This window comes from Collinsella sp. CM84Y_54, assembly GCF_036317945.1.
Classification (GTDB): domain Bacteria; phylum Actinomycetota; class Coriobacteriia; order Coriobacteriales; family Coriobacteriaceae; genus Collinsella.
The window spans coordinates 230,686-288,356 of sequence record NZ_JAWQCX010000003.1 but is presented as its reverse complement, the minus strand read 5'-3'; the positions used below and the strand labels follow the sequence as shown (position 1 = coordinate 288,356).

The 57,671-nt window shown below is 57.6% G+C and carries 52 protein-coding genes (2 of these 52 only partly in view); 33 read left to right on the top strand and 19 right to left on the bottom strand.

Annotation, left to right across the window (positions count from 1 at the left end; translation table 11 throughout):
• From V2391_RS06435 to V2391_RS06420, 4 genes are all read right to left on the bottom strand, one after another.
• On the bottom strand, nt 1-2,498 hold the 5' portion of the coding sequence (locus tag V2391_RS06435) for an ABC transporter ATP-binding protein/permease (protein WP_329738659.1). Its footprint begins 757 nt before the window's first position; 2,498 of the gene's 3,255 nt are visible here — the first part of the coding sequence; its start codon is at nt 2,496-2,498; its stop codon lies off the left edge, out of view.
• A gap of 254 nt (nt 2,499-2,752) precedes the next feature.
• Complete coding sequence (locus V2391_RS06430) at nt 2,753-3,724, bottom strand: TlpA family protein disulfide reductase (protein ID WP_329738658.1); 972 nt, start codon at nt 3,722-3,724, stop codon at nt 2,753-2,755.
• A gap of 29 nt (nt 3,725-3,753) precedes the next feature.
• The gene (locus V2391_RS06425) at nt 3,754-4,656 is read right to left on the bottom strand and encodes a 4Fe-4S binding protein (protein ID WP_329738657.1); all 903 of its coding nucleotides are present in this window, start codon (nt 4,654-4,656) and stop codon (nt 3,754-3,756) included.
• Nucleotides 4,649-4,720: a CD1871A family CXXC motif-containing protein gene (locus V2391_RS06420; protein ID WP_254179316.1), complete on the bottom strand. Its 72-nt coding sequence runs from the start codon at nt 4,718-4,720 to the stop codon at nt 4,649-4,651. The genes V2391_RS06425 and V2391_RS06420 overlap by 8 nt, the downstream gene beginning before the upstream one ends.
• Before the next feature lie 147 nt (nt 4,721-4,867).
• Between V2391_RS06420 and V2391_RS06415 the strand changes: the two genes are divergently transcribed.
• The 4 genes from V2391_RS06415 to V2391_RS06400 all read left to right on the top strand — a co-directional run bounded on the left by V2391_RS06415 (nt 4,868) and on the right by V2391_RS06400 (nt 12,324).
• Nucleotides 4,868-5,560, top strand: a complete 693-nt coding sequence (locus V2391_RS06415; protein ID WP_442878000.1) for a response regulator transcription factor — start codon at nt 4,868-4,870, stop codon at nt 5,558-5,560.
• Nucleotides 5,557-6,708, top strand: coding sequence for a HAMP domain-containing sensor histidine kinase (locus V2391_RS06410; RefSeq protein WP_329738655.1), 1,152 nt, complete (start codon nt 5,557-5,559; stop codon nt 6,706-6,708). Before V2391_RS06415 ends, V2391_RS06410 begins: the two co-directional genes overlap by 4 nt.
• 68 nt (nt 6,709-6,776) lie before the next feature.
• A complete protein-coding gene (locus V2391_RS06405; protein WP_329738654.1) occupies nt 6,777-7,781 on the top strand; it encodes a helix-turn-helix domain-containing protein in 1,005 nt (334 codons plus the stop codon).
• 157 nt (nt 7,782-7,938) lie between these two features.
• Entirely contained in the window at nt 7,939-12,324 is a 4,386-nt protein-coding gene (locus V2391_RS06400) for a hypothetical protein (RefSeq protein ID WP_329738653.1), read from the top strand.
• Nucleotides 12,325-12,434: 110 nt separating this feature from the next.
• On the opposite strand, the gene V2391_RS06395 is transcribed toward V2391_RS06400, so the two are convergent.
• Nucleotides 12,435-13,448: a hypothetical protein gene (locus V2391_RS06395; protein WP_329738652.1), complete on the bottom strand. Its 1,014-nt coding sequence runs from the start codon at nt 13,446-13,448 to the stop codon at nt 12,435-12,437.
• A gap of 468 nt (nt 13,449-13,916) precedes the next feature.
• Here V2391_RS06395 and V2391_RS06390 point away from each other — a divergent pair, with 468 nt between their 5' ends.
• The 3 genes from V2391_RS06390 to V2391_RS06380 all read left to right on the top strand — a co-directional run bounded on the left by V2391_RS06390 (nt 13,917) and on the right by V2391_RS06380 (nt 19,309).
• Nucleotides 13,917-15,914: a DNA gyrase/topoisomerase IV subunit B gene (locus V2391_RS06390; RefSeq protein WP_329738651.1), complete on the top strand. Its 1,998-nt coding sequence runs from the start codon at nt 13,917-13,919 to the stop codon at nt 15,912-15,914.
• Nucleotides 15,915-15,959: 45 nt separating this feature from the next.
• Nucleotides 15,960-18,200 (top strand): DNA gyrase subunit A, encoded by a 2,241-nt coding sequence (locus tag V2391_RS06385; protein WP_329738650.1) that lies wholly within the window; start codon nt 15,960-15,962, stop codon nt 18,198-18,200.
• A gap of 245 nt (nt 18,201-18,445) precedes the next feature.
• Nucleotides 18,446-19,309, top strand: a complete 864-nt coding sequence (locus tag V2391_RS06380; protein WP_329738649.1) for an ATP-binding protein — start codon at nt 18,446-18,448, stop codon at nt 19,307-19,309.
• 109 nt (nt 19,310-19,418) lie between these two features.
• Here V2391_RS06380 and V2391_RS06375 read toward each other — a convergent pair whose 3' ends face one another.
• The 3 genes from V2391_RS06375 to V2391_RS06365 form a co-directional block, all read right to left on the bottom strand.
• Nucleotides 19,419-19,949 carry a flavodoxin family protein gene (locus V2391_RS06375; protein WP_329738648.1) on the bottom strand — a complete coding sequence of 177 codons (531 nt, stop codon included), beginning with the start codon at nt 19,947-19,949 and terminating at the stop codon, nt 19,419-19,421.
• Between the two features lie 145 nt (nt 19,950-20,094).
• Nucleotides 20,095-21,066 (bottom strand): alpha/beta hydrolase, encoded by a 972-nt coding sequence (locus V2391_RS06370; RefSeq protein ID WP_329738647.1) that lies wholly within the window; start codon nt 21,064-21,066, stop codon nt 20,095-20,097.
• Nucleotides 21,067-21,068: 2 nt separating this feature from the next.
• Nucleotides 21,069-21,833, bottom strand: a complete 765-nt coding sequence (locus tag V2391_RS06365) for a carboxymuconolactone decarboxylase family protein (protein ID WP_329738646.1) — start codon at nt 21,831-21,833, stop codon at nt 21,069-21,071.
• Between the two features lie 268 nt (nt 21,834-22,101).
• Between V2391_RS06365 and V2391_RS06360 the strand changes: the two genes are divergently transcribed.
• Nucleotides 22,102-22,542: a MerR family transcriptional regulator gene (locus V2391_RS06360; RefSeq protein ID WP_329738645.1), complete on the top strand. Its 441-nt coding sequence runs from the start codon at nt 22,102-22,104 to the stop codon at nt 22,540-22,542.
• A 276-nt stretch (nt 22,543-22,818) separates the two neighbouring features.
• Here V2391_RS06360 and V2391_RS06355 read toward each other — a convergent pair whose 3' ends face one another.
• Nucleotides 22,819-23,277, bottom strand: coding sequence for a VOC family protein (locus tag V2391_RS06355; protein WP_329738644.1), 459 nt, complete (start codon nt 23,275-23,277; stop codon nt 22,819-22,821).
• A gap of 721 nt (nt 23,278-23,998) precedes the next feature.
• On the opposite strand from V2391_RS06355, the gene V2391_RS06350 reads away from it, so the two are divergent.
• Nucleotides 23,999-24,259, top strand: a complete 261-nt coding sequence (locus V2391_RS06350) for a YjdF family protein (protein WP_329738643.1) — start codon at nt 23,999-24,001, stop codon at nt 24,257-24,259.
• A gap of 280 nt (nt 24,260-24,539) precedes the next feature.
• Here the strand turns inward: V2391_RS06350 and V2391_RS06345 are convergent, their stop codons facing one another.
• The gene (locus tag V2391_RS06345; RefSeq protein ID WP_329738642.1) at nt 24,540-25,439 is read right to left on the bottom strand and encodes a LysR family transcriptional regulator; all 900 of its coding nucleotides are present in this window, start codon (nt 25,437-25,439) and stop codon (nt 24,540-24,542) included.
• Between the two features lie 129 nt (nt 25,440-25,568).
• Here V2391_RS06345 and V2391_RS06340 point away from each other — a divergent pair, with 129 nt between their 5' ends.
• The 7 genes from V2391_RS06340 (at nt 25,569) to V2391_RS06310 (ending at nt 31,472) form a co-directional block, all read left to right on the top strand.
• A complete protein-coding gene (locus V2391_RS06340; RefSeq protein ID WP_329738641.1) occupies nt 25,569-26,417 on the top strand; it encodes an aldo/keto reductase in 849 nt (282 codons plus the stop codon).
• Between the two features lie 71 nt (nt 26,418-26,488).
• Entirely contained in the window at nt 26,489-26,623 is a 135-nt protein-coding gene (locus tag V2391_RS06335) for a flavodoxin (protein WP_329738640.1), read from the top strand.
• A 105-nt stretch (nt 26,624-26,728) separates the two neighbouring features.
• Nucleotides 26,729-27,580 carry an aldo/keto reductase gene (locus V2391_RS06330; protein ID WP_329738639.1) on the top strand — a complete coding sequence of 284 codons (852 nt, stop codon included), beginning with the start codon at nt 26,729-26,731 and terminating at the stop codon, nt 27,578-27,580.
• Nucleotides 27,581-27,624: 44 nt separating this feature from the next.
• Entirely contained in the window at nt 27,625-28,788 is a 1,164-nt protein-coding gene (locus tag V2391_RS06325; protein ID WP_329738638.1) for an iron-containing alcohol dehydrogenase, read from the top strand.
• A gap of 516 nt (nt 28,789-29,304) precedes the next feature.
• Nucleotides 29,305-29,934, top strand: coding sequence for a class I SAM-dependent methyltransferase (locus V2391_RS06320; RefSeq protein ID WP_329738637.1), 630 nt, complete (start codon nt 29,305-29,307; stop codon nt 29,932-29,934).
• On the top strand, nt 29,921-30,526 hold the full coding sequence (locus tag V2391_RS06315; protein ID WP_329738636.1) for a class I SAM-dependent methyltransferase: 606 nt from the start codon (nt 29,921-29,923) through the stop codon (nt 30,524-30,526). Before V2391_RS06320 ends, V2391_RS06315 begins: the two co-directional genes overlap by 14 nt.
• 115 nt (nt 30,527-30,641) lie before the next feature.
• Complete coding sequence (locus V2391_RS06310) at nt 30,642-31,472, top strand: class I SAM-dependent methyltransferase (RefSeq protein WP_329738635.1); 831 nt, start codon at nt 30,642-30,644, stop codon at nt 31,470-31,472.
• 300 nt (nt 31,473-31,772) lie between these two features.
• On the opposite strand, the gene V2391_RS06305 is transcribed toward V2391_RS06310, so the two are convergent.
• Both V2391_RS06305 and V2391_RS06300 read right to left on the bottom strand, forming a co-directional pair.
• The gene (locus tag V2391_RS06305) at nt 31,773-32,444 is read right to left on the bottom strand and encodes a DUF3800 domain-containing protein (protein ID WP_329738634.1); all 672 of its coding nucleotides are present in this window, start codon (nt 32,442-32,444) and stop codon (nt 31,773-31,775) included.
• Between the two features lie 134 nt (nt 32,445-32,578).
• Entirely contained in the window at nt 32,579-33,721 is a 1,143-nt protein-coding gene (locus tag V2391_RS06300) for a helix-turn-helix domain-containing protein (RefSeq protein WP_329738633.1), read from the bottom strand.
• Nucleotides 33,722-33,943: 222 nt separating this feature from the next.
• On the opposite strand from V2391_RS06300, the gene V2391_RS06295 reads away from it, so the two are divergent.
• The 15 genes from V2391_RS06295 to V2391_RS06225 all read left to right on the top strand — a co-directional run bounded on the left by V2391_RS06295 (nt 33,944) and on the right by V2391_RS06225 (nt 48,800).
• Nucleotides 33,944-34,168: a hypothetical protein gene (locus tag V2391_RS06295; protein WP_329738632.1), complete on the top strand. Its 225-nt coding sequence runs from the start codon at nt 33,944-33,946 to the stop codon at nt 34,166-34,168.
• Nucleotides 34,146-35,216 (top strand): site-specific integrase, encoded by a 1,071-nt coding sequence (locus tag V2391_RS06290; protein WP_329738631.1) that lies wholly within the window; start codon nt 34,146-34,148, stop codon nt 35,214-35,216. The genes V2391_RS06295 and V2391_RS06290 overlap by 23 nt, the downstream gene beginning before the upstream one ends.
• 5 nt (nt 35,217-35,221) lie before the next feature.
• A complete protein-coding gene (locus tag V2391_RS06285; RefSeq protein WP_329738630.1) occupies nt 35,222-35,599 on the top strand; it encodes a plasmid mobilization protein in 378 nt (125 codons plus the stop codon).
• Between the two features lie 134 nt (nt 35,600-35,733).
• Nucleotides 35,734-35,967, top strand: a complete 234-nt coding sequence (locus tag V2391_RS06280) for a hypothetical protein (RefSeq protein ID WP_329738629.1) — start codon at nt 35,734-35,736, stop codon at nt 35,965-35,967.
• Nucleotides 35,968-35,995: 28 nt separating this feature from the next.
• On the top strand, nt 35,996-36,934 hold the full coding sequence (locus V2391_RS06275; protein ID WP_329738628.1) for an AAA family ATPase: 939 nt from the start codon (nt 35,996-35,998) through the stop codon (nt 36,932-36,934).
• Between the two features lie 168 nt (nt 36,935-37,102).
• The gene (locus tag V2391_RS06270) at nt 37,103-37,510 is read left to right on the top strand and encodes a hypothetical protein (RefSeq protein ID WP_329738627.1); all 408 of its coding nucleotides are present in this window, start codon (nt 37,103-37,105) and stop codon (nt 37,508-37,510) included.
• Nucleotides 37,511-37,565: 55 nt separating this feature from the next.
• Nucleotides 37,566-38,006: a hypothetical protein gene (locus V2391_RS06265; protein ID WP_329738626.1), complete on the top strand. Its 441-nt coding sequence runs from the start codon at nt 37,566-37,568 to the stop codon at nt 38,004-38,006.
• 2 nt (nt 38,007-38,008) lie between these two features.
• Entirely contained in the window at nt 38,009-39,439 is a 1,431-nt protein-coding gene (gene mobL / locus V2391_RS06260; protein WP_329738625.1) for a relaxase MobL, read from the top strand.
• Nucleotides 39,440-39,451: 12 nt separating this feature from the next.
• Nucleotides 39,452-41,323 (top strand): type IV secretory system conjugative DNA transfer family protein, encoded by a 1,872-nt coding sequence (locus V2391_RS06255; RefSeq protein ID WP_329738624.1) that lies wholly within the window; start codon nt 39,452-39,454, stop codon nt 41,321-41,323.
• Between the two features lie 247 nt (nt 41,324-41,570).
• The gene (locus V2391_RS06250; RefSeq protein ID WP_329738623.1) at nt 41,571-41,924 is read left to right on the top strand and encodes a hypothetical protein; all 354 of its coding nucleotides are present in this window, start codon (nt 41,571-41,573) and stop codon (nt 41,922-41,924) included.
• A gap of 457 nt (nt 41,925-42,381) precedes the next feature.
• Nucleotides 42,382-42,564: a hypothetical protein gene (locus V2391_RS06245; protein ID WP_298628315.1), complete on the top strand. Its 183-nt coding sequence runs from the start codon at nt 42,382-42,384 to the stop codon at nt 42,562-42,564.
• Complete coding sequence (hsdR, locus tag V2391_RS06240; RefSeq protein ID WP_329738622.1) at nt 42,561-44,894, top strand: EcoAI/FtnUII family type I restriction enzme subunit R; 2,334 nt, start codon at nt 42,561-42,563, stop codon at nt 44,892-44,894. Before V2391_RS06245 ends, hsdR begins: the two co-directional genes overlap by 4 nt.
• A 15-nt stretch (nt 44,895-44,909) precedes the next feature.
• Nucleotides 44,910-46,388, top strand: coding sequence for a class I SAM-dependent DNA methyltransferase (locus V2391_RS06235; RefSeq protein ID WP_329738621.1), 1,479 nt, complete (start codon nt 44,910-44,912; stop codon nt 46,386-46,388).
• On the top strand, nt 46,389-47,969 hold the full coding sequence (locus V2391_RS06230) for a restriction endonuclease subunit S (RefSeq protein ID WP_329738620.1): 1,581 nt from the start codon (nt 46,389-46,391) through the stop codon (nt 47,967-47,969).
• A 33-nt stretch (nt 47,970-48,002) separates the two neighbouring features.
• Nucleotides 48,003-48,800: a tyrosine-type recombinase/integrase gene (locus V2391_RS06225; RefSeq protein ID WP_329738619.1), complete on the top strand. Its 798-nt coding sequence runs from the start codon at nt 48,003-48,005 to the stop codon at nt 48,798-48,800.
• On the opposite strand, the gene V2391_RS06220 is transcribed toward V2391_RS06225, so the two are convergent.
• Together V2391_RS06220 and guaA are read right to left on the bottom strand one after the other, a co-directional pair.
• Nucleotides 48,787-50,214: a restriction endonuclease subunit S gene (locus tag V2391_RS06220; RefSeq protein WP_329738618.1), complete on the bottom strand. Its 1,428-nt coding sequence runs from the start codon at nt 50,212-50,214 to the stop codon at nt 48,787-48,789. The two genes, V2391_RS06225 and V2391_RS06220, sit on opposite strands and share 14 nt — an antisense overlap.
• A 364-nt stretch (nt 50,215-50,578) precedes the next feature.
• On the bottom strand, nt 50,579-52,177 hold the full coding sequence (guaA, locus tag V2391_RS06215) for a glutamine-hydrolyzing GMP synthase (protein WP_329738617.1): 1,599 nt from the start codon (nt 52,175-52,177) through the stop codon (nt 50,579-50,581).
• Nucleotides 52,178-52,445: 268 nt separating this feature from the next.
• Between guaA and V2391_RS06210 the strand changes: the two genes are divergently transcribed.
• Complete coding sequence (locus V2391_RS06210) at nt 52,446-53,459, top strand: asparaginase (protein WP_329738616.1); 1,014 nt, start codon at nt 52,446-52,448, stop codon at nt 53,457-53,459.
• A gap of 22 nt (nt 53,460-53,481) precedes the next feature.
• On the opposite strand, the gene V2391_RS06205 is transcribed toward V2391_RS06210, so the two are convergent.
• A complete protein-coding gene (locus tag V2391_RS06205; protein WP_329738615.1) occupies nt 53,482-53,700 on the bottom strand; it encodes a helix-turn-helix domain-containing protein in 219 nt (72 codons plus the stop codon).
• A gap of 76 nt (nt 53,701-53,776) precedes the next feature.
• Between V2391_RS06205 and V2391_RS06200 the strand changes: the two genes are divergently transcribed.
• The gene (locus tag V2391_RS06200; protein WP_329738614.1) at nt 53,777-54,166 is read left to right on the top strand and encodes a hypothetical protein; all 390 of its coding nucleotides are present in this window, start codon (nt 53,777-53,779) and stop codon (nt 54,164-54,166) included.
• Between the two features lie 9 nt (nt 54,167-54,175).
• Here the strand turns inward: V2391_RS06200 and V2391_RS06195 are convergent, their stop codons facing one another.
• The 4 genes from V2391_RS06195 to V2391_RS06180 all read right to left on the bottom strand — a co-directional run.
• Entirely contained in the window at nt 54,176-54,559 is a 384-nt protein-coding gene (locus V2391_RS06195) for a DUF1648 domain-containing protein (protein ID WP_329738613.1), read from the bottom strand.
• An 11-nt stretch (nt 54,560-54,570) separates the two neighbouring features.
• On the bottom strand, nt 54,571-55,647 hold the full coding sequence (ychF, locus tag V2391_RS06190; RefSeq protein ID WP_040358752.1) for a redox-regulated ATPase YchF: 1,077 nt from the start codon (nt 55,645-55,647) through the stop codon (nt 54,571-54,573).
• A 127-nt stretch (nt 55,648-55,774) separates the two neighbouring features.
• Nucleotides 55,775-57,118 (bottom strand): 6-phospho-alpha-glucosidase, encoded by a 1,344-nt coding sequence (locus tag V2391_RS06185; protein ID WP_117798057.1) that lies wholly within the window; start codon nt 57,116-57,118, stop codon nt 55,775-55,777.
• Nucleotides 57,119-57,273: 155 nt separating this feature from the next.
• Nucleotides 57,274-57,671, bottom strand: partial view of an alpha-glucoside-specific PTS transporter subunit IIBC gene (locus V2391_RS06180; protein WP_329738612.1) — the 3' portion only. It continues 1,195 nt past the right edge of the window; the window shows 398 of its 1,593 coding nt (coding positions 1,196-1,593); the start codon falls outside the window, past its right edge; the stop codon is at nt 57,274-57,276.

Sequence of the window (57,671 nt, the reverse complement as noted above, 5' to 3'; positions counted from 1 at the left end):
TGCGTCGCCATCTGGCCCATGAGCCCTTCCGCGCCCGCCTTGAGCTGAGCTGACACCGTCGCCGCAATCTGATCGCTGATCGACTTCATCACCTGATCCATAGCCTGCTGCAGATACGGAGCCAGCTGCTTTTGCACATAGTCGGTCATCGCCTGCTGCAAGCGCTCGGCCAGGGCATCGCCGCCGAGCGCTTTGAGCTGGGCCAGGATTTGCTGGGCTGCCGTATCACTCTCAAGATACGCCGAGAATGCGGCAGCAAGCTTTGACGCGTCCTTAAGATCATCGGGTGACAGCGCCCTAAACTGATCAGACTGCAAAAAGCCCTCAAACAGTTGGTTGGCAAGCGTTCCCACCTGCTGCATTTGCTCGGGCGTGAGCTCCAGACCGTCAAAGATGCCCGAGAAATCTGGGGCCGGCGCTTTGGCCATGATGTCGCTGAAGTCGATGTCCTTGCCAACGTTCGAAAGGTCAATGTCCAGCCCGGACAAGTCGATACCAGAAAGGTCCATACCGCCGGCCGCACCCGAGAGTGCAGACGCATCAAACGAGAACGCGCTCTTAAGCGCCGCCTCGTCCACACTGAACATGCTGCCCAGATCCACGCCTTGCTTGGCCTCGCCTTGCAGTTCGTCGAAGGTTTTGCCCGTAAAGACATCCGTCTCGGGGTGGGCGAGTTGCTCCTGCACAATCTGCGAATCGGCGGCGCGCTCCATAAGCTGGCGAGTCAGTGTATGCGTATAGGCAATGCCCGGAGACAACGCACTCGCATTGGCCGTCTCGTTTGGTCGCACCACGCCCACAATGTGCACGTCGATACCGTCGGCAACCTTGGCGGCCATAAAGTCGGCGTCGCCAGACATGTCAGTCCACATGCCGGTCTCTTCGTTTTTGCGATAGGCATCGGCCGGCGACAGCACCTTAAACGTCGTGGACAGCGCATCGTCGTAGGTGAAGTCGGTGCCGGTCTCGGGCGTCTCGATCTTACCGTCAGCCGTCATGGCGCTGTTAACCAGATCGTTGAGCTCGTTGATATCCAGCGCGCCGATGCTGTAGAGCGTGTAATCGCCCACCGTTCCACGGCTCGAAAGCACCATTACGGCTTCATCAGCAGACGTGGGCCAATGACCGGCGACAACATCGTACTGGCTGTCGAGCAGGCTCTGGTCGTCGATCATCTCGTTAAAGACCGAGGTTCCCATGGATTCCATGCTCACCGTCGCCGCCGAGCTCGCACCTCCGCTCATGGCCTCGGTCATGGCGTTGGGCACCAGCCGGACGGGCTTCTCGTCGCCCTTACCCGCACGATAGACAACCGGCGTCACGCCATAGCCGTACTGGATGGCGTTGACTTCTTTATCGATGCCGTCGCCACCGGCATCGAGCCATGCCTTAAAGCTCGTCATGTCGTTGGACTTAACGCTCGCAAACATATCCTTTACGGCCGTGACCACAGGGATCTTATCGGTTCCCTGAGCCTTGCCGTCGGTGCCGTCGTCGGACGAGCCCTCGTTCTTGGACGTATCATCATCCGTGGCCCCCTGTCCACCCATCATGGACGACAGGTCGTAATCCTGCTTGGAAATGGTGAGCGGGTAGCTCGAGAGCGTATCCTCCTCGACCTTTTTGATGTAGCCGTTTACGCCGTTGGACAGCGCCAGAATCGCCGCGATACCGATAATGCCAATCGAGCCCGCAAAGGCCGTCATGGCCGTGCGGCCCTTTTTGGTCATGAGGTTTCGGGCAGAAAGCCCCAGCGCCGTCACAAAGCTCATCGAGGTTTTGCGCGTAGGCTTGGCCTCGCGACGCGCGGCCTTTGCTACATCAAAGGGGTCGGAATCGTCGGTGATCTTGCCGTCCGCCAGGTTGACGATGCGCGTGGCGTACTGGTACGCCAACTCAGGATTATGCGTGACCATAATAACCAGACGGTCGCGCGCCACGTCCTTGAGCAGGTCCATGACCTGTACGGATGTCGTTGAATCCAAAGCGCCGGTCGGCTCGTCTGCCAGCACAATCTCGGGGTCGTTGATCAGGGCGCGGGCGATGGCCACGCGCTGCATCTGCCCGCCCGAAAGTTGGCTCGGGCGCTTGTTAACGTGCTCGCCCAAGCCGACTTTCTCCAACGCCTCGCGCGCACGCTGGCGGCGCTCGGCATGCCCCACGCCCGTGAGCGTGAGTGCCAGCTCCACGTTTTCCAAAATGGTCTGATGCGGAATGAGGTTATAGCTTTGGAACACAAAGCCGATGCGGTTGTTGCGGTAGGCATCCCAATCGCGATCGTGAAAGTCCTTGGTCGAAATGCCGTCGATCAGCAGGTCGCCAGAATCGAAATGATCGAGCCCGCCGATAACGTTGAGCATCGTGGTTTTACCTGAGCCTGAGGGACCCAGAATGGCCACGAACTCGTTATCGCGAAAAGACAGGCTTACGTTGTCGAGCGCCACCTGCGTAAACGACTGGGTAACGTACCTTTTGCAAATACCTTTGAGCTCCAGCATGGACGGCAACCTCTCCCGCGCGGGCACGTTCACCCGCTCTCCTCCGCCGTTCGTATTCGACGCGTTTGTCCTACTCTATCCCCATTTTTTGCCGGTGCCAGTGAGGAATGTAACGAACCGCGCCAAAAAACGAACGGGACGGTGCCTAAAAGAAGAGGTCCCGAGCGGGACCTCTTTATGGTGGAGTTTATCTTGAAAGGTAGCGGACTACTTCGCACAGCGACACACGATCCTCGCTACGCCTTACGCGTTTTTTACTGCCCGCTATTCGCAATCGCCTGGTCGATAAGCTTGTCGAGCGCTGCGCGCTGCTCGGCGGAGCTGATGGCTCCCACGATTGGATCCCCTACGATGTTGCCATTCTGATCGATGACATACGTTGTCGGGAACGAGAACAAATTTGACGTAAACTTACCGGCCTCGCTATCCGACTTGAACCAGATGTTCTTATATGTCACGCCCTTCTTGCTCAGCACGTCCTTGGCATCTGCAATCTCGCCCTTGTTGCCATCGAGCGTAAAGGAATTGACGCCCACGACCTGGCCGCCCTTCTCGGCAAGCTCCTGATTCAGTTTCTCAAGATCGCCCAGCTCGCCCACGCACGGCTTGCACGTGGTGAACCAGAAGTTCATGACGGTGACCTTGTTCTTAGAGAACAGCTCGTCGCTGCTCACGTCGTTGCCATCCAGGTCCTTGCCCGTAAAGCTGGGGAACTTCGTCGTCTCGCTCGAAGCATTGGCACCAGCCGTCATGCCAGCGGCCGAAGCGTCGACGCTCTCGCCTGCGCTCGGCGTGCTTCCACAGCCGGGGAACTCCTTCTCCAGGCTCTCGAGCTTGTCCTCGATCTCCTTGATCTGCTGTGCACCGGCCTTGAGCGTCTTAAGCTCATCCGCCGTGAACTCATCCTTGGCGCCGTCGATGGTCTTGAGCAGGAAATCGCCGTAATTGCTGCCGTCCTCAATCATTGCCGAGTCTTTATTTGCCGCATTGAATACCTTTTCCCACAGCGCGTTATCACTCGAAAAGATCTCGTTCTCCTTCTGCATGAGCTTCGCATACAGCTCGGCGGCCTCGTCGGCATTGGCCGGCTTCTGCGCAGTGAGTTCTGCGATCTTAGGATCGGAGCTCGCAGATTCGCTCGCATTGCCACCGGGCGCCGAACATGCCACAAGGCACAAGGCCAATACCGGCACCATAAACAGGGCCGCAATCTTAGAAAGCTTCATGGTCATTCCTCCGTTTTGTCGAAGCTTGTTTACTTTTTATCGGCGGTCAAGGGGAGCTTTTCCGCCGACACATCCAGGCCATAGCGATAGCTGATGGCATCGACGGGACAGGCCCCGATGCACTTTCCGCACCGGATGCATTCGGCATGATTGGGCGCGCGGACCACATCAACGTCCATCTGACAAACCTTTGAACACTTGCCGCACGAGACGCATTTGCATGCATCGACCCGGATCCCCAGTAGGGATACCTTATTCATGAGCGCATAGAATGCGCCGAGTGGACAAATCCATTTGCAGAAGGGGCGGTAGAACAAAACGCTCAGCACTACCACGGCAATGAGAACGGCAAGTTTCCAAGTAAAGAGCTGTCCCAACGCAGATCGAATGCCGGCATTGGCAGCCGCCAGCGGAATGGCGCCCTCGAGCACACCCTGTGGACAGATGTACTTGCAAAAGAACGGGTCTCCCATCCCCACGTCGTTAACCACCAAGACGGGCAGCAGCACCACGGCAAACAGCAGCACGGCGTACTTGATATACGTGAGCGGCTTGAGCTTTTTTGTCGACAGCTTTTTGCCGGGAATCTTGTGCAGGAGCTCCTGCAGCCATCCAAACGGGCACAAAAAGCCGCACACAAAACGCCCCAACAGCACGCCAATCAGAATGAGCGTTCCGGTCACGTAATACGAGAAGCTAAATTTTGACGAGCCCACCACCGACTGAAACGATCCGATGGGGCACGCGCCCGAAGCCGCTGGACACGAGTAGCAGTTGAGTCCAGGTACGCAGACTGTTTTTCCCGCGCCCTGATAGATGCTTCCTTTGGCAAAGTTTGGCAGGTGAATATTGGTGACCAGCGTCGCCGCCGCCTGAATGAATCCGCGAAATCGGGCCAAAACATGCGACGCAGTGTTTTCTCTTTTATCCAATTCCGATACACTCCAAGCACAGCCTAATCGCTTTGGCCAGCACGGCATCCGCCTCGCCACGCATAACACCAAAGCACACCATGGTGATTCCGACGATCAACAAAGCGACCTGTACCACGGGTTTTACCGCTTTGAACAACTCGACCACTCCTTTCGTTACGCGACCATTGGACCATATCGACTATAAAATCCGTGTTAAGCGCGATTTGGAATGTGCAGGGAGACTGTTATGCGTATTTTGATCGTCGAAGACGAGCGAGCACTGTGCGATGCAATCGCGCGCAGCTTGCGAAACTTGGCGTACAGCGTCGACTGCTGTCACGACGGACAGGAGGCGCTCGACCTACTGGACGTTGAGGCCTTCGACCTCGTGGTGCTCGACCTCAACCTTCCCCGTATCGACGGCATGACCGTACTCAGGGAACTTAGGAAAACTGACTGCGAGACTAAGGTACTGATTCTGTCCGCACGTGGCGGAGTATCCGATAAAGTCGCCGGACTCGATGCCGGCGCCAACGATTACCTCACCAAGCCGTTTCATCTGGACGAGCTTGCGGCAAGGATTCGCAGCCTTACCCTCAGACGCTTTACACAAAGCGACATAGTTTTAGCCTGCGGAAAGCTCCGCTTTGACACCAAGGCGCGCATCGCTTCCGTGGACAGCGAGGCTTTATCTCTTACGCGCAAGGAAACGGGAATCTTGGAATACCTGATGCTTAATCAGGGGCGACCGGTAAGCCAAGAGGAGCTTATAGAGCACGTTTGGGATAGCACCGTGAACAGCTTTAGCAACGCAACCCGCGTTCATATCTCGTCGCTCCGCAAAAAGCTACGCAGCGCTTTGGGATACGACCCGATTCGCAATCGGATTGGAGAGGGCTACGTTATGGAGGATGGAGAATGAAAGGGCTTTCGCTGCAATGGCGCATAACGATCATGACGGCACTGCTGACGTGTGCGGCGTGCGTGCTGACGAACTGCCTGGTCGGCTATACGGGCATGCGCTATATGGATGCCATCGGCAGTAATATCTCGGCCTTTAACGCAACCGGCGAAGATTCGCCCCAGGCGTTCGACCCAACGAAAGCGACCCTCGATGACGAGGTCACGATCGTCGTAAACGACGCACAGGAGTCTTTTGGCACGATAACCTGGTGCATCACGGCTGGAATCACACTCCTTGGCGGCGTGCTGGCATACTTTGTGAGCGGCCATGCACTCAAACCGCTACGGGCTTTTGCAGCCCAGGTTGAGCGCGTGCAGCCTGACAACCTAAGCGAAATCAGACTCAGCAAAGATGTACCCACCGAACTGCAGCGATGCAGCGCCTCATTCAACGATATGATTGGCCGACTCGACGAAGGGTTCTCTGCACAGCGTCAGTTTACCGGCAACGCCGCGCACGAGTTGCGCACCCCGCTCGCCCTTATGCAGGCACAGATTGAACTATTCATCTCCGAGCACTCCGGTTTGCAACCCGAAACAGCCGAGCTGCTCGGCCTGCTACAAGAACAAACTGAGCGAATGTCGCGGATGACCAAGGTGTTGCTCGAGATGAGTGAGCTCCGCAGCGTCCCTTGCGGGGACGCCGTTGAACTCGGTCCCTTGTCCGAAGAGGTCCTCACCGACCTTGCACCACTTGCCGAAAATAAGGGCATAGCCCTCAATTGTGCTGGAGACGCTTTAGTAATCGGGAACGATGCGCTCCTCTATCGGCTGGTGTTTAACCTGGCCGAAAACGCCATCCGTTACAGCCACCCCGGCTCGACTGTCAACGTCTCCATCTGCGACAACGACAGCCACGTGTTCCTGCGAGTCGAGGACCAGGGCCCGGGAATACCCAAGCAGTACCGTGAGAGCATCTTCCAACCGTTCTTTCGCCTGGATAAATCCCGCAGCAGGGCATACGGCGGCGCAGGACTCGGACTAGCGCTCGTTTGGGAGATTGCAGCGCTTCACGGTGGCACGGTAGAGGTCGAAGCAAGTTCTGAGAACGGGACCACCATGCTCGTAAGCCTTCCAAAACGATCCGCAGCGTTAACCGAACAGTAAAACGAAAGGGGTCCCGAGCAACAGGAGTACAATTGCTGCTATTGTTGCCAGCTGTTGGGAGATGGAAGATGGACTGCGATGGCTACCCATGCGTTCCCATGCCGTTGATGTGCACCGCCTTTGTGCCGGGCCAGATTGACGCTGCGGTTGCAGGCATTTCCGACCCCGATTCACGCACCATCGCCACAGCAGAAGCGCTGTACTTTCGCGGACAGGCCACGCTCGCCGCCGAGACAGCACGCCCCTATCTAGACGCCACCGACCCCGCACTGCGCTATTCCGCATGCTTTATCTGTGGATATGCCAGTCTGTCGCTCAACCGTATCGCCGATGCCCGCCGTTGCCTTGCGGGCATCCTCGATACGCCAACTGACGAGGAATCGCCCGCCGTCCACGCCACGCATATCCTGTTCGCCTCCGCCGCGAGCGTCCTGCTGCACTTGCCTTCCCCGTATTCTGCCGAAGAGTTTTATCCACTTGCGGCGCACCTGCCCGAAGGCCTGCGCCTGTTCGCCAGCTACGTGATGGCGCACGCCTTGTATCTGCGCGGCGAATACGGCCGCAGCCTGGGCATGGCGGAAAACGCCCTGATTATGAAACAGGGAAGCTATCCGATCTCGGAACTGTTCCTGCACTTGTCGGCTTCTATGGCCCTCATGAGTCTCAAAGACGTCGACGCCGCAAAAGCGCATTTTGAAGCCGCTTGGGACATTGCGCGCCCCGACGGCCTTATCGAACTCATTGGCGAGCACCACGGCCTTTTGCAGGGACTCATCGAGGCATGCCTAAAATCGCAATACCCTGACGATTTCGCACGCATCATCGAGATTACGTATCGATTCAGCTACGGCTGGCGGCGCATCCACAACCCCGATTCGGGCGAGGACGTGGCCGACGATTTAACGACCACAGAGTTCACCATGGCCATGCTCGCCTGCCGCGGATGGACCAACGCCGAAATCGCACGCCACATGGAAGTATCGCCGGGCACCGTTAAAAATCGCCTATCAGGAGTGTATGCCAAGCTTGGTATCGGAACTCGCGCCGAGCTGGTTGCCCACATGTTGCGCTAGCGGCCAGACTGCCCGGCATATCGAAAGCACCCCGGGGGCCTGACGCTTTCGCGCGCTCAATTTGGACATTTTGACCCTTGAACGGCACTACCGCCACGGGGCACCTTCTCGCAAAATTGGATTATTTCCTCCGATATTTGCGGGATGGGAGCCCAAAATGCTTGATCGCCGTTCGTTACTTATCGCCGGAGCGTCCTCGCTGGCAAGCATTATGTTGCCGCGCGTGCCGGGAAGCGCAAACGCCTTCCTGCTGCCGTTCGCGCCCACCGAAGCCTATGCCGACGAAAAAGACCCCTTCAGGGTGCTCGTTCTCTCGCGCACTATGTTCGGCGTGGTGGTGGTCGACGTCGCCAACAAGAATACGCCCATCACGGGTGCCCAGGTCACGCTCACATCGCGCTATGCCGCAGGCAAGCAGCTCACCGCCACTACCGATAACGAAGGCACGGCCATCTTTGAGGTCGCGCCACTTTCGGAAGGCTACGTGGACGAGGCGACGCTCCTTGACGCGTACGACTTTAACGGTGGCATCTCCATTAGCATGGCGGGCTACCGTGATGTCGAGATTCCCCTTGCGCGTATCCAGGGCGGCACCGCCATAACCGCGCCCACGCGTCCGCTTTCCGACGGCGAGCCGTACTTCCGCCAGCTCACATTCGACGAATGGGACATCCAGTACGCCGACGCTACGTTCATGGCATTGCCGAAGGACGACACGGCAAACGATCAGCCCGACACGCACGCTTTTACCGTGCAGGCCCATCTGCCGCAGGGCGGGCAGGCAACGTTGCATATCAATAAAGTGATGCCCGCTGCGGGCAGCTCATCCGAAACCGTCACGCAGATTGGCCAAGTCAAGGCCAGCGCATCGGGCGCGGATAATCTGGCGACGTTCACGCTCGAGGACAAGTTCCTCGATGCAGCGTCGAGCCTTCTGGAAGAAGGATGCAAGCTGCGCTTTGTCCTCGACTACCAGGGCAAAACCTACACGCTCTCCTCCCCCATGGCCGTTGTTACCGCGCCGGCGGCAAAGGCGGAATCCGGATCGACCACTATCGTCCCCACCACCATGGACCAAGAGATCACTCCGTTTGATTTCCCCGCAGCGTTTCCCGGCATCGGCGGCAATAAGTTCACGTGCTGGATGCCCTCGTTCCCCATTTTGTTCGATTTCTCTTTTGCCGGGTACGTGCTGTTTGGCGGAGGATACAAACCGGTCGGCTACATGAACGATTCAGGCAATCCGGATCCGGAGTACTGGAAGAAATCGCCGCGTGAGTCGGGCGCCAAGCAGGCAAACCGCTACCTCGACGAGATGGAGGGGAAGTGGAATCAGTACAAGAGCATGAGTGCCGGTTCGGGAACCGATCCAAGAAACACTAAGCTCCTTCGCCACCATTGCACGCTGCTGTTCACGATGGATATCGCCACACAGCTGTACGGCTCGCTCGCCTACGATTGGGTGGGCAAAACCTGGGGCAACAACAACGACCCCGCATACGGCAATATTAAGGCACTCTTCCAAGTAAGAACCGACCTCAATTGGACCGAGCAGTTTACCCTAGGACCGGTGCCGTTTTTCCTAAACGTCAATCCCTGGGTGCTGGCGAAGCTGGCGCTCGCCGTGGGTGCCCACACGCACGGCAGCGGCGCGGCGTTTTTTAAAAACATTTCGCTCGACTATTCAAACACCTCGGGCTCGTTCACCATCCAGATCGGGCTTGCCGTCACCTTTGGCGCCGGCGTTGCAGGCGTCGCTTCGTCTGCCGTGCGCGGCGCCGCATCCCTCACGCTGTTCATTGGGTACGAGAAGGCAGATGGACACCAGCTTCCGCGACTGCGCGTAGGTGCAAACGTCGATGTCGATGTGATACTCCAGTTCGTCATGTTCAAGTGGACCGCCAAGGCTTGGTCGGGGTCGTGGCCCACACTCCTCGATTCGTGGAATATGTCGGTGAACAATGGCAACCAGTATGTGCTCCAGCGCTCTGAGCTCGCATTGGGCGGAGATACGCCTTACACGCTGGATGCCCGCTTCGGCACTCCCGGCAACATCGAGGCGGGCGGCGTGCCGCAATTTATCGCATCGGCCACCATCGTCACCAACGCCGAGCTGCTCGCACGCGCCGAGGTTAAGGCCACTGCCGTAAACGTTGCGCCTGTCGTGCGCGATTGGGATCAAGCGGTCACGCGCATTGAGCTCGAGGCAGATGCAGAAAGCGACGACACGGGACAGATCGAGCATTTCGTCCATGCACTGATAGGGAACGACGAAAACGCCGCGCCGATGTACGAGTACACCTATATCGGGCAGGCGACGAACGCCGTTGCGGACCCCAACGCCAATTCTGCTGGTGTATCGGAGGACGAGCGTGGCGGCATCAAACCCTCGAGCGACAACGTGCTGTTTACTGGCGTGCTCAGCGAAGCTCACATGAAGCTGGCGATTATCGCCGGCGTAGAATGCCTGTTCCGTATCGCCTCGGTGCGCTACGGCGACAATGGCCGTTCGCGCCTGGTGGTGCACACAAAGGCAAACGGCACGTGGTCTGCCCCCACGCCCGTGGACTTTCCCCTTGGGTTTGGCGAGGGCGACGTGGAGCGCGACGGCATATACGATTACGACTTCGACGTGGTGGAATATACGGACGGAAGAGGAAACCAGGACGCCTACGTGCTGCTGATCTCGGGCGAGCGCCCCGCCGGTGACAACACTCTTTTCGATACGGCGAGCACATCCGGCATACTGTCCGTTGCGCGCCTGCGCATAAGCAACGACGGAGTTCGCGTGATATCGCACACGTCATGGCGCAGCATCTCGCGCGGCCGCCTGCAAGAGGATGGCTACCATTGCCTTCAGTGCCCGCGTATCACGGTGGGCAAAACGCTTGTCGACGGACGTCTGTCGGGCGCCTACCTCCACCGCCACGGAACCACCGCAGAGAAGGCGCTCGGCAGCGAGGCCGAGGTTGCGCTGGAATGCTTTACCCTGTGGTCGGACGTTTCGGGCGACAGCCTGACGTTCCGCCAAGTTCTCCGCTTTCCTCAGGCACCGTCGAGCATCGAGCTGGGCGAACCCGAAAATATCAACGGCAAAATGGTGGTGCCCGTTGCATACGAGACCGCAGACGGTTGCGGCTGCGCATCGTACGCCGTGATCGGCCAGTCCATTGCGGGCTGGGGCGTTATGTCACCAGACGCCACGGTACCCCGTGCGGTGCCGTGGCCACAACATTCGGGCTTTTTGGCAACCGTCAACGAGCAACTGCAGCATATTACTTGGACGCGAGGCGCATCGGCATTTGCAACGCAGCCCGTGGGTGCCGCAGGCTGTGGCCCGGCATCGTTTAGCGTAAGCAACAACGGCAGGTGCGTGCTCTATGTAGAGAACACCGACGGCAAGGTGGGACAAACCTACGACGAAGAAGACAACCCGGTAGCAGTGATGGGCAAGCACTTCCGCATCTTCGCCAGCACCTTGGCAGGCGATTTGTTCACGGAGCCGTTCGTGATGTGCGAGCTGGACCATCCCGTCGATCAGATAACGACATTTTTGACGTCGGGCGGCATGCTCTCCGCGCTCGCCACACACATTGTGAGCGCAGAGAAGAGCGAGGCAGAGCTGCACGGCATCGAAGTGCCCTTGGTGGCGTGTGCCACTCCGACGGGCGCGGTCGCCACCTCGGGCGCGGTGGTGCCCGGAGCAGCAGGCGAATCCTTCATGGTCACGGTGCGAAACGACGGCAACACCTTGCTAACCGCCGGCACGATCGATCTGTACCGCGAGGGCTCCAGCCAGCCGTTCTCCAGCGCATCCATCGGATTCGGAGTGAACGCACGCATGGCTTCGATCCACGATCCAGAGCTTGCCGAGGATGCTTCGGCCAACGACATGGCACACGTAAAGTACGCGCTCGAGACGCTGGGTGCACGTTTTGCAACGCACCCGCTGGTAGCCGACAACGGCAACGCCGTGCTGGCACCGGGTTGCACGGCACAGTTTCGCATGAGCTTCGCCATCCCCGAGAGTTGGAGCGACGAAGTGGGCAAACGCGTAACGCTGTATGCGAAGGCGCGTAATCTGGTGGCGCTCGATCCCGTAACGCTCGAGGAAATTCGACCGGGCGCAAACTCGGCGCTGGGTGCCGTACTGCACGAGCTTCATGCGCCCGACGAGGCATGCGAACGCTCAGAAGTTCAGGTCGGCGTATGCGACAGCGCGGATACGACAGGACTTCACGACGCCCCGATGACGGTCGACGGCGATGGCGGCTCGAGTGGCGGCGGTACTGACGAGGGCGGCGGCTCCGGCGGAAGCAGCTCCGGCAGCGGCAGTGGCTCTGGCGGTGACAAGGACCACGGCAATAACAAGCGCTCCGGAAAAGCAGACGCGCTTGCGGGCACGGGCGATGTCAACGCTCCCCTTACGGCAGCCGCTGCAGCACTCGCCGCAGCTGGTGCCGGCCTCGTCGCCTACAGCGCCCGCCGCACGGCGCTCGAAACCGACACCGCCAATGAGGTCAATTCGGATAGGCCTCACTAGCTCCTAGTTACTTTTGCGAGAGACGCCGACTAGGCTCATCGAGCACCAAAAAGGGCTGGCCCCGATAACTCGGAGCCAGCCCTGAGTCGCCTGACGTGAGAATCGCGGCGTTATTTGAGCTTCAGCGCCTCCATCATGGGCACGGCGGCATCCCAGTCGATCTTCCAGCCGATCGATACGCGGACAGTTTCACCCGTTGCGGGAGCCGTCGCAAACAGCGTATGGCCGTTGTCGGGACCGGTAAAGCGCAGCCACGTTATGCCGTTGTACTCGACCTGGTCGGTTGTTGTCTCCTTGCCTTCGTAGACCTGTTCTAGGCTTGCAACCTCTTCCTCCGGCGAGCGCGGGAAGATGCTGATGTTCAGACGTCCTCCAGTCTCGTCGTGGAAGAAGTTTGCCTTTTCGCGCTCTTCGTCGGACGAATCCAGCGTGTACCCATCGGCGGCCTCGATGCTGTACGATGCGCAGTCGATGCCCGTTAAATCTGCCTTCTCGCCAGAATCGGCCACGCCGCCGGCCGCCTTGAACTCCTTGGTCTCGCAGTCCGTGGTGTCAAAGTGCATGGCCTCATGATTCTTGACGGGGGCGTAGGCGTCTACGAACTCGACAGTGATGGGCCCGTAGTACGCCGTCTTGGGCGCCCAGAAATACACGTACTCAACGGTCTCGCCCGGACCGATATCTGGCCTCTTGGAAAGATCGATGCCCTCGTGAAGCTCATCGGGAGCCTCGCTTGCAACGTAGTCGAGCACGGCCGCCTTACCGGAAGTAAACAACGGGTCACCTGCCTCAAGATCGCCCTGGGCAGCATGCACGTTAAAGGAACTGAACGTCCTGTTCTTTGTGTTGTTGTTGGTGATCTTGATGTGCAGGTAAAAGCCGTCCTGCAGCTTGGCATCGCCGCGATAGAACGTACCGTGAGCCACAGACTCATAGGTAATGCCTGCTACCTCGACCGTCTGCGAATCATAGGCCTTGGCCTTCTTGGACTTCTCCTGCACAGGTGCGCTCCCGCCCGAGCCACTCGGCGCATTACCGCCGCAGCCAGCAAGCGTACACGCCAACACAGCCGAAAGCGCCACGGTGGGAATTCCTAACAGCAGCTTCTTCGTCATGGGCTTCATCATCCTCACCGCTCCTTTCGCTTGCAGCTCATCCGTTGCCCGAGGCCTTCGTCGCCCCGTGGCATCGGCTTCCACAATGAGCGTATGACGAAACACGGCGCCGGCGAAGTGACCCGTGGCCCAAATAACGCCCCATTAGACCCCCTTTCAGACCAAAAGGGCCCCAGTTCGCATACCCTCGGCCCACAAAACGAGACGCATGTCCCAATGTTCGATTCAATCCAACAATCCGCATGGCGCGTTTTTGACAAACGCGTCCAACCGCAAACGCAGCAGGACGCATTCGACCGCTTTCAAACTTACTCGGACAGAACCGACTCGGATTTGTCCGAGTAAACGCTGTTCCACCAAATTCCGAACGCTTGTTCGATGGATTTCGTGTTGGGTGGAATCGCCCAAGGGCTGGGCTATGCTACCTTGACTATCTATATGACTTAAACGCAGCAAAGGAGCACCGAGAGAGCGAGTATGGCAAAAAACACCGCAAACTATGGTAACGACAGTATCCGCCAGCTCAAGGACGAGGAGCGCGTACGCCTGCGCCCCGCCGTCATCTTTGGCTCGGACGGGCTCGACGGCTGCGCACATGCCGCCTTCGAGATCCTGTCCAACGCCGTTGACGAGGCGCGCCAGGGCTACGGCAAGCTCATCACCCTTACCGCCTTTCGCGATGGCTCCATTCAGGTAGAGGACAATGGCCGTGGCTGCCCGCTCGACTGGAACCCTTCCGAGAAGCGCTTTAACTGGGAGCTCGTCTTTTGCGAACTCTACGCTGGCGGCAAGTATAACAACAACCAGGGCGGCGACTACGACTTCTCGCTCGGCACCAACGGCCTGGGCTCCTGCGCGACTCAGTACGCTTCCGAGTACATGGACGTCACCGTCTGGCGTGACGGCAACAAGTACTCCTTACACTTTAAGAAGGGCAAGGTCGTCGGCGCCAAGAAGAAGGCACTCGAGATTGAGCCCAGCGACGAGGACCGCACCGGCACCACCATCAAGTGGCGCCCCGATCTTGAGGTCTTTACCTCCATCAGTATCCCCCACGATTGGTATCGCGAGACCATGCGCCGTCAGGCCGTGGTCAACGCCAGCGTGACCTTCCGCCTGCGCATCGAGGGCGACGACGGCGAGTTTTCCGAAGAGGATTTTTGCTATCCCAAGGGCATCGAGGACTACGTGCTCGAGAAGGTCGGCGCCGACTACCTTACCGAGCCCTTCTTTATCGAGGCCGACCGCCGCGGTCGCGACCGCGAGGACCTGCCCGACTACAACGTCAAGATCACCGCGTGCATGTGCTTCTCGCGCACCTTCATGATGCAGGAGTACTACCACAACTCATCGTGGCTCGAGAACGGCGGCTCGCCCGAGAAGGCCGCCCGTAGTGCTCTGACCAGCGCCATCGATGCCTACATCAAGCAACAGGGCAAGTACAACAAAAACGAGAGCAGCATTAAATGGCAGGACGTCCAGGACTGCCTGGTGCTGGTGACCAACTGCTTCTCCACCCAGACGTCCTATGAAAACCAGACTAAGAAGGCCATCAACAACCGCTTTATCCAGCAGGCTATGACGGCCTTCTTTAAGGAGCGCCTCTCGACCTACTTGATCGAGAACAAGGACGCCGCCAATAAGATCATGGAGCAGGTGCTCATCAACAAGCGCTCGCGCGAGAATGCCGAGAAGACGCGCCAGAGCATCAAGACCAACCTGCAGCAGAAGACCGACATGGCCAACCGCGTGCAGAAGTTCATCGATTGCCGCTCCAAGGACAAGAGCCGTCGCGAGATCTATATCGTAGAGGGCGACTCGGCAGCAGGCGCCATTCGCACCTCGCGCGATGCCGAGTTCCAGGGCGTTATGCCCGTCCGCGGCAAGATCCTCAACTGCCTGAAAGAGGACTACCCGCGCATCTTTAAGTCCGACATCATCATGGACCTCATGCGCGTGCTGGGCTGCGGCGTGGAGATCAAAGACAAGCGCATCAAGAACCTTGGCGCCTTCGATCTGGACAACCTCAACTGGAACAAGGTCATCATCTGTACGGACGCCGACGTCGACGGTTACCACATTCGCACGCTCGTGCTCACCATGCTCTACCGTCTGGTGCCAACACTTATCGACGAGGGTTACGTGTATATCGCCGAGTCGCCGCTCTACGAAATCAACTGCAAAGAAAAGACCTACTTTGCCTACACCGAGCTCGAGAAGAACGGCATCCTCAAGGAAATAGGCGACCAGAAGTGTTCCATCAACCGCTCCAAGGGTCTTGGTGAGAACGATCCGGACATGATGTGGCTCACCACCATGAACCCCGAGACGCGTCGTCTGATCAAGGTGGAGCCCGAGGACGTCACTAAGATGGAGACCATGTTCAACCTGTTGTTGGGCAATGACGAGGCAGGCCGCAAGCGCCATATCTCCGAGCACGGCAAGGAATACCTCGACCAGCTGGACCTGCAATAGCAGCAAATCGATAACGACGGCCCTTAAGAAGTTCAAGAGGATATCGTGGCAAAGAAGAAGACGAAGAACCAGCCGAAGAAAAAGCAGGTCAACGCCGAGAACGTCATCGGCCTGCACTCCGAGGTCACCGATCAGCCGATCACGCAGACGCTCGAGGTCAACTACATGCCCTACGCCATGAGCGTCAACGTCTCGCGTGCGTTCCCCGAGATCGACGGCTTTAAGCCCTCGCACCGCAAGCTGCTCTACACCATGTACAAGATGGGTCTGCTCAAGGGCGAGCGCCAGAAGAGCGCCAACATCGTGGGCCAGACCATGAAGCTCAACCCGCATGGCGATGCCGCGATCTACGAGACGATGGTGCGTCTGGCAACCGGCAACGAGGCGCTTCTTGCCCCCTTCGTGGAGTCAAAGGGCAACTTTGGCAAGTACTATTCGGGCGACCTGAGCTACGCCGCCTCGCGTTATACCGAAGCCAAGCTCTCCCCCATCAGCGCAGAGATCTTCAAGGACATCGACAAGGACCCGGTCGACTTCGTCGACAGCTACGACGGCGCCATGAAGGAGCCGCGCCTACTGCCCACCACGTTCCCCAACATCCTTGTCTCGGCCAATAAGGGCATCGGCGTCGCCATGGCGTCCGACATCTGCGGTTTCAACCTCAACGAGGTCTGCACCGCCACCATGCACTACCTGCAGGACCCTGACTGTGACCTGCTCGAGTACATGCCCATGCCCGACTTCTCGACCGGCGGCGAGATTATCTACCGCCGCGAGGAGATGGAAAAGATCGTCGAGACCGGCCTTGGCAGCTTCCAGATCCGCTCCCGCTGGCGCTGGATTCCCGAAGAGCGCATTATCGAGGTCTACGAGATCCCCTACACCACCAAGACCGATGTCATCATCGAGCGAATCGTCAAGCTCTCCAAAGAGGGCAAGGTCAAGGAGATCGCTGACATCCGCGACGAGACCGACCTCTCGGGCCTGCGCATCGCCATCGACCTTAAGCGCGGTGTCGACCCCGACAAGCTCATGGCCAAGCTCTATCGCTCGACCACACTGCAGGATTCGTTCTCGTGCAACTTCAACGTGCTGGTCGATGGTTACCCTCGCGTTATGGGTGTGCGTCAGATCCTGCACGAGTGGGTCAAGTGGCGTATTGAGTCCACGCGTCGCCGTATCAACTTTGACCTGGGCAAAAAGTCCGAGCGCCTGCACCTGCTGCACGGCCTCGAGGCGATTTTGCTCGACATCGACAAGGCCATCGCTATCATCCGCGGCACCAAGCTCGAAGCCGAGGTCGTGCCCAACCTTATGCGCGGCTTCGACATCGACGAGACCCAAGCCGAGTTTGTTGCCGAGCTTAAACTCCGCAACATCAACGAGGAGTACATCCTCAACCGCACCAAGGACATCGCCAAGCTAGAGGGTGAGATTGCCGAGCTTGAGGAGATCCTCTCCAGCGAGGAGAACATCAAGAAGGTCATCAGCGACGAGCTGGCCGCAGTCAACAAGAAGTACGTGATGCCGCGCCGCACGGGCAGGATTGAGCCCCATGAGGTTATCGAAGTAAGCTTGGAGCCCGAGGTCGAGGAGTACCCGGTCACCATCATGCTCTCGCGCGATGGCTACCTTAAGAAGATGACAGACCGCGTGCTCAAGAAGGCGACCACGCTCAAGTACAAGGACGGTGACAAACCCTTTATCGAGTTTCCGTCCTCCAACACCCACGAATTGCTGGTCTTTACCAACAAGAGCCAGGTGTACAAGTGCAAGGTTGCGGCGTTTGAGGATACCAAGTCGGCACAGCTGGGCTCGTACCTGCCGACCGATCTTGAGATGGAACCCGACGAGAGTGTCATCTGGGTCATCGACCCCGAGGACTACAAGGCCGACGTGCTGTTCGTCTTTGAGAACGGCCGCGTGGTGCGCGTCGCGCTTTCTGGATACGTCACCAAGACCAACCGCAAGCGCCTCAAGAACGCCATCTACGGTGGCAGCAAGCTACTGTATGCCCAGGTGCTCAAGGAAGATCGCGACATCGCGCTGGTCTCGAGCGACTATCGTTTGATGAACTTCAACACGTCGCTACTCAAGACCAAGACGACCACCAACACGCAGGGCGTCCAGGCTTTCACGGCCAAGAAGGGCCGCTCGGTCACCACCGTCGGCACGACCGAGGAGATTCTTGGCGCCGGCGTCTCGGCCGAGAAGTTCACTGCACAAAGCCTTCCCTCTGCCGGTGCCCTCATGAAGGAAAACGACATGCCGAGCTTGTTTGACTAAAACAACAGTGGCCAAACCGTCATGGGTTTACAAAGCAGCGGGGCCCGGAGCGCAGCAACATCGCGCTCCGGGCCCCGCTCGTTGCAACGTAGTCGGAATAATAGAACTCCCCGTTTTTCACTCCTGCAATCCCACGGCACAAGACATGTTAAGCCGTTAGCAAAACTTGCAAAATTTAGCAAAAGTTGCAAAAGTTAGCAAAACCTGCAAAGGGGCCACCATGGATTGCAGCAAATGTCTCCGCCATGCCAGGCATGCTCGAAGATATTATCGAGCGAACCAAAGAAGCCGCAGATAGTTACCTCTCACAGCCTCATGCGCGCATAAACGGCGTTCAAATTGGTCCAGTGGGCATCGATTGGACATATGCTCAAGAGGCCCAGGGCAACTGGCGCACACGTATGAATGGCATCTTTAAGCAACTCGAAAAACATGACATCGGACTTCTCATCACCATCGATGAAGTCACCGTCGATCTCGAAGAAATGCTTCAATTTGCCTCTGTTTACCAGCACTATGTACGCGAAGGTAAAAAAGTTGCACTACTCATGGCAGGACTGCCCTACAAAGTATCGGCGTTGCTGCGCAACGATTCCGTCTCGTTCCTCAGGCGTTCCCAATATCATCAGTTGGGACGAATCACTGACGTTGAAATTGCAAACGCATTCCGCAAAACCGTTGAGGCCGGAGGCCGCTCAATCACGCCAGAAGCGCTCGAGGATGCGGTGAAGGCCGTCGACGGATTTCCCTATATGATGCAGCTCGTCGGATATCGCACATGGGATGTTTCGGAGAACTCGCCCAAAATCAGTGCACCTGATGTACAGCAGGGTTCTCTGCTTGCCCACATGGAGCTGCGCGATCGAATTCTCGAAACTACCTATCGGGAGCTTTCCGATAAAGACATTGAGTTTTTGCTCGCGATGCTGCCCGATTCTGGCCCCAGCAGGGTCTCGGAGATAGCCAAACGCATGGGCGTCGCCAGCAACTACGCAAGCCAATACAAACGCCGCCTCCTGGAGGACGGCGTCATTGGAGAGCGCGGGCGTGGTCTCGTTGGCTTTGACATCCCCGCGTTCAGGGAATTCTTGAACGAGAAGGCGTTTTAGCACACCGGAATTGTCCGCGGAAGCATCAACGCATGGCAATCAGCATTCCTCTTGGTAAGAATAGCAAGCATTTTCCACCAACACCGATCGCCATGCGTTCCTCTTGTCCTTAGGCGAGCTTGCGAGCGAGCTCTCGCACCTCCTCCAACTTAGGCGACGATGCCATGCTGTCGCGCTCGGTCATACCGCTGATGGTGACAATGCCCCGGTCCTCCCACTTGCAGTACGCGCAGGTTGACTTGTACATAGCGATCGCCGCATCATAGACGCCCTCGCTGTGGCTATCGAGCAAAAGGGCCGTCTTGGTGAACGGGAAGCCCGTAGCACCAAAGGCGTACAGGCGGTCGATGGCGGCCTTCTCCTGCGCAGTGATATCGAACCAGTAGATAGGCGAAGCGAAGACAACCATATCGGCGCCTTTCAACGACTCGATCACGTCGGCCATGTCATCCTTCTGCACGCAGGTGCCCTCATGGGTAAAGCAGTACTGGCATCCCAGACAACCAGCGATCTTTTTGCCGGCAACGCGGATGACCTCGACCGTATGGCCGACCTCGCGCGCGGTCTCGGCAAACGCCTCGACCATGGTGTCGGTATTGGCGCCCTTACGCGGGCTACCACTCAATACAACGATATTCATAGGATTCCCTCTCCTTCATGCTGCAGGCGCGCAGCATGTTTTCTTGTAACCAAAACGAATGGAGCTATTCAAGCACCTCGTTTCAGCTACTCCCACTCTTTAGAAGAATCGTTGCTGGAGACTTGGCATTGAATCGAGGCACGCCTTATTTCAGATATTCCTCAAAGAATGCCTTCAGCTTTCCAAACGGAATGATGTCCATCTGATCGTAAAGGTCGGTGTGGCTGGCACCAGGGATAATGAGCAATTCCTTGTTGTCCCCCGTCAGCTTGCCGTACGCGGTTTCGCTGAAATAGCGGGAGTGCGCCTTCTCGCCATGCACCAGCAACACAGCAGAGCGGATTTCGCTGCTGTATTGCAAAATCGGCATATTCAAAAATGACAGCGAAGACGTCGCATTCCAGCCACCGTTGGAGTTCAGGCTGCGGGGATGATAGCCTCGCGGAGTTTTGTAGTAGGCATAATAGTCCGCTACAAACTGCGGCGCATCCTCCGGTAGCGGATCGACCACGCCGCCCGCCAGCGCATAGCTGCCGTTTTTATAGTCCTCGGTGCGCTGCGCGTTCAGCGCTTTCCGCTTTTCAAAGCGCGCCTGCTTGGAATCCTCGGCGTCAAAATAGCCGTTTGCGGTCACGCGGGTCATATCGTACATGGTCATAGCCGCGGTAGCTTTGATACGGGTGTCGATGGCTGCCGCATTGACTGCCATGCCGCCCCAACCGCAGATACCGATGATGCCGATACGCTCCGGGTCAACGCTTTCCTGCACAGAGAGGAAATCCACCGCTGCGCAAAAGTCCTCGGTGTTGATGTCCGGCGATGCTACATAGCGGGGCGTGCCGCCGCTCTCGCCGGTATAGGACGGGTCAAAGGCAATTGCGAAAAATCCCAGCTCCGCCATCTTCTGCGCGTACAGACCGCAGGACTGCTCTTTCACCGCGCCAAACGGGCCGCTGACGGCGATGGCGGGCAGCTTGCCTTCCGCGTTCTTAGGCACGTACACGTCGGCAGCCAGCGTGATGCCGTATCGGTTGTGGAAGGTCGCCTTGCTGTGCTCAACCTTGTCGCTTTTGGGGAATACCTTGTCCCATTCCTGCGTCAGTTTCAACTGCTCCATGCCTAAGCCTTCCCGTCAATCGCTTTAAGGTATTGCTCGTCGTCCACGGGCTCCAACCACTCGTTGGAGGCCTCCTCGCCCGGAACCTCCACCGCGAGATGGGAGAACCAGCTGTCGGGCGCCGCACCGTGCCAATGTTTCACACCCGGGGCGATGTTGACCACGTCGCCAGGGCGCAGTTCCTGTGCCGGTTTACCCCATTCCTGGTAAAGCCCTCGACCGGCCACGCAGACGAGGATCTGTCCGCCACCGCTTTTGGCGTGATGGACATGCCAGTTGTTGCGGCAGCCGGGCTCAAACGTCACATTGTAAACGCCGACTTGCTCGGTGGAAAGGGGCGCGAGGTAGCTTTGCCCGATAAAGTACTTCGCAAACGCGTCGTTGGGGACACCGATAGGAAAGGCCATCTCGTTTTGATGCTCAGCTCTTGCATCAGCGGCATCATCATCTGCCCAGACCTCCTTCGCCATGCGAAAGGCCGCCCACGCCTTGGACCATCCCGCATAAAACGCCGCATGCGTAAGGATTTCCGCTATCTCAGCCCTAGTCACCCCGTTGTTCTTTGCGGACATCAGATGATATTGGAACGAGGAGTCCGTCAGCCCCTGTGCCATCAAGGCAACCACCGTCACCACGCTGCGGTCTCGAAGGGAAAGCCTGTCTTCTCGGCTCCATACCTCGCCGAACAGCACATCGTCATTGAGCTGTGCAAATTTGGGGGCAAAATCCCCCAGGGCGTCTCTGCCCGCCGTCTGTTTAATTGCCATGATCGATTTCCTCCTATCGATGGTTCTGGACACGAATCCGTCTCCGCGCGGCTAAGTAGCCCGCCAAGATTTCCATGCCCATTCGTCGCGCCCGTTCCAGAGCGGGATGCCCGGCGATATCGCCCACACCGCTCACGCCGCCGGCGAAAACCGTTTTGCCCATTACGGATCACCCCTTGCGCTACCGATTTATATTGACGAGAATGAAGGTAATACCTAAACCTGACTTTAGGTCAAGGAGTGAATTCGAGATTTATTCGGAGGGGCCATGTACACAATCGGACAGGTGGCGGAAATGTTCGGCTTGCCCGCCTCAACGCTGCGGTATTACGACAAGCAGGGATTGTTCCCGGGGCTGGAGCGGACGTCCGGCATTCGTCGATTCGGCGACACGGAACTCGAGGCGCTTCGAGTCATCGAATGCCTGAAGAAAGCGGAGATGGAGATCAAGGACATCCGTCTGTTCATGGAATGGTGTGCGGAGGGCCCGTCCACTTACCCCCAGCGCAAGGCCATGTTCGAGGAGCGTAAGGCCCATATGGAGTCGGAGATCGAGAGCATGAACCGCGCGCTGGACATGTTGAAGTTCAAATGCTGGTACTACGGGCAGCTGAATCAGGGCAACAGCGAGGCTGAGCTGAAGGCACTGATTCCCGACGGCTTGCCAGAAGGAATCAAAGAGGCCTACGAAAACGCTCACGCTCGATAGTGCCGTCCGATGCTCAAAGGAGTTCGTCAAGGAGTTCTTTTTCGGGTAGCAATGAAAAAAGAAGGCCGCCGAACCAGAAGATTCGGAGGCCTTTATTCCTGCCACTTTGCTGATAGCGCAGTTCAGTGGCGATGCCGAAACGATCGATAATCCTCTTTGACGCTTGTTTAGCGAAATGGGAAGCGCATGACAGCCATCCAGCGAGCCCTGGGGTATCCGGGCAGAAAGGGCCTGTTGGCGAAATGGATCGACCGCTACATCCGCTGGGGCAAAAGATCACTTGTCCAGCGGCTGCATGATTTCTAATATGATTCCATCTGGATCCCGAAAGTAGAAGGCTCTGCTCCGGCCAAAGCCATCCTGCCGAAAATCAAATATCTGGGGAGCGGAGAAACACTCCACACCCTGCTCCACCAGTTTTTGATAGACCGCATCGGCATCCTCTGCATAGAAGCAAAGTTCTGATATGGAAGTTGTGAAAAGATCCGCGGGCTTGCGGTGAATTTCATCCTCCACAAACTGGATTAGTTCCACCGGCGGCATATGCAGCTGATCCGAGCCGTTCAGATAAGCAACCCGAGCCTTGCAGTTTTCTCGCCGGAACATTGCCTCCGTCTCTTTGCCCTCCATCAGGAGCTCCCCCTGATACTGAAGGCCCAGCACATCCCGATAAAACGCCACGGAACGGCCCAGGTCGCTGACAGTCAATCCCACATGGTAGATCTGTCCAATCATAAGTTCCTCCTCGTTAGTTGTTTTCTGCTGGTTCAATGAAGGCATGGAACAGAAAGGCAAGCCCAATTGTTAAGATAATGTGGCAGATTCCGGCAAGCCCTCCGATTATGTGATCCATAAAACTACCCATCGGAACTGCTTCGGTAAGAATAACGAAAGCACCAGGTCAAATGCCCCTATGGGTACCAAGAAGCTCAACTGGTTATTAAATGGGTACCGAACGTCAATGTAATCTTTGCTGAATTTAAACTTAATATCAAGGCTAGCTACGCGAATAATTGCTCATAAAGGGACACCCCTGAAAAATTGATGCCCCGATATCCAGCGTTGTCTGAGCTCACAGCAACCATGAGCTCAGACGACTTGCTGCAGAAAACCGATACGATACAAAAAAGAGAAGTGCCCCGTGATACCACAGGGCACTTTTAACAACTAATGCTCTTTTAAACGGAATTATTCCCACTCGGTTTCGAAACTTGAATTTTTTTGAAGTTTCGAAACCGAGTGGGAATATGCGCAAAGACGCGTCGGAGGGGTAAGCCCCAGCCACGTCATGTCGGCAGCGATGAAGGGCGCGTCCGCGCGTTCTACAATGCGGGCACCAGAGATGAAAACACAGTCTACATCGGGTAGTCGTGGGCGTGCGGGAGTCCGCATCAGTAACCTGCCTCCTTGGTTGTCCCTTCTCTGCATGGTCGTCTACATAAAGGAGGAACCAGCCATGCAGATCAGCGTGTCGTCCACCCTGACCGTATATCAGGACGGCCAATTCTGGGTCGGGCTGGCGGAGCATGTCGGGGGCGGAAGGTACGGCGTCGCCCGCATCGTCTTCGGCGCGGAGCCGTCCGATGAGGAGATTCTGCAATTCGTTGTCGGCAAATGGGAGAAGCTCTCGTTCTTCGGTGGCAAGCCGGCTGAGGCAAGCAAGCCCGCGAAGAACCCCAAGCGGCGCGCCCGCGAGGCGGCGAAAGCACTTAAGTAGCCGGCGATGAGCACCAGAGGTTCAAATGCTGGTACTACGACCAGGCGATTCAGGATGGCAACGAGAATAGAATGAAGGCGCTGATCCCCGACGATTTGCCGGAAGAGATCAAAGATACCTACGTAACGCCCACGCTCAATAATGCCGTCCGATGCTCAAGGGACCTTGCTCTATGGCGACGCCGAAACAGCATCAGGCGGTACTCGACGGTATCAAAACGCAAGCTCAGAAGCCAGTTCCCGTTATTCCCATAGGCATAAGCGCATCTGTTCGCGATTGCCTATCGATACTCTGCCTCGAGCACGGCAGACACCGCATCGAGGAACTCCCGCACATGGTCTGCGGGCTGCAGCGAATGAAGCAGTCCGTAAGACACGAGACAGTTCCAATCGGTAGGGACGGTTTTGAGCATGGGGTGGACGTTGGCCCACAACGGCAACGTCGCAAGCGCGAGGTCCTCGTTCGCGCCGCGATTGAACACCTCCGCCCGATATTGCGGGAAGTCTACGAGCGCGATTTGAGGATGATGCAAGAGTATCTCGTCGCGCACGCGGTCGATTTCGGCGTTCCAGCCCCGGCGTATAAGCATAAGACTGTGATTGTGGAGGTCGTCGAATGTGACGATGTCGCGTTTGGCGAGTTCGCTGTCGACGGGAACGGCGCACCAGAGCGGCTCGCGCGAAAGCTCGAGGCCCAGGCACCCGCGCTCTTTAAGAAAGGCATCGTCGAAAATCCCCACCACGATATCCATGTCTTGCCCGAGGTTCGCCAAACCGCGCGCCGCCGAGGGTGTGTTTTCAAACGTGACCACCTGAAGGCTCATGCCAGGGCAACGTTCCTTCACCTTCGGCCACAGCTTCGTGAGCGGCGTGCTGGGCGTCATGAGCGACACTCCCACGCGGATGATGCGCTTCTCTCCGCGCTCGGCGACGCGGGCGCGCGCGATTGATTCTTGAGAGTACTGCACGATATGGTGGGCGTCGGCGAGCAGCGACCTGCCTGCTCGCGTAAGTGAAAGCCCCTGATGCGATCGGTGGAACAGCGTAAGGCCTAGCCGCGACTCCAGCAGGTTCATCTGCTTGATGACGGCCGTGGGCGTGATGAAGGACTCTTGCGCCGCCTTGGAGAAACTGCCCGCCTCCGCCACGCGGATGAAAGTGTCAAGCTGTGGGTTGTACATCGATCCTCCTGTCACGCATTATGTGCCGTATATACCCCATGGTTATATCCATCATTCCAACGTGAACTTCTCGCACGTCAGTAAACGCCGTAGCCTTGTATTCGAAAAGTCACCATTAAGGAGGAGACCATGGAGTATCTGAAGCTCAACAACGACGTAGAGATGCCCATCGAAGGTTTGGGCACCTTCCTCATGACCCCGGCCGAGGCCGAGGCGGCCGCAACCGCCGCGCTCGCGGCTGGCTACGAGCACATCGACACCGCCAACGCCTACATGAACGAGCGCGCCGTGGGCCGTGCCATCGCCAAGAGCGGCATCGCGCGCGACAAAATCTTCGTCTCCACCAAGCTCTGGCCGAGTGTCTACGACGCGGACATGCCGGCGGTGGACGCCACGCTCCAGCGCCTGGGGCTCGACTACGTCGACATGCTCATCCTGCACCAGCCGGTAGGCGACTACCTGGCCGCGTGGCGCACGATGGAGGAGGCGTACCGCGCGGGCAAGGTGCGCGCCCTCGGCCTCTCCAACTTCCCGCAAGACAAGATCGCCGAGGTCATCGAGGTCGCCGACATCAGGCCGCAGCTCGTGACCGTTGAGCGCCACCCCTACCACGCCCAGCGCGACCTGCGCGCCTACCTCGCGCCGTACGGCACGGTGATCGAGGCGTGGTACCCGCTCGGCCACGGCGACAAAGGTCTTCTGGAAGAGCCCGTCTTCGTCGCTCTCGCCGAGAAGTACGGCAAGACCCCGGCCCAGGTGATCCTGCGCTGGCACGTGCAGATGGGCACCTCCATCATCCCCGGCTCCAAGAACCCCGCCCACATCGCCGACAACGCGAACATCTTCGACTTCTCCCTCACCGAAGACGAGATGGCCGAGATTGCCAAGCTCGACGGGACCATGACCTACTACACCGCCACTGAGGAAGCACTCGCGGGCTACCTGGCCATACGCCCCGATTTCGACTCGCAGGAGTAGCGCTCAGACGATAACGGACCAACCAAGCCGCCGCCGAGGACCAGTCGACTGTCGAGGACGAGCCCGCCGCAGTGCCCGCTGCAGACGGCAACGTCCTCGTGGCCTACTACTCGGCACAGGGCCACACCGCTGTCGTAGCTCAGACCATTGCCGACGAGCTCGGCGCCGATCTCTTTGACGTGACGCCTAGAACCCGCGGGTTATAACCCCGTGCGCACCCCAGCGTTATAGAACCCTCACCAACGGAAACTTCCGCCGGCGCGGCGCCCCTCGTATGGTGGATACGTCAAGTTGCGAGGAAGGAAGGTACCATGGACTACATCACCTTGAACAACGGCGTCAGGATGCCGCAGCTCGGCTTCGGCGTGTACCAGATCCCAGACGTCGCGGAATGCCAGCGCGCCGTGGAGGACGCGCTCTCGGTCGGCTACCGGCTGCTCGACACGGCCGCGAGCTACGGCAACGAGGAGGCGGTCGGGACCGCCATTCGTGCGAGCGGCCTGCCGCGCGACGAGGTGTTCGTGACGACCAAGCTGTGGATGTCGGATGCGAGCTACGAGGGGGCCAAGCGCGGCTTCGACGCGTCGCTCAAGCGGCTGGGGCTCGACTACGTCGACCTCTACCTCATCCATCAGCCGTTCGGCGACGTCTTCGGCGCGTGGCGCGCCATGGAGGAGCTCTACGAGCAGGGCGTTATCCGCGCCATAGGCACAGCTAACTTCTACCCCGATCACCTCGCAAACCTCATCTCGTTCAACCGCATCGCCCCCGCCGTGAACCAAGTCGAGTGCAACGTGTTCTTCCAGCAGCGCGACGCACAGGAGTATATGGCCGGCAAGGAGGTAGCCATGGAGGGCTGGGCACCCTTTGCGGAGGGCAGAAACGACCTCTTCCGCAACGAGGTCCTCGCTCGCATCGGCGAAGCGCACGGCAAGACGGTCGCCCAGGTCGTGTTGCGCTGGCTGCTGCAGCGCGGTGTGGTCTGCATCCCTAAGAGCACGCACCGCGATCGCATGGAGCAGAACTTCGACGTCTTCGACTTCGCGCTGGGCGACGACGAGATGGTCGCCATCGCCGCGCTCGACACCGGGCGCAGCGCGTTCTTCGACCACCACGACCCCGCCACCATCGAATGGATGTCCGGGCTCGTACGCAACGTGTAGACGAGCGGTCAGACCGCACTGATAACTTACTAGGAGGAATTGCCATGAACTCATTCACGTACGACTACCCGGTCAGGAACTACTTCGACGAGGGGGCCATGGACCAGGCACTCGACGCCGAGATGGTTGCCATGGGCAAGACAGTGATGCTCGCCTACGGCGGAGGCTCGGTCAAGCGAACCGGCGTCTACGGCCACGTGGTCGATAAGCTCACGAGCGCGGGCAAGCGCGTGGTGGACTTCGGCGGCATCATGCCCAACCCGACCTACGAGAAGTGCCAGGAAGGCGCCGCGCTCGCACGCGAGGAGCAGGTCGACTTCATTCTCGCCGTCGGCGGCGGGTCGGTCTTCGACTGCTGCAAGGTGGTCTCCGCGCAGGCGATGCTTGACGAGGACATCGAGACGTTCGAGCACGCCGACGGCAAGATGCCGAGCTCGTTCATCCCCATGGGCTGCATCGTGGCGCTCTCCGGCACGGGCGCCGAGCAGAACAACGGCGCCGTCATCACCAACGAGGAGACGCACGTGAAGGGTGCCTTCTTCGGCGCGCTGCCCTCGTGGGCGGCGCTTGACCCAGCGCTCACGCTCACCGTACCGCACGCGCAGTTCATGAGCGGCGCGTTCGACACGCTCTCGCACTGCATGGAGAGCTATTTCGGAAGCCCGCGCGGGCGCAATGTCACCGATGACATCAACCTCGCCATCCAGCGTAACGTCATCCGCAACATGCGCGTCATCGCGGACGACGACCAGAACCTCGATGCCCGAAGCGAGCTCGTATACGACTCCGCCATGGCCGAGAACGGCGTGCTCAAGATCGGCAAGTCAACGGACTTCCAGGCGCACATGATCCAGCACCAGTACGGCGCGTACACCCACACCAACCACGGAATGGGCCTCGCGGTCATCCACCCTGCGCTCTACCGCCACCTGGCCCCCGAGGCGCCCACGCAGTTCGCCCGCTGGGCGCGCGAGGTGTGGGGCGTCGACGCCAAGGGCAAAGACGACCTTACGGTGGCGCTCGAGGGCATCGACTGCCTACAGACGTTCATCGGCGAGATGGGGCTTCCCACGAGCTTCGACGAGATGGGCTCCGACGCGTCCGACGAGACGCTGCACAAGGTTGCGGACACCTGCGTGCTCACCGGCGGCTGCGCCAAGAAACTGGAGCGCAGCGAGGTGTTCCAGATTCTGACCGAGTGCCTCTAGATCGGCGGTGGATCCCGATCCGCCCGCGCCGAAGGAAACAGGAAGGCTCCTCGTTTTTTACGAGGGGCCTTCTGAGTTTTTGCCCGATTGTGAAACCATGTGACTTGCAGGTGCGACGGTTCCGAAACGTCCCCATCGGTCGCCATCGGACCGTACGAAACCGTATGAAATACAAGAACAAGTGTTCTATTACTGTTCCCGCTCAGTGACTAATCCAATCCGAGTATTGTCGATGCGTGTCGCGTCGTACCGCCCGAGAGCTGATTCGTGCGCAATTTGAGCGAATCAGGCCCTTGATTCGCGGTTTCGGGAATGACTCAATTGATTCGCAAAACCGCAGGTCGCTCCTTTAATCACTCCCTGGTTTCCGCCGGGGTTCGTAGCGGGCGGCGTGAAAAGGGGTGATTCAAAGGGTCGGAGAGATGCGTCTTTGCCAAGACAATAAGGTTAGCCTTAACTTACTTCATGATTCGTGTGTTATGGTTAGATGGCTCTAACTTTTTGGGGGCGATAGCCATGCACGAACGCAAGGACTTCTGGGACAAGAATGCCGGTCGGTACAACCGTTTCATGCGAAACGACCGGGCGGCGTATGAGAAGATGTATGTGCTGATCAGGCCGGTGGTGAAAGCAAAAACCGTGCTGGAAGTCGCCACCGGCACGGGGCTTATCGCAAAGAGCATCGTGAATGTGGCGGCGCACATCGAGGCTACGGACGCTTCTGCAAAGATGATCCTTGAAGCAAAACGGGACAATCAATCCGCAAAGCTGCACTTTTCCGTACAAGATATGTTCCGCCTGCCCTATGCACAGAAGTCCTTCGAAGTGGTGATCGCGTCCAACGCGCTTCACATAGTGCCGCATCCGGAAAAGGCCCTGCAAGAAATCAGGCGGGTGCTGAAGGACGACGGCGTGCTCATCGCGCCAACCTTCACCCACGCGGGGAACTCGGTTCCCGGCAAGGCAAAAGCCTTTTTCATGAGTATGGCGGGATTCCCCCTCCATAGCAGATGGACAAGCGAGGAATACCTGTGTTTCCTGCGTCAAAACGGCTGGTCGGTGCAGAAAAGCGCGGTGCTGAAGGCCTCGTTCCCGTTGACCTATGCGGAATGCACAAAATCGGAGGGGCCAGATGTCGTTCTTTGAAAACACCCGCAAGCCCGTGGGCCTCGGCGGAAAACTTATGGTTGCAATGATGAATCTGGGCCACGGCCCTGTGGCGCGGTGGGGACTTCGATTTCTACGACTTGCGCCAAACGCCAAGGTGCTGGATTGCGGCTGCGGCGGCGGGGCGAACATAAAACGGCTGCTGGAAAAATGCCCGCATGGCGTCGTCAAGGGCATCGACTATTCGACCGTCAGCGTGGAGAAGGCTAGAAAGCTCAACCGAGTTGCAATTCAGAAGGGGCGTTGCGCCGTTCTGCAAGGCAGTGTGGCGGATATGGTGTTTGAGGATAGCTACTTCGATGCTGCCACGGCCTTTGAGACCGTCTATTTTTGGCCTGATTTGCCCCGATGCTTCCGTGAGGTCTGGCGGGTGCTGAAGCCGGGCGGGACAATTCTTATCTGCAACGAGAGCAATGGCGATACGGACAAGGACGAGAGGTGGACGCAGATCATCGGCGGCATGACCATCTACAAGGACATTGAATTAAAGGCATGTCTGGAGCAGGCGGGTTTTCACGAGGTGCAGATATGCAAAAAGAAAAGGTGGCTCTGCGTCACGGCACGTAAGTAAGGGCGTCAAGCACGGGCATTTTTGCATCCATCCTGCACATGGCGATAGGCATGACGGTCATAGCGGCTGTGCTGGCGACAATTATGACAATTTTTATTCACTGAGGAAAAAACCTATGAAATGTAAAATTGAGAAAAACACCGTGCAGGAGACGCTGATCCTTCCGCTGTATTCCCGAAAGCTGTGTACGGAGCTGTACCCGAACCTTTACAGGGATGAAACAGCGGTTCGTCTACTCGACCAGATCGACTACGACTTTTCAGAGGCAGAGAAAAACTCCCGCAGCCTGATGCAGCGCTTTGGTGCGCTGGAGGTGGCCATGCGGCAGGGTGATCTTGCTTTCGAGGTGCGGGATTACCTGAAAGGCCACCCCAATGCGGCGGTGGTCAATCTGGGCTGCGGGCTGGACAACACCGGCAGAACCTGCGACAACGGTAGATGCAAGATTTACAATCTGGACTTCCCGGATGTGATTGCCTTGCGGCAGCAGCTGCTACCCGCCGGGAATCAAGAACAAAATATCCCCTGCGACCTGAAAGACACCGCATGGTTTAGCAAAATCGATGCCTCCGGCGGGGCGGTGTTCTTTGCCTCCGGGGTGTTCTATTACTTTCTGACCCAGCAGGTCCGGGAACTGGTGCGGGGGATGGCGGACGCTTTCCCCGGCAGTGTGCTGGTCTTTGATGCTGCCAATCGGACGGCGGTAAAGATGATCGCAAAAACATGGCTTAAGACTGCAAAAATCAAGGATGTGGGGGCATATTTTGCGGTTTCGGATGCCGCCAAGGAAATCGGCACGTGGAACAGCCGTCTGCAGGTCACAAGTCGCGGCTATATGCTGGGCTACAACGATTTGAGAGACCCTTCTGTCAGCGGCTTTTTCCGGTTTCTCGCAAGGGTCGGTGACAACGGGATGAAAATGCAAATCGTGAAAATAAGATTTTGAGAGACAAAAATGAAGCGCGCTCACTTTGACGTTGAAGAAGACGGCTTTTACGGCACATATTGGGCGTGCAAGGACACACATACAGCAGCGGGCACGGATTCGATTGAAACCGTGCCCGCTATCTGATACTATATTATTTTATCGAACGTCTGTTCTACTCCCACTCGATAAGAATACTTCTATTATCGGTGCGCTGACATGGTGCTTCGTATCAGGAAATGCGGTTTCGTCTCATTCGTGCACATTTTTCTGGTACCCAAAATGTACCCAGTGCGAACAAGTAGGATTACGCGCAGGTTGCTACAGCAGCTTTTTGCGAACTTTCTTGAGCCAGTTCTTCTTGAAGCTGCTGCGTGCGCCAAAGAACCGATCGTCAGTCTTGGTGGCTTCTTTCGCTCCGAACTTCAACGCCGTGAGCTCGATCGTGCAGATAAGGTCGGCTGCTTGCGCAAGCCGGTAGTCTTTGGGGCTTCCGTCTTTGTACATGACGGCGTTTGTTGACAAGGCGTACTCCACGGCGTCGTGCAGGGCTTTGGTCACGACGTACTGGCCGTCATCGTAGTAGACCTTCACTTTGTCGAATTCTTGCAGGTAGCTGAGATTGTCGAAGATGAGGTTCACGATGTCGCGTCTGATTCTCGCACCAAGAGCGGCGCTGTCGGGAAACTCGATTTTCCTGTATGAAAACGTATGATACTTTATGGGCAGGTGCTGGAGCATGGTGAAGAAGGCCTGCAGCAGCCGCTTCCTGTCCTGGATGTCCATGCCTTCGTAATCGTCATGGCCGTTCATGAGCGGGCATGCGTGCAGTGGGATGTTGGGAAGGCCCTTTGTACGCAAGTCGTTCTCATAGATGCTGATCGGTTGGGAGATGCTGTCATCCTGCTCGTGAAAAACCAGCGTTAGCAGGTAGTACTTCGATTCCGTTCCGCTTTCGCCCGATTCGTCGGCGAACAGGCTGATTTCGAGCATGGGCTCTCCTTGCGAGATAAAAAATGCCGGGGGACAACCCCCGGCTCCTGGAAGCCCTTTCTTGCGAAAAGACCAAGCTCAATATCCCATATTTTTATCTGACTGGCAAGAGGCTTTGAGCATGAGTTAGTAAATTATGCACGCAAAAAGCCGCCTTTGTACCTGTAATCGTACGGGTCGTATTCGCTGCGCCTTGCTGTTTCGATAAGCCTTCCGCCGTCGTCTGCAACGCCTTTGTCTATGATTACGGTCTCGTAGCGTGTTCTTCCGACGTAGGTGTGCTTGAAATCGCCGTGGTCCATATCGCCCTCAGGGTCGTAGACGTCTTTCCACTCCTGATAATCGAAGGCTGCTGTCCCTTTCTCGATTTCGCTCAATTCGTCAGCCCATTGGTCGATTATCTGCTCGAGTCCGGCTGCGACCGTTCTAAGTACGGGGTCTCCGTTCTCGAGTTTGTCGGGGATTAGTCCAAAGGTGTTGGCGATTTGAAAAAGCGCGTGGGCGGCTTGGACTGGGCTGCCGAAATCGAAGAACGTCAAAGCTCCTTCGGTGACGTTAAGCGCCAAGGAGAGGACTTTGATCTGCGAGGTTTTTGGCAGGCGCTTCTTCTGCTCGTAACTTCTGATTGCAGATTTGGTTATCCCTGTAATATTGGCGAGATCGTCCTGCGTATAGCCCTTTTTCTCGCGAAGACGTCGAAGGGTCGAGGCAAACTGTATGTTGGTCCATGGTTCGATAGCCACCCAGTCATACTCAACGCGTTCGTATCTTAACGGGAAGTTGGCAGGGTCGTAGTCTTGTGCGAATTGGTCTTTCCATTGTTCGTAACGAAAAGCCTCAATGTCGCCGTTTTTGTAGTTCAGGTATTGCGTCGACCATTTCCTCAGAAAGCTGTTCATGAACTCGTTGCTGGCCGTTAGGTAGGCAAATCTCTTATCGGAGGAATGGGGCTTAAGGCCGTAAACATCACCTAGTTGAATCAAGACGTTTGCGGGCATGAAGTCGATATCGTAAATCCGAAGAGCTTCAGGGCGTATGTTGAAGGCTTTCGCCAATGCTTCAAGATGGGCCTCTTTGGGCGTTGAGCGCATAAGCTCATAGTTTTGCACCGCTGATTCGCTGATTCCTGCGCGTTTGGCGACTTCTGCCTGAGTTAAGTGCATCCTGAACCTTAAATCGCGAAGCTTCGCTGAGATGAGACGTGATTGCCATCGCTTTTTGGCGAGTGAATGCGAAAAATCGCCAATCGTGTCTTGAGCGAAATCCCACAGGCTCATTCTGCTTCCTCTCTGTTCTCAAGTGTCAGTACGTGATGTAAATCATTGCAGGTTTTATTGAGCTGAAATGATAGCTGTTTTTGTATTTCCGCTCAATTCTGTCCTACTATGTTGCAACACGTTAAAAGTGTGCTACTTTATCAATAGACGCTAAAAGTGTCTGACTTAACTTTGACAAACGACTGAAGTGTCAAGCGATCAATCAAAAAGGAAGGAGAAAATATGGAAGCATCCAGCAGACTTGTTGGCGCGGATTACGTTGCGACAAAGCTCGATGTGTCAAAGCCGACGGCCTATCGAATCATCCGCTCGCTGAATAGCGAGCTCGTGGCCGCTGGCGCGCGTGTTATTCCCGGGCGCGTCAACTTAGAGTATTTGGAAGCAACCTACTTCGCTCAACCCTCGAGGGGCGGTGTGAAGCGGAATGGCGGTGTCGAGGTCGACTAACGGAACCTGGGAAGTCCAGTGTTGGTACCGCGACTGCTTCGGTGAACGCCACAAGAAGCATAAACGGGGATTTGCGACCAAGGCCGAGGCAAAGAAATGGGAACGTGAATGTCTGCTGAAGGCTGAAGGGTCTCCGCAGATGACGTTTTCGGATTTCATTAAAGTTTATGAGGCCGACAAGAAGCCTCAGCTTAAGCTGAACACATGGTTGACGAAAAAAGCCATCATCGAAAAGAAGATCTTGCCTTTCTTTGGACCAAAGAAGCTTAATGAGATCACCGCGCAAGATGTCATTACCTGGCAGAACGCTCTGGCTAAGGCGGTAATCCCGAGCACGGGAAAGCCTTATAGCAAGACGTATATCCGCACTGTGGCAAACCAGCTTAGCGCAATCTTGAATCATGCCGTCAAGTATTACGGCCTGGCAAAAAGTCCATACGCAAAGGTCGACAAGGCCAAGAAGGCCAAGCCTTTGAATGTCGATTTTTGGACCAAAGACGAGTACCTGAGGTTCGCCAACGCCATCATGGACAAGCCCTTGTCGTTTACGGCGTTCGAGTTGTTGTACTTTACCGGGATTCGTGAGGGAGAGCTTCTGGCGTTGACGCCGAGCGACTTCGACTTCGACAAGAACTTGCTTCGTATCACCCGCTCCTACCAGCGCATTCATGGCGAAGATGTCGTCACTGACCCAAAGACTGCGAAATCGGTACGCGCGATCGCCGTGCCCGACTTTGTCATCGATGAGGTCAAGGAATTCATCACGCTCGAAGGCATTCAAGCGGATGAGCGCATGTTTAAGGTTACGAAGAGCTATCTGTACCGTGAAATGCGCCGCGGTTGCGCGGTTTCGGGCGTGAAAGTCATCCGTATCCACGACATCCGACGTAGCCACGTGTCGCTGCTCATCGACCTTGGGTTCAGCGCGTTGGCCATTGCCGATCGCATGGGCCACGAGGCCGTTGACATCACGTACCGCTACGCGGACCTGTTCCCCAACGTTCAGACGGACATGGCAAGAGCTCTCGAAAATCTGGAAGGGAGGTGAACGACATGAGCCAGATGAACCTTGACCAGCATGGTCGCCATCGTAATGTTACCGTCGCGTTTCGGGTCTCGCCTGAAGAGGCGAAGCTCATCAATGCGCAGGTAGCCATGAGCGGCATGACCAAGCAAGATTACATCACCTCGCGTTTGCTTAACCGCGAGGTGAAGGTCGTGCCCAGCAGTCGCCTGCAAAAGGCGTTGTGCGAGCACATGGACGCGGCCTACCGTGAGCTGCGCCGCATCCGCGATGGGACGGGCATAAGTCCAGAGCTCGAAGCGACGCTCGTGATTCTGGCGAAGACCTTCGCCGCCTTGGGCGTCGAGCCCGAAACCGCGGACGTAGACAAGGAGGATGCCGCCGTCAAAGCGATGGCGCGCCGTTAGGAGAAAGGACATGATGCCTATGGAACAGGCAACCCAGCAGCAGGAACCGGCGCTCGTCCCTGGAAAAGACGCGCCGGCCCCCGCGCCGAAGCGCATGATAGCGCATCGCCACCCCGCAATCGAGAGGGTGGACCATGGAGACTAGCTACTTTTGCAGCCTGGAGGAGCAGAAGCGTCTGCTTGCCCGCCACGGTTTCGACCACTGGCCGGATGAAGGTGAGCTTCTCGGCTATTTGTTCGGCTTGGAGGACAAACTCGATGCCTTCTGCCAGGCTATGGGCTTTACCATGGCTCGCGACTATCGCGGTCGTTGGTGCGTTTGCCGCGCCCCGCAACAGGTTGACGGCGGTGATTGCTATGCTCCCTAAGCCCGAGTCCATCGGGGCACAAGAGCTTATGGAGGAAGTCCTGAAGCCACCCGTGTGGTTGGTGGAAGGGCTTCTGCCCACGAGCTCCACCAACCTGCTCTGCTCACCGCCGAAGTTCGGAAAGTCCATCCTCTGCCTGCAGCTTTGCCAGAGCGTGGCGATGGGTCAGCCGTTCCTTGGGAAGGCCACGGTGCGGGCGGGTGCGATCTATCTTTGTCTGGAGGACACCAAGTACCGCCTGCAGCATCGCCTTTGGGCCCTCGCCGACGAGAGCGTGGACGACTTCCGCCTGGTGCCACAGGCGGCCACACTCGCCGAGGGCCTCATCGGCCAGTTGGAGGGGCTGCTGCTCGACTATCCCGGCACAAAGCTGTTCGTCGTGGACACGCTTCAAGTGGCGCGCGGCAACTCCGGAGACTACAGCTATGCCAACGACTACGCCGATCTTCGCCAGTTCAAGTCTTTTGCCGACCGCCATGATGTCTGCGTGCTGATCGTGCACCATCTGCGCAAGGCGGAGAGCACCACCGACCAGTTCATGGACATCAGCGGCACCACCGCAATCAGCGGCGCAGTCGACGGCATGATGGTGATGCAGAAGGAAAAGCGAAGCTCTTCGGACTGCAGGCTCTCGGTCACGGGGCGTGACGTCGAATACGCCGAACTCGTGCTCCGACGCGAGGGCATGCGCTGGGAGTTCGTCGAACAACTCACCGAGGCCGAAGCGTATGAAGCAAGCGTTCCCGATTCAGTGAAGGCCATCGTCGGCTGGCTTGCCGACGGGGTTTGCCGCTGGTCTGGAACCGCCAGCGAGTTGATCAAGACGGTTGACATCGATGGCGTCAGCCCTGCGGTGCTGGGCAAGCAGCTTGCCCAGCACAACGAATGGCTTCGCCGGCAGGGCGTATCGCTTGGCCGACGTCGCACCGGCAGCGCTCGAAGCATCGAGCTTTCGTTGCTGCCGTGACGGCAAATGACGGCGATGACGGGAATCCGGCACAGAAGCGCACCGTCATCGCCATATCGGATTCGTTAAAAGCAAACGGCAAGTGACGGCCGTGCCTGGCGCGTATGTGCCGTCACTCCCGTCACTTGCCGTCACTAAAACAATCGCTTGCAGAAAGAAGGACAAACCATGAGTAACGTCAAGCGTATCAACTATCACGTAATCGCCGATGGTCGTACCGTCCAGCTCGAGGAAGGCGAATGGGTCATCGTCAATCCCGACAAGGCGGCGGAAGCCCAGTCGATCTGCGCCGTGAGCGTGCGCAACGCACCCGAGGGAACGCCACGATTCGCATACTTCCTCGTCGGCAAAGAGGTCAACGAGCTTCGTCGCGACCCCGATTTGAACCGCATCGACGAGGAGATCGCAAAGGTATGGCCGGGGTATCGTGAAATCCTGAAGCAGAAAGTCGAGCCCGTACCCGACGGCAAGGGCGGGTACGCCAACGTCGACGAGTGGCGCAAAGCCCCCGAACCCGGGTATTTCGACCTGGCCGGTTACACCGAGTATTGGGTTGCGGGCAATCAGGAAGGCTAGACGCGCGGGCGCGGGCTGCGGTTCGCGCCCGTTTCACATCAAGGAGCAAAATACCATGGCAACGAAGAAGAAAGTGCGCAGTCTGCGCATCGACCCGGTGCTCGACAATCGCATAACCTCATACGCCGCAGCATCTGGGATGAAGGAGTCGGATGCCGTACGCGACTTGCTGGAGAAGGGCCTTGCCTGTGCGTCCCTCAGCGTGTTCGCCACTCCGGTAGGCAGCTTAGTACGCAACGTTATCGAAGCGGAATTTACCCTCATGCGCGAGGATATGGACAGTCGCAACGACGCGCTGGAGGAGCGCGTAGCGCGCGTCTGCAGCCGCGGTGCGAAGGCCAGCCTGCAGGCGGCGGCCATGCTCAACGACGTCTCGCGTGCCATCATCCCCGCTTGGAAAGACGTCTCCGCAGAGGAGCTCTGGTCCTTTTACGCCAAGCAAGGCGGCGAGCTGCAGGCCGGCCGCGCGTACGCCGACGTCAAGCGTGAAGGCTAGCGATGCCGGGTTCGAAGATCGTGGTCAACCACCGCGTCATGCTCTCGGGCTCCGCAGGCCACGGCGCGATTGGCGGCAACAGGCTGCTCTATATCGCCAACAGGCCCGGTGCTGTCATCATGAAAAGCGAAGACGATTTGCGCATTGGGCGCGAGAACGAACGGATGGCGAAGCTTGGGTACATCGGCTATAGGCCCGGTTCGGTGGCCGAGCCAAACCACGGCCACGCGCTGTTCGATGCCTGCGGCGTGCCGGAGCGTGCGAGGATCCAGCGCGAGCTCAAAAGCACGGATTCGGCAATTATAACCAGCGTGGTGACCGTGCGCCGCGAGGACGCTGAGGAGCTCGGGCTCACGACAAAACAGGATTGGGAGCGCCTGCTGCGAAGCCAGTGGTCGAAATACGTGGAGTCATTGGGAATCATGGAGCCGCAGAACATCCGTTGGGTGGCGGCCTACCACGTCAATCAGGAGAACAACCTTCACTGCCACGTTTTCACTTGGGACGAATCGGGTTGTTACAACGAGTTGCTCTCAAAGCGAAGGATGATGCGGGCCAACGACGCCATGCGAGCCGCCGTCTTGAAACCCCAGCGCGACGAGCTGAGCTTTGCGCGCACCCAGGCCAGGGACGAGCTTGTGGCGCGGATAAGGGACGTAGCTTTTGACGATGCGCAGAGGAATGCCGTGCTTGAAGCGCTGCCGGACGACGGTTCGCTGAAATATGCGAAGCTCGCCAGATTTCATTCGGCCGCTGCCGCCGAGGTGGATACAGTGGCGAAGCAGGTTATCAAGGCAGATGCGCGTATGCGGGAGCTGCGCGCTAGTTACGAAAAAGCCGTCTTGGGCCATGCCGAGCTGAAGGGCCTCGAGGGGGCGGCCCTCGAGGCCTACGTCTCGGCGGCGCAGGCCGATTTGAAGACGAGGATCGGGAACGCGCTCATCTCCAACATCAGGAACGCCGAAAGCGCTGCAATCGCCGACAAGCCCGAGTTGGAAGTCGAGCTGAAGACGCGGATAGAGCTGGGGCCGCACACTCGCAGGCGAGCTAGGCAGCTCGCCGAAGAGATTTCCAGCTGCCTCAAGGACGATGAGGTGGAAGGCCTTTCGGGTGCTCTGCTTGCAGATGCTTGCATCGGCAAGTTTCTGCGAACGGACACGCTGCGCAGCCTGCCGGGCGTCGGCAAGGAGGCCGATGCCGTTCGATCGTCGATTCTGACGAACGCGCGAGGCGTTGCCATGCTAGCAAGGCAATGCCTCTCCAGCGAAGGGAAGGGCGACTACGGCGACGAAGCTGGTAGAAAGGCCCTTGCCCTGACCGCTCGCACGCTGGGCGCGGCTATCGCCCACGCTGAGCGTCTTGCGCCCTTGCGCGAACCGAAGTCTCCGCTTGAGATTCAAATACCCGTCCATACCCCCGTCCCAAAGTTGTAAGGAGGAATTTCCTTGGCTAAGCAGAAGGGTTTCAACAGACTTCCGCACCCCCTCGCCGAGTTCGCGCTCTATACGGTTTTGTTTGAGGTTATTGCGTTCCTGGCGGTCAAACTTTGCTATCCGACGTTCGCAAGCGATGTTCTATTGCCAATGCTTGCGCGGCTCTCAAGCACGCTTGCACCAGCGGCGAAGGCGAAGATCGCCTTTCCGGACGAATCGGGTGCCCTTGCCTCAGCGGCTATTGCCGCGATAGCCGCAGCCGCGGCGCTTGCCTCCTACAGCTACCGCACCTTCCACAATGGCGCATGGCTGGGCGAGAAGCCGTCGTCGAACAGGTCGCACGGGTCGAGCCGCCTGGAGTCGCGCCCTATAGTCTTGAGGCGCGAGTTCAACGTGTGCAATGCAGATAAGGCTTTCCCGGGGCTCGTCATAGGCGGCGTGGGCTCCGATGGGAAGCGCCTGCTCGTCGACGACATCAAGCATGCGCTCGTGATCGGCGGCACCGGTGCGGGCAAGACGACCAGCTGCCTCTTGCCGACGCTGGTCAATTTCGTGAATTCCGGGTCTTCCTTCATTGCCCTTGACCCCAAGGGCGAGCTGCACGACGTCACCGGGACCTATGCGGAGGGGTGCGGCTTCAAACGTGTGTGTATCGACTTTTCCGACGCCTCCAGAAGCGACGGGTGGCTGCCGCTACAGCCTGCAATCGACTGCGCGAAGGGCTTCAACGGCAGGTCTCCGTCCGAGCTGGCCGCCGAGGTGCGCATTCTGGCCGACACGCTCGTGCCCGAACGTCGAGAGGCCGCAGCGATATGGACCCAGGCGGCGCGCATACTGTTCTCGGGCGTTGCCGCCTACGTGGCGCAGAGCCCCGACGTGCCGGACGACGCTCGCAACCTGTCAACCGTTGCGGCCGTCGCCGCAATGGACCAGGGGCGGCTGCAGCGAATCGCCGAGGAGCTTCCTGCGGGCTCGTCGGCAAGACTCTCACTTGAACATGTCGCCTACGCCCCGGCCGAGACCTACGGCGGTTTCCGCGTGAACCTCGCTGCTGTGCTCAACGTCTACGCCGACCCCGCCGTGAGCCCCATGCTTGCAAGGAGCAACTTCTCGGTTGAGGATTTTCTCGATAGCAATGTGGCTCTGTACGTCAGGTTCAACAGCTCGTCGACCGCGTACGATGCCCTGGTTGCGGCGTTCGTCTCGCAAACCATGGACGGCCTGCGCCGCCTTGCTGAGCGGCGGTGCGGCGGGACACTCGAACGTCCCGTGTGCTGGATTCTCGAGGAGTTCCCGCAGCTGCCGAAGATACCCGGGTTGCAAAAGGCCGTTAGCATCGTTCGCTCGCTCGGCATGCACCTCGTGTTCGTATGCCAAGATCGGTCGCAGGTGGAAGCGACGTACCGCGAGGACGCGCCCGGCATCTTCAACAACCTCGACACCACGCTGTTCCTGGCCGCCAACGACGCCAAGACGTGCAAACACTATTCCGACCAGCTCGGCTGCTACACGGTGGAAACCAAGACGAGGTCGACCAGCAAGTCGTCCAACGGGGGCGGCAGCAGCACTTCCGCAAGCTACCACGAGGCTAGGCTCTTCAGGCCCGAAGACCTCGCCAAATGGGATTGGCGGACCGGCCACCTCGTCATCAAAGGCGGGCGGGCCTACGCGTGCAGCTCGCTCCCGATCTCTAAGACGTACACAGGCGACGCCATCGGTCTTGGCGGCAGGGAGCCCACCGCCGCGATGCGCGCGAGCATGGCCCCGGCCCGCGAAGCGAAAAACGTCGAACCTGCCAAGGTATGGCGTATCGGCGATACCGCAGAAGTCGAAGGCGATATCGCCCAGGCAATCGCCAAGGTGTCTGACCCGCGCTTCTCGTGACTCTCGTTGCCAGGTTTGCCGCCGCCATCGGACTTGGGTCACGCCTTGCGCCCCTGATGCCCTATAGGATTGCACGTCGTTGCAGCCGCGCAAGGCGCGAAAACTTTTCCCGAACCCGCTTCGCGGAACCGTGAAAACTCAAGCCTTGCGGTTTCGCTTGGCTCCTTGCGCGCGCCGCTTTCCGACGAGCGCCATGCAGGGCACAGGGCCCGAAAGGCGGGCTCCAAAGCCTAAGGAGGCAGGCATTATGAACAACGCAAGCGAGCTCAAGCAGAAGGCGATCGAAATGACAACGCAGCTTCTGGAGCGCAAGGGCTATCGAATCATCGACAGGTTGTCTGGCGAATGCATCAGCTTGGTGGCAGCAGATGATGGCGACATCGTTTTCGCGAGAGTCATCGCCAGAGACGCAAAAGAAAAGGGGTTTCCCGCTTGGACCATGGACCGGAGGATGGCGGAGAACGATGCCATCGCCTGGCTCAAGCAGCAGGGCGAATCGATTCCCGATAGCCGAATCCGCTTCGACGAGATTGCCCTCGTGGTCTTCGACGGCGGGAAGGCCATGGTCCGGCATCACATCAATGCCCTGGGAGAGGCCTAGCCTCCCTTGCGGCCCTCTCGGGGCGGCCCGCTTCGGCGGGCCTTTTTCGTGTTCTGCTCCGTCTCGGTCTCATCATTGAAAGTTTTGGCAGTGCGACCAGGGGAAGCTCGCGCCGCTTCCCCTAGCCCCATCGCGCCCAAGGGCGTGCCTTGGGAATCCCTGTTTGCAACTTCCGCGCCGGTTGGGCGTATGGGATATATCAGCCCCTGTAGGTGCTGACATGCAGGATAAGTATTCCGCCTACGGCGGGTGCGCTGGCAGGCGAGCCTGCCACGGGTTTGGGCTGGTCGCACAATCAAAGCACCTCCTATAGGCACGTTTACGCGATTGCCGTAAACACAGTGATGCGACTACGTTTTAGGAAAGCTGCAGGTCAAAACTATCGATATGCTAAACTTATATAACAATGATGCAACACGGCATCCGCATTGCAACCTGAGCATTCGAAGGACGGGCAATGGACGAAATCGAACTCAAGCAGGAACTCCTGAACGGCAAGAAGACCGACAGGATTATCTTCGCCGTCACTCCTGATCTCAAACGTGCTGTAACTGAAATGGCAAAACGGGATTGCGTATCCGCAAGCGCGTTCATCTCGGCGCTGCTGGCCGAAGAGGTAGTGAGGAGGGCTGCAAAGTGAACGAGTCAGATGTGCGCCTGAAGTCGATCGATCCGGCACTCAAAAGAAAATGGGATGCCGACAGGCAGATATTTACTGAATACTACTTCACCGACGGCGAGATCGTCGTTCGCAAGGGGCTCCATACCCGAAAGAAGCCCAAGAAGGCCGACTATCTGCTCATGTATAAGCGGGACATGCCTATCGCTATCGTTGAGGCAAAAGACTCGGATCATACGGTCGAGGCTGGCCTGCAGCAGGCGATGGATTACGCAATTGCCCTGGATGTACCTTTCGCTTACAGCTCGAACGGCAAGGGCTTTGCTGAGCATGATTTCACTACCGGTAGGGTTCGCCGTCTGAACATGGATGAGTTCCCCTCTCCCGAGGAACTGTGGGCTCGCTTCTGCGCTTCGAAGGGCATCGAAACGCAGGAAGCGGAAGAGATTATTACCGCGCCCTATTATTACGAGCATGGCGGCAATTCGCCCCGCTACTATCAGCGAAACGCCGTCAACAGGACCGTCGAGGCCGTGGCGAGCGGCAAAGACAGAATCCTCCTCGTCATGGCCACGGGCACCGGCAAGACCTATACGGCGTTCCAAATCGTACACCGCCTGCGCGAGGCTGGCATGGCCAGGAAGGTCCTCTATCTTGCCGACAGGAACATCCTCGTCGATCAGACCATAGACGGAGACTTCAAGCCGCTGCGCAAGGTAATCACGAAGGTCGAGCATCGCAAGCTCGACCCGGCGTACGAAATCTACTTCGCACTTTACCAACAACTCGTCGGTACCGATGGCGAGGAGATATTCAGGGAGTTCAGCCCCGAGTTCTTCGATCTCATCATCGTAGACGAATGCCATCGCGGCAGCGCGGCCGACGATTCTGCCTGGCGCAAGATACTCGAGTACTTTAGCTCCGCTGTGCAAATCGGCATGACGGCCACCCCGAAGGAAACGAAGGATGTGTCGAACATCGATTACTTTGGGGAACCTGCGTACACGTACTCGCTGAAGCAGGGAATCGAGGACGGCTTCCTTGCCCCATACCAGGTTGTTCGCGTGAAACCGAACGTCGACGTCTATGGTTGGCGTCCGCACGCTGGAGCCGTCGATGACAACGGAGAGCTGATTAGCGACCGTGTTTACGAGAAACAGGATTTCGACCGCGAGCTCGTTATCAAGGAGCGAACGGAGGTCGTGGCCAAGAAGATAACCCAGTTCCTTAAGGAAACGGACAGGTATTCGAAGACGATTGTTTTCTGCGTCGATATCGACCATGCAGAGCGAATGCGCGAGGCCTTAGTCAATGAGAACAGCGACATCGTCAAAGAGCACCCTACTTACATCATGCGCATCACCGGCGATTCGAAAGAAGGCAAGGCGAAGCTCGACGAGTTCATTGACCCCGACGAGAAGTACCCGACGATCGTCACGACTTCGAAGCTGCTTACTACGGGCGTGAACTGCAAAACCTGCAAGCTTGTCGTGCTGGACAACGTCTACGGCGAGCAGGGAATGACGGAGTTCAAGCAGATTGTTGGCCGCGGTACTCGCATCTGCGAGCCGTACGGCAAGCTGTACTTTACCATTCTTGATTTCCGCGATGCGTCGCGTATGTTCGCCGACCCGGCGTTTGACGGCGAGCCGGTGCAGGTGTTCGAACCTGCACCCAGCGGTCCTATGGTGCCCGACACCGACGAGCCGGACAGCCCTCCCGACGTTTCGCCTCTGCCCAATCCCGACAATGTATTGGATGATGGCGAGACGGACATCGATGGCAAACGCGTTAAATATTATGTTCACGGTGTTCCCGTCGAAATAGCCTCCGAGCGAGTTGAGTATTATTCGGTTTCTGGCGAGCTTGTCACGGAGAGCCTTAAGGACTACACACGGAAAAACATCCGCGGCGAGTACGATACGCTCGACCATTTTCTTGTCGTTTGGAACGCCGAGGACCGCAAGCAAGCGATTATCGACGAACTGAGGGATCGCGGCGTGTTCCTCGATGAGCTTCGCAAGGAGTCCGGTCAAGATCAAATGAGCGATTTTGACCTCATCTGTCACATTGCTTACGACCAGAAACCGCTCACGAGGAGCGAAAGGGCCAACAACGTGAAGAAGAAGGGCTATCTGTACGAGTACACCGGCCTTGCACGTGATGTGCTCGAGGCCCTTCTCGACAAATACGCCACTTCGAACCTCATCGATTTGGATGACACCAGAATCCTCGACCTTGAAGAGTTTCGGCGCTTTGGAAGCCCTATGAAGATTTGCAAAGCGTTCGGTGGCAAGAAAGAATTCATGTACGCGGCGCAAACGTTGGAGAATGCGCTTTACTCGGCTTAGGAAGGCTTTTGAAGCATGGCTTTAGGATCTCTCGTCAAAACCCTCCAGAACATCATGCGAAACGATGCGGGCATCAACGGCGATGCCCAGCGAATTGAGCAGATGACATGGTTGTTCTTCCTGAAAATCTATGACGCGAAGGAAGAGGAATGGGAATTTCACGACGATTCGTATGAGTCGATCATCCCCGATCGTTTGCGCTGGCACAGCTGGGCGCCTGACGCGAAAGACGGCAACGCCCTTACCGGCGATGAGTTGCTGGACTTCGTCAACAACGACCTATTCAAGACTTTGGCGAATCTTGAGCTTGCCCAAGACGCGCCGTTGCGACAAGTGGTTGTAAAGGCGGCGTTCACCGACGCTAATAACTACATGAAAGATGGCATCCTGCTCCGTCAGGTTGTCAACGCGATCGATGATGCTGTGGACTTCACCGAATACAAGGAGCGCCATGCGTTCGGCGAGATTTACGAGACCATCCTGAAGGACTTGCAGTCTGCGGGCAACGCGGGCGAGTTCTACACGCCCCGTGCTGTTACCGATTTCATGGCCGAGATGCTTAATCCCAAGCTCGGGGAATCTGTTGCTGACTTCGCGTGCGGAACAGGTGGATTCCTTACAAGCGCATTGAAGCTGCTGGCGAAGCAGGTGAAAACGCCCGCAGACCAAGAGCTCTATTCTAAATCGATCTACGGCATCGAGAAAAAGCAGTTACCGTATCTTTTGTGCATCACCAACATGCTGCTGCACGATATCGACAACCCACAGGTTTTCCATGACAACTCGCTCGAACACGACGTTCGCGATTACCGCCACAAAGAACGCGGCCAGTTCGACGTGGTACTCATGAACCCGCCGTACGGCGGGTCGGAAAAGGCATCTATTCAGAACAACTTCCCAACAGCCCTTCGCAGTTCGGAGACCGCTGATCTGTTCCTTGCGCTCATCCTGTATCGCCTCAAGAGAAACGGCCGTGCAGCGGTTATTATCCCTGACGGCTTTCTGTTCGGCCAGGATGCGGCGAAGGTCGAAATCAAGCGCCGCCTCGTCGAAGAATTCAATCTGCACACCGTCGTGCGCATGCCTCAGAGCGTCTTTGCGCCCTATACCCCCATTACCACTAACATCCTCTTCTTCGACAACACGAAGCAATCCGAGGGCGTGTGGTTCTATCGCATGGACATGCCAGACGGGTATAAGCACTTTTCGAAAACCAAACCGATCAAGTCCGAGCATTTCAACGATGTTCGTAGCTGGTGGGCGAATCGCGAGGAAATCGAAAAAGATGGTAACCCCAAAGCCGAGCTCTATACAGTTGAGGAATTGCGGGCAGGAAGCTTCAGCTTCGATTTGTGCGGTTACCCGCACGAGGAAGAGGAGATTCTACCTCCCGACGAGCTGATTCGCGATTATCGCGCTCGTCGCGCCGCACTCGATGCCGAGATTGATAACAAGCTTGCTCAAATTTGCGAGATTCTCGGAATCGAGGCATAGATGAAGGCGAAAGACCTGAAGAACTCGATTCTGCAGATGGCGGTCGAAGGCAAGCTCGTGCCGCAAGACCCCACGGACGAGCCTGCAACCGTGCTGCTTGAGCGGATTCGTGAAGAGAAGCATAGGCTTATAGCAGAAGGGAAAGCAAAGTTCCCCAAGGGCGGCGAAAGCGTCATCTACACCGCTTCCGATGGCTCCCCCTATGAGAAGCGGGTGGACGCCAAGGGCCGTGTGCTGAGCGATGAGCGCATCGCAGGTGAGGTGCCGTTTGAGGAGCTGCCCGAGGGCTGGGTTTGGGCGAGGCTGGCGGGAGTTGCCTCGATTCAATTAGGCAAGATGCTTGACAAGCAAAAAAATGAAGGCGAGCCTGTGCCATACCTCGGAAACGCTAATGTCCAATGGGGCGAATTCGATCTTGCCAATATAAAGACAATGCGCATGAATGAGGCAGATCGCGCAAAATTTGCACTCGCAAATGGTGACCTGATTGTCTGCGAGGGCGGCGTACCGGGCAGATGCGCAATTTGGACATCGAACAAAACGATGTACTATCAAAAGGCACTTCACCGAGTTCGCTGCGATAAAAGACTTTTACTCAATACATACTGCGAGTTGTATATTCGCCTTATAGTTCAGTCGCATATTTGGGATGGTTGTTTTACGGGGACAACAATTAAGCACCTTCCCGCGCAAACGCTGTCAAGCTGGGTTCTGCCCGTCCCGCCCCTGGCCGAACAGCGCCGCATCGTCGAGCGTGTAAACGAGCTCATGCCCCTGGTCGAGGAGTACGGGAAGCTCGAGGACGCCCGCGAGGAGCTCGACGCCACATTGCCCGGCCGCTTGCGCAAGTCCGTGCTGCAGATGGCGGTGCAGGGCAAGCTCGTGTCCCAGGACCCCGCCGACGAGCCCGCGAGCGCCCTGCTGGAGCGCATCCGCGAGCAACGCCGCCAGCTCATAGCGGAGAAGAAGATGAAGGCCCCCAAGGGCGGCGAGTCCGTCATCTTCCGCGGTTCCGATGGCCGCCGCTATGAGAAAAGAATAGACGCCAAGGGCCGCGAGTCCGACCCTACCTGCATCGAGGACGAGATTCTGTTCGAGATTCCGGACAGCTGGGAGTGGGCGCGGCTGGAAAGCATAATATCCCTCTTATCCGGAACCGACCTAAAGCCCAATCAGTATAACGATCGGCATGAGGGTATTCCCTACTTAACAGGGGCATCTAACTTTTTGGACGGTTCCCTCATCGAAAATCGTTGGACAAGCGAGCCGACACGTGTTTCACGCAAGGGCGAGCTTCTGTTCACTTGCAAGGGCACCATTGGAGAAATGGCAGTTAACACTTTTGATGAGGCCCACATTGCACGTCAGATTATGGCGATTATCCCATCAGATGAAGACATGCTGCCTTACTTGATTATTTTTTTGAAATCTATGGTGGAATACGTTAAATCAAGCGCAAAGGGGGTAATCCCGGGTATTGAACGCAACGCTTTATTGAGCGCCCTCATTCCCGTACCGCCCAAGTCCGAGCAGGCTCGCATTTCTGAGAAACTAGCCTCTCTTTCCAATTTGATTTCATAGTTGTTTTCATGGCATCGACGAAAGGACGATGCCATGAAAACGTTTGCTCAGTATTTGCGGGAAAAGGGTTACGCAGAGAACACAATCATTTCTTATACATTTGCGATTGACCAGCTAACCAATAGAGCTCAATCTCTTACGAACCAGTCACTTCTTGCGCATAAGGAGTGGCTGGTTTCTTCGTTTGCGCCAAAGACCGCCAACAACCGTATTGGCGCGATAAACGCTTACTTGGATTTCATCACATTTGACGGAATCAGGCTCAAAGGAGTTCGCATTCAGCAGAAGCCATTTCTCGACAATGTTATAAGCAATGAACAGTATGCCCGGATGAAAGATGGCTTGAAACGCGACGGCGATTGGTTCTGGTATTTCATTGTCAGGTTTCTTGGGTGCACTGGTTCTCGTGTAAGCGAGCTGAGGCAGTTCAGGGTTAGCCATGTTGATGCTGGCTATATGGATATTATCTCCAAAGGGCAGAAACTCAGAAGAATTTGGGTTCCGATGACTTTGCAGCAGGAATGCGCCACATGGAAGGCCGGCTCAGCTTCGGGTGACCTACTATTTCCTGGTAAAAACAACAAAGCCATTACCTCGCGAGGCATATCTCTTGGCTTGAAACGCAGCGCCCTACGCTATGGTATTGATCAAGATGTTGTATATCCGCACTCGTTCCGACATCTGTTTGCGAAGAATTTCATTGCACGTAACCCCGATATCGCTCTCCTTGCCGACCTTATGGGACACGAGAGCATAGAGACAACCAGAATCTATCTGCGGCGCACCGCCAACGAGCAGCGCGCCGCAGTAGACGCGGCTATTGATTGGTGACGAGTGACATAAACTCGGCGACGCGTTCAACAATGCGGTGTTGCTCGGCGAGAGGAGGAATCGCTATTAATGCCGAGTTCAGAGATGCCTTCGAAAGGTTGTAGAAAGCCTGCCCGGATTTCTTGACTGACGATTTGCAGAAGGAGATGTGAGCCGGAGAGGCTAAGTATCTATGGAGATACTCAGAGTGACATGGGTCTATTAAGAACGGCGTCAGGAAGAAAACGAAGCCGCCGCAGACGGTGTTGCCATCCGTATTTCTGATGATTGCCGTTTTACCAACGTTCTCAAGACTAGTCACTGAAGGAGTTAATATCTGTCCATCGCGTAGAAGTATATTATCATCCACAAACTCTGCGGATATCATCACGTCGTTGTTTTTGATAAGGGGCTCATCTTCCTCACCGATGTTGCCACCACGAAGTACCCTGATCATTTTTTCGCCTTTTACGGCAAGATTGTCCTTCTTGTAGCCAAGACCGCTATTGAGCTGAAGGACAGATGACAGCCGTGCCCACTCCCAGCTGTCTGGGGTCTCGAACGGAATCTCGTCCTCTATGCAGGTGGGCTCTGACTCGCGGCCCTTGGCGTCGACTCTCTTCTCATAGCGGCGGCCATCGGAACCGCGGAAGATGATGGACTCGCCGCCCTTGGGGGCCTTCATTTTCTTCTCGGCGACAAGCTGGCGGCGCTGTTCGCGTATGCGCTCCAGCAGGGCGCTTGCGGGCTCGTCGGCGGGGTCCTGCGGCACGAGTTTTCCTTGTACCGCCATCTGCAGCACCGACTTGCGCAGGCGGCTTGGCAGGGCTGCGTCCAGCTCTTCGCGGGCGTCTTCGAGTTCCCCGTATTCTTCAACCAAGGGCATGAGCTGGTTGATGTGCTCGACGATGCGGTGCTGTTCGGCCATGGGCGGGAGGGGAACAATTAGGTTGGATGCTTTAGTGGCGCTCAACCCTTCTTTTGTTGCTCCGACCTGCCCGGCCATTATTGCCGCCTGGATGAGAGGGGAAACGATTGCAATATGAAGATAGTGATTAAGAGTGTTGTCGACAGGACGCATGATTAGTACGTGCTGGTTTACATCGGCTTCCTCAAACGGATTGGGGACAATCGCGCAGCGGCCTATTGAGGCACCTGTGATGTTAAGCAGTATGTCGTTTGGCAAAACGTGGCTGCCGCGTTTTTTAAACAATGAATATGCAAAATGTGCGACGTCCTCGAGTTTAAGCCCTTCGTTGTGAACGTTTTGGGACCTTATTAGAAGCGGTCCTTCATCTTGGTAAACCTTGCGACCGCCAGCGGGAGTGCTGCCTGAGCCCATCTTAGTAAATAGCGTCGATAGCCTCGCCCACGCCCACCCCTTGGGCAGCTCCTCAAGCGGCGCTTCATCCGCAATGCACGTATCGCTCAGCACGTGCCCCTTGGCATCAACGCGCTTCTCATAGGGGGAGCCATCGGAAGTGGTAGAAGAATAACCAAAAGACCAGGTAAATAACCAAAGTGGGTACCAGTGAAGGCCGGTGGGTACAAATTGGGTACCAGAGAAAAACTGGCAATCCCGCAATTTGACTGAGAGGGAACCATGGTCGCCGTCGAATAGAACCATGTTGAGGGGGTGCGCCGATAGAGCTTAATCGATATGCAGAAGCATTGTTTTCCCTGATTAAACAATTGCGTATTGTCGATGGCTTGCGCCTAAATCCTGAAACCTGCGATAAAAAGAGGTGCCTTGCGATACGGCAAGGCACCTCTAATAGGTAACACACTTTTGTGTGGAATTACTCCCACTCGATGGTCGCGGGCGGCTTGGACGTGATGTCGTAGCACACGCGGTTGGCGCCGGGGACCTCGGCAACGATGCGGCCGGAGATGCGGGCAAGCACGTCGTAGGGCAGTTTGGCCCAGTCGGCTGTCATAGCGTCGCTGGACTCGACGGCGCGCAGGATGATCGGGCGCTGGTAGGTACGCTCGTCGCCCATAACGCCAACGGACTTAATGTCGGGCAGGACCGCGAAATACTGCCAGCAGCTGTGCTCGGAGTTGCGCTCGCCGGTCTGCTCAAACAGACGCTGGTTGTAGGCGTCGAGCTCCTCGCGCACGATGGCGTCGGCGTTCTTGAGGATCTCGAGCTTCTCCTTGTCGACCGCACCGATGATGCGGATGGCAAGACCCGGGCCCGGGAAAGGCTGACGGAACACGATGTGACCCGGCAGGCCCAGCGCCAGACCAAGCGCACGGACCTCGTCCTTAAAGAAGTGGTCGAGCGGCTCAATGAGGTCGAAGTGCACGCCCTCGGGGAACGGGATCAGGTTGTGATGGCTCTTTATGGTGGCCGTCTTGCCGCCCGTCTTGCGAGCGCCGGACTCGATGATGTCGGGGTAGATGGTGCCCTGAGCCAGGTACTTCACGGGTTTACCATCGGTCTCAAGCTGCTGAGCAACCGCGAAGAACTCTTTCCAGAACTGCGTGCCGATGATGCGGCGCTTCTCCTCGGGCTCGGTCACGCCGGCCAGAAGCTCGGCATAACGGTCCTCGGCGTGGACGTGGATAAAGTCGACGTCAAACTGCTTGGTGAAGACCTCCTCCACCTGCTCGGGCTCGCCCTTGCGCAGCAGACCGTGGTTGATGAACACGCAGGTCATCTGCTTACCTACGGCGCGAGCGCCCAGAGCAGCCACGACGGAGGAGTCGACGCCGCCGGACAGGGCCAGAATCACGCGGTCGTCGCCGACCTTCTCGCGGAACTCGGCCGTCATGGTCTCGGCCAGGTTGTCCATGCTCCAGTTGGGCTCCAGGCCGCAGATCTCAAACAGAAAGTTGCTTAGCAGCTGCTGACCGTACTCGGAATGCTTGACCTCGGGGTGGAACTGCGTGGTGAAGATCTTGCGCTCAACGCACTCCATGGCGGCAACCGGGCACACGTCGGTGCTGGCGGTAACGGTAAAGCCCTCGGGCACCTCGGAAACGGCGTCGCGGTGGCTCATCCACACGGTCTGCTCCATGGGCGTGGAGTTAAAGAGCTTGGCACCAGCCGTGCGCGTGATGGTGGCGCGGCCATACTCGCCCACCTCGGAGTGGCCGACCTTGCCGCCGAGCGTTACGGCTGTGATCTGATGGCCGTAGCAAAAGCCCAGGACGGGAAGGCCCAGGTCAAAGATGGCAGGATCGATGGACGGAGCGTCCTCGGCATACACGGAGGCCGGGCCGCCGGAAAGGATGAGCGCAGAGGCGTTCATCTCGCGAATCTCGTCGGCCGAGATGTCGCAGGGAACGATCTCGGAATACACGTTGAGGTCGCGGACGCGACGGGCAATGAGCTGACCGTACTGCGCACCAAAGTCGAGTACGAGGACCTTTGCGGAAGCATTTTGATCCATGGTATCCCCCTCTTGTTGGCGGGGAGCCGGTGCCCGCCCGCGCGAATGAACGAAAATATCTTTCATAGTGTACACGTTATATGGGGTTTCTCGTCCCTCGCAGCCATCAGCGCACGGCAAACGCACGACCTGCACCCTTTTTTGGTGGCGATTGAAATGTTACTAAACGTCACGGATGATGTAATACGTTTGAACATTGGACGCCCTGTGCCACAATACTGCCGAACGACTCCGCCTCTGCGGCGGCAAATACGATAGGAATATCAGCATGAAGCGCATCCTTCTCATCGCCACGGGCGGCACCATCGCATCGACCGAGGACGGCAACGGCCTCTCCCCCGCCCTGACCGGTGAGGAGCTCGCCCAGAGCGTCCCCGAGATCTCGGGCCTCTGCGAGCTCGACGTCGTGCAGCCCATGAACATCGACAGCACCAACATGCGTCCCAGTGACTGGATGTGTATCCGCGACGTCATCGTCGAGGGTTATGCCGACCACGACGGCTTCGTGATTCTGCACGGCACCGACACCATGAGCTACACCGCGGCAGCGCTTTCCTATCTGATTCAGGACAGTCCCAAGCCCATCGTACTCACCGGCTCGCAAAAGCCCATGGGCAACCCTTTTACTGACGCCAAACTCAATCTGTACCAGAGCCTGCTCTATGCGCTCGATGAGCATTCGCACGACGTCTCTATCGTGTTTGGCGGCGTCGCCATTGCCGGTACGCGCGCCCGCAAGCAGCGCACCATGAGCTTTAACGCGTTCATTAGCGTCAACTATCCGCCCATTGCCTACATCCGCAACGACCGCATCGTGCGCAACGGGCTTCACGGCACGCATCAGGGCGAAAACCCGGTGCGTTTCTACGACAGCATCGACCCGCGCGTGTTTGTCCTTAAGCTGACGCCCGGCGTAAACCCGGGTATCCTTGACGCCCTTGCCGATAGCTACGACGCCGTGATTCTGGAGACCTTTGGCATTGGCGGTATCCCCGAGTTTGGCGAGTCCGGCGAGTCATTCCAAGAGGCAATTTTCCGCTGGGTCAATTCGGGTCGCACCGTCGTTATGACCACACAGGTCCCCGAGGAGGGCCTCGATTTGGGTGTTTATGAGGTCGGCCGTGCCTACGCCGACCATCCGGGCATTCTACGCGGCGACGATATGACAACCGAGACGCTCGTGGCCAAAACCATGTGGGCACTCGGCCAGTCACGTGATGCGGCAGAGATTCAACGCCTGTTCTACAGCCAAGTCAATCACGACCGTATCCCGATGGTGTAATTCAGTTTTCGACGGGTATCCCCTATTCGATGCCCTCGAGAAGCTCCGATACCGTCATGCCAAGCGCGGGCGCGATCTTAAATAAAACCTTGAGCGTGAAATTTGCCGTCCCATCTTCGATTCGGTCGAGGTAGGGTCGGCTGATTCCTGTCGCCACGCAAAAATCGACCTTGGAGATACCAAGGGCCTTGCGCGTCCGCTCAACTCGCTCGCCAAGAATCTGTTTCGCATGCTCATTCATGCAGACGAGTTTGAAATGGAGCAAAACAAAAACGTAAACTATAGTTTACGTTTTGCCGAATATACAGGAGTTTTCTATGTCGGCTTGCTCAATTTGCATGCGTCAGAAATCACGCTGCTCAGACGGCGCGCAGCCCAAGCTTGTCGTCGTTGAGGCCGAATGCCTTTCCCCGGACGAACGCACAGCCTTTACGCTGCTATCGAGCCGTGTTGCGACCGCACTGCTCCCCGACCCGGCGAGAGGCGAGCTCGCCGCTCAATGCCGAACGCACGGCTGCGCCCTTGACCAGGCCGTAGTAATAGCAACCAGCCAGCGTGGCCTGCCCCTCCTTTTAGAAGCCGGTATCGCGCTCTGCCTTCGCGGCGCCGGATACGAAAACGAGGCCGCCGCCGATGTGGTCTTTAAACCACGATCGAGCGGCGGCCTCGCAGCAGCCATTGAATATGCGTGCAGGCTCGTTGCCTAAAAGGACAAGCTAGAAACCAAAGCCAAAGCCCGTTCCGGTAATCGCCGAATACATAAAGTAGACGTTGATCACGTTGAGGAACACACCCGTGATGCAACCGTTGCGCAGGTAGCGCTCGCACACGATGCGCGCCATGGCGGCGGAATCCTCATTGTTCTTTGCCTGGCGTCCCGCCGTAAAGTACGTCGCCACGCTCAACAGCAGGTTGAGCACCGGAAGTGCCAGCAGCTCGTAGCTCTTGCCCCAGCGCGTCACCTCGCCGGCGGCATTAAACTTCGTTGCCACCTCGGGACCAATGTTGGGGATAACACACGCTGCGACCACCAGCGGAAGCACTGCAAGTACCAGCAGCGCGATGCCCATGTAGCCGGCTTTTTTGCCATATTTAAACATGCGCGTCGTCCTTACACGTTAAAGCGGAAGTGCACGACGTCGCCATCAGCCATGACATACTCTTTGCCCTCGATGCGCAGCTTGCCGGCGGCCTTGGCGCCCTGCTCGCCGCCGAGCTCGATGTAGTCGTCATAGCCAATGACCTCGGCCTTAATAAAGCCGCGCTCAAAGTCGGTGTGGATGACGCCGGCAGCCTGCGGGGCGGTTGCGCCCCGACGAACCGTCCAGGCCTTGACCTCCATCTCGCCGGCCGTAAAGAACGACTGCAGACCGAGCAGCTTATAGGCCGCCTGCGCGAGCACGTCCAGACCGGGCTGCTCCAGGCCCAAGCTCTCCAGGTAGTCGGCCGCATCCTCGGGATCGAGCTCGGAAAGCTCGGCCTCAATCTTGGCGCAGATCGGCAGCGGCTTGACGCCGTCGATGGGCGCCAAGTCCTCGTTGAGCATGTCCTCATCTACGTTGGCCACATACAGGATGGGCTTCATGGTGAGCAGGAACAGGCCCTTGGCAGCGGCACGCTCCTCGTCGGTCATCTCCATGGATGCGGCGCGCTTGCCCTCGTTGAGCCAGGCAAGCAGACGCTTGGCAACCTCGAACTTGGGCATGAGCTCCTTGTCGCGCTTGGCCTCCTTCTCGAGCTTGGGCAGCTGCTTCTCGAGCGTGCCCATATCGGCCAGGATGAGCTCGGTCATGATGGTGTCGGCATCGCCGGCGGGGTCGACGAACTCGCCCGTGCGGCCCACCTCACGCATGACGTTGGGGTCCTTAAAGTAGCGCACGACCTCGCAGATGGCGTCGGTCTCGCGGATGTTTGCCAAGAACTGGTTGCCCAGGCCCTCACCCTCGTTAGCGCCCTTCACCAGACCTGCGATGTCGACGAACTCGACCGTCGCCGGCACAATGCGACCCGGGTTGACGATGTCGGCGAGCTTTTGCAGGCGGCTATCGGGCACGTCGACGATACCCACGTTGGGATCAATCGTGGCAAACGGATAGTTGGCGGCAAGGCCAGTCTTTTTGGTAAGCGCGGTGAACAGCGTCGACTTGCCCACGTTGGGCAGGCCCACGATACCGATGGAAAGGGACACGACAGCTCCTTTTAGTACAGGTACTTCAAACCGTATAAGTATAGCGCCGCCGCAGCATCCGGGCGAATCCGGACACCGCGGCGGCGCAAATGAAGCAGAGATGTGTGAGGGTTCGAGACAGTAGTCCTTACTTAAGCTCGGGCCAGAAATCCTTGTTGGCCTCGATGAGCTCGTCCAGGATCTGCTTAGCAACGCTCGCCGAAGGAATGGTCTTGGAGAGCGTGAGTGCCTGCCAGAGCTTCTGGTAGCTACCCTCGACCCAAGCCTGGACAACGAGTTTCTCGACGGAAACCTGCTGCTCCATGAGGCCCTTCTGGAACTGCGGGATCGGGCCCTGGCAGATCTTCTCAAAGCCGTTGGAACCGACGATGCAAGGCACCTCGACCATGGCCGTCGGGTCGAAGTTGGGCACAGCACCATCGTTGGGAACGATCAGCAGGAAGCGCTCGAGCGTATTCTCGGCCAGTGCGCAGGCAAGGTCGACGATGTAGTTGGCATGTACATCTGGCTCAAAGCCGCCGTCTTTAGCAGTACCCTTGGCGATGATGTCGCGGCAAGCGCCAAAGACCTTCTTCTCGCGGCCGTCCATAACCTCATTGGCGCGAGTGTAGTTGGGGTCAGACGTCTCGACGACATAGTCCGGGTACAGGTAGTACTTGAGGTAGGTATTGGGAATCGTCTCGGGATCGACAGCATAGACATCCTTGGCCTTGCCGAAGGTGTGAATCCAGCTCTCCTCGACATGCTGCTCCTTACCGGCCTCGTGCTCGATGCCGTCCAGGTAGCCGTTCTTAGCCATGTGCTCCTTAATCTGCGGCATGAGGTCGTTGCCGTCCTTGTCGTAGATTTTGCTCCACCAACCAAAGTGGTTGAGGCCGTAGTAGCTATACTGCAGCTCGCGACGATCCTTGATGCCGCACATACGGCTCATCTTATCCATAAGGTCGATCGGCATGTCGCAGATGTTGATGATGCGGCTGTTGGGGCGCAGCACGCGGCAGGCCTCGGCGACGATAGCTGCGGGGTTGGAGTAGTTGAGCATCCAAGCGTTGGGGCTGTACTTCTCCATGTAGTCGAGGATCTCGATGACGCCGCCGATAGAGCGCATGCCGTAGGCGATACCGCCGGCACCGCAGGTCTCTTGGCCAACGCAGCCGTACTTGAGAGGAATCTTCTCGTCGAGCTCACGCATAGCGTACAGGCCAACGCGGATGTGAGCGAGGACGAAGTCGGTCCCGGTGAATGCGGTCTCGGGGTCGGTGGTGTAGTTGAACTCAACCTCGGGGGCGTTCTCGTGGAAGTAGATCTCGCAGGCCTTGGCCACGGTCTCCTGGCGCTCGGCGTTGTTGTCGTAGAAGGTCACCTTGTTGACCGGGAAGCGGTCGCGCTCCTCGAGCAGCATCAGAGCGATGCCCGGGGTGAAGGTGGAGCCACCGCCGGCAATGGTCACGGCATAGTTTTTCTTGGACATGATGTCCTCCTCATTCTGGCCGCTTGCTCAATCCATCCCCGTACGCGGCCTGCACGGTTTGGAATTGTTACCTAGAAGTGGAGTTTTTTATCTCTAGAATCGGCCTTGCGGTGCATACCGGCTCTGCAAGGCCGATTGTTTCGATGGACGATGGTTTACAGAAGACTCTCGAACTTCTCGCGAACCTGCGGGACGGTAAGGCCGATGATGACCTGGATTGACTGGCCTTGGACCACCAAGCCATGCGTACCGATCGCCTTGAAGGAAGCCTCGGGTGCAACGGCGCCCTTATCCTTGACGTTAACGCGCAGACGGGTGGCGCAGTTAGTTACATCGATGACGTTGTCCGTGCCACCGAGTAGATCGAGGATGTTCTCGGCAAGCACCAAGCGCTCATCATCTTTACTCTGGGCGACCGATTTGCTAGCAGCAGCACCGCCCTGCTTTTGCTTGTAGTCGGCCTTGGACTTGAGCTCGACCTCAACATCGTCATCCTCGCGACCGGGGGTCTTAAAGTCGAACTTGACGATCAGGAAGCGGAAGACCACGACCC

Excerpts from the sequence above, each read along its gene's own strand:
- V2391_RS06375 (WP_329738648.1), bottom strand. The coding sequence starts at position 19,949 with ATGAATATCGTTGTATTGAGTGGTAGCCCGCGTAAGGGCGCCAATACC.
- V2391_RS06305 (WP_329738634.1), bottom strand. The coding sequence starts at position 32,444 with ATGCTCGAAATCAGCCTGTTCGCCGACGAATCGGGCGAAAGCGGAACG.
- V2391_RS06320 (WP_329738637.1), top strand. The coding sequence starts at position 29,305 with ATGCACGAACGCAAGGACTTCTGGGACAAGAATGCCGGTCGGTACAAC.
- V2391_RS06280 (WP_329738629.1), top strand. The coding sequence starts at position 35,734 with ATGGAGACTAGCTACTTTTGCAGCCTGGAGGAGCAGAAGCGTCTGCTT.
- V2391_RS06390 (WP_329738651.1), top strand. The coding sequence starts at position 13,917 with ATGGCAAAAAACACCGCAAACTATGGTAACGACAGTATCCGCCAGCTC.
- V2391_RS06225 (WP_329738619.1), top strand. The coding sequence starts at position 48,003 with ATGAAAACGTTTGCTCAGTATTTGCGGGAAAAGGGTTACGCAGAGAAC.
- V2391_RS06340 (WP_329738641.1), top strand. The coding sequence starts at position 25,569 with ATGGAGTATCTGAAGCTCAACAACGACGTAGAGATGCCCATCGAAGGT.
- V2391_RS06270 (WP_329738627.1), top strand. The coding sequence starts at position 37,103 with ATGAGTAACGTCAAGCGTATCAACTATCACGTAATCGCCGATGGTCGT.
- V2391_RS06355 (WP_329738644.1), bottom strand. The coding sequence starts at position 23,277 with ATGATTGGACAGATCTACCATGTGGGATTGACTGTCAGCGACCTGGGC.
- V2391_RS06395 (WP_329738652.1), bottom strand. The coding sequence starts at position 13,448 with ATGAAGCCCATGACGAAGAAGCTGCTGTTAGGAATTCCCACCGTGGCG.
- V2391_RS06195 (WP_329738613.1), bottom strand. The coding sequence starts at position 54,559 with ATGTTTAAATATGGCAAAAAAGCCGGCTACATGGGCATCGCGCTGCTG.
- V2391_RS06405 (WP_329738654.1), top strand. The coding sequence starts at position 6,777 with ATGGACTGCGATGGCTACCCATGCGTTCCCATGCCGTTGATGTGCACC.
- V2391_RS06230 (WP_329738620.1), top strand. The coding sequence starts at position 46,389 with ATGAAGGCGAAAGACCTGAAGAACTCGATTCTGCAGATGGCGGTCGAA.
- V2391_RS06235 (WP_329738621.1), top strand. The coding sequence starts at position 44,910 with ATGGCTTTAGGATCTCTCGTCAAAACCCTCCAGAACATCATGCGAAAC.
- V2391_RS06360 (WP_329738645.1), top strand. The coding sequence starts at position 22,102 with ATGTACACAATCGGACAGGTGGCGGAAATGTTCGGCTTGCCCGCCTCA.
- V2391_RS06325 (WP_329738638.1), top strand. The coding sequence starts at position 27,625 with ATGAACTCATTCACGTACGACTACCCGGTCAGGAACTACTTCGACGAG.
- V2391_RS06345 (WP_329738642.1), bottom strand. The coding sequence starts at position 25,439 with ATGTACAACCCACAGCTTGACACTTTCATCCGCGTGGCGGAGGCGGGC.
- mobL (WP_329738625.1), top strand. The coding sequence starts at position 38,009 with ATGCCGGGTTCGAAGATCGTGGTCAACCACCGCGTCATGCTCTCGGGC.
- guaA (WP_329738617.1), bottom strand. The coding sequence starts at position 52,177 with ATGGATCAAAATGCTTCCGCAAAGGTCCTCGTACTCGACTTTGGTGCG.
- V2391_RS06285 (WP_329738630.1), top strand. The coding sequence starts at position 35,222 with ATGAGCCAGATGAACCTTGACCAGCATGGTCGCCATCGTAATGTTACC.
- V2391_RS06185 (WP_117798057.1), bottom strand. The coding sequence starts at position 57,118 with ATGTCCAAGAAAAACTATGCCGTGACCATTGCCGGCGGTGGCTCCACC.
- V2391_RS06310 (WP_329738635.1), top strand. The coding sequence starts at position 30,642 with ATGAAATGTAAAATTGAGAAAAACACCGTGCAGGAGACGCTGATCCTT.
- V2391_RS06410 (WP_329738655.1), top strand. The coding sequence starts at position 5,557 with ATGAAAGGGCTTTCGCTGCAATGGCGCATAACGATCATGACGGCACTG.
- V2391_RS06245 (WP_298628315.1), top strand. The coding sequence starts at position 42,382 with ATGGACGAAATCGAACTCAAGCAGGAACTCCTGAACGGCAAGAAGACC.
- V2391_RS06275 (WP_329738628.1), top strand. The coding sequence starts at position 35,996 with ATGGAGGAAGTCCTGAAGCCACCCGTGTGGTTGGTGGAAGGGCTTCTG.
- V2391_RS06295 (WP_329738632.1), top strand. The coding sequence starts at position 33,944 with ATGGAAGCATCCAGCAGACTTGTTGGCGCGGATTACGTTGCGACAAAG.
- V2391_RS06265 (WP_329738626.1), top strand. The coding sequence starts at position 37,566 with ATGGCAACGAAGAAGAAAGTGCGCAGTCTGCGCATCGACCCGGTGCTC.
- V2391_RS06430 (WP_329738658.1), bottom strand. The coding sequence starts at position 3,724 with ATGAAGCTTTCTAAGATTGCGGCCCTGTTTATGGTGCCGGTATTGGCC.
- V2391_RS06210 (WP_329738616.1), top strand. The coding sequence starts at position 52,446 with ATGAAGCGCATCCTTCTCATCGCCACGGGCGGCACCATCGCATCGACC.
- V2391_RS06205 (WP_329738615.1), bottom strand. The coding sequence starts at position 53,700 with ATGAATGAGCATGCGAAACAGATTCTTGGCGAGCGAGTTGAGCGGACG.
- V2391_RS06300 (WP_329738633.1), bottom strand. The coding sequence starts at position 33,721 with ATGAGCCTGTGGGATTTCGCTCAAGACACGATTGGCGATTTTTCGCAT.
- V2391_RS06200 (WP_329738614.1), top strand. The coding sequence starts at position 53,777 with ATGTCGGCTTGCTCAATTTGCATGCGTCAGAAATCACGCTGCTCAGAC.
- V2391_RS06330 (WP_329738639.1), top strand. The coding sequence starts at position 26,729 with ATGGACTACATCACCTTGAACAACGGCGTCAGGATGCCGCAGCTCGGC.
- V2391_RS06415 (WP_442878000.1), top strand. The coding sequence starts at position 4,868 with ATGTGCAGGGAGACTGTTATGCGTATTTTGATCGTCGAAGACGAGCGA.
- V2391_RS06370 (WP_329738647.1), bottom strand. The coding sequence starts at position 21,066 with ATGGAGCAGTTGAAACTGACGCAGGAATGGGACAAGGTATTCCCCAAA.
- V2391_RS06315 (WP_329738636.1), top strand. The coding sequence starts at position 29,921 with ATGTCGTTCTTTGAAAACACCCGCAAGCCCGTGGGCCTCGGCGGAAAA.
- V2391_RS06400 (WP_329738653.1), top strand. The coding sequence starts at position 7,939 with ATGCTTGATCGCCGTTCGTTACTTATCGCCGGAGCGTCCTCGCTGGCA.
- V2391_RS06365 (WP_329738646.1), bottom strand. The coding sequence starts at position 21,833 with ATGGCAATTAAACAGACGGCGGGCAGAGACGCCCTGGGGGATTTTGCC.
- V2391_RS06380 (WP_329738649.1), top strand. The coding sequence starts at position 18,446 with ATGCCAGGCATGCTCGAAGATATTATCGAGCGAACCAAAGAAGCCGCA.
- V2391_RS06290 (WP_329738631.1), top strand. The coding sequence starts at position 34,146 with ATGGCGGTGTCGAGGTCGACTAACGGAACCTGGGAAGTCCAGTGTTGG.
- V2391_RS06350 (WP_329738643.1), top strand. The coding sequence starts at position 23,999 with ATGCAGATCAGCGTGTCGTCCACCCTGACCGTATATCAGGACGGCCAA.
- V2391_RS06250 (WP_329738623.1), top strand. The coding sequence starts at position 41,571 with ATGAACAACGCAAGCGAGCTCAAGCAGAAGGCGATCGAAATGACAACG.